55 protein-coding genes (2 of these 55 cut by a window edge) are annotated in these 56,694 nt (G+C 59.0%); 23 read left to right on the forward strand and 32 right to left on the reverse strand.

What is annotated here, in order from left to right:
* Together RUE5091_RS14675 and RUE5091_RS14680 are read right to left on the reverse strand one after the other, a co-directional pair.
* Nucleotides 1-876 carry the 5' portion of a ligand-gated ion channel gene (locus tag RUE5091_RS14675; protein WP_058282680.1) on the reverse strand. 192 nt of this gene lie to the left of the window's left edge, so the window shows 876 of its 1,068 coding nt (coding positions 1-876); the start codon lies at nt 874-876; its stop codon lies off the left edge, out of view.
* A 54-nt stretch (nt 877-930) separates the two neighbouring features.
* Nucleotides 931-2,418 carry an ABC transporter substrate-binding protein gene (locus tag RUE5091_RS14680; protein WP_058282681.1) on the reverse strand — a complete coding sequence of 496 codons (1,488 nt, stop codon included), beginning with the start codon at nt 2,416-2,418 and terminating at the stop codon, nt 931-933.
* Between the two features lie 170 nt (nt 2,419-2,588).
* On the opposite strand from RUE5091_RS14680, the gene panB reads away from it, so the two are divergent.
* The 3 genes from panB (at nt 2,589) to glpK (ending at nt 5,813) form a co-directional block, all read left to right on the forward strand.
* Nucleotides 2,589-3,428 carry a 3-methyl-2-oxobutanoate hydroxymethyltransferase gene (gene panB / locus RUE5091_RS14685; RefSeq protein WP_058282803.1) on the forward strand — a complete coding sequence of 280 codons (840 nt, stop codon included), beginning with the start codon at nt 2,589-2,591 and terminating at the stop codon, nt 3,426-3,428.
* The gene (panC, locus tag RUE5091_RS14690) at nt 3,425-4,267 is read left to right on the forward strand and encodes a pantoate--beta-alanine ligase (protein WP_058282682.1); all 843 of its coding nucleotides are present in this window, start codon (nt 3,425-3,427) and stop codon (nt 4,265-4,267) included. Before panB ends, panC begins: the two co-directional genes overlap by 4 nt.
* A 67-nt stretch (nt 4,268-4,334) precedes the next feature.
* Nucleotides 4,335-5,813, forward strand: a complete 1,479-nt coding sequence (glpK, locus tag RUE5091_RS14695; RefSeq protein WP_058282683.1) for a glycerol kinase GlpK — start codon at nt 4,335-4,337, stop codon at nt 5,811-5,813.
* A gap of 13 nt (nt 5,814-5,826) precedes the next feature.
* On the opposite strand, the gene smpB is transcribed toward glpK, so the two are convergent.
* From smpB to RUE5091_RS14745, 10 genes are all read right to left on the reverse strand, one after another.
* Nucleotides 5,827-6,309, reverse strand: a complete 483-nt coding sequence (gene smpB, locus RUE5091_RS14700) for an SsrA-binding protein SmpB (RefSeq protein WP_058282684.1) — start codon at nt 6,307-6,309, stop codon at nt 5,827-5,829.
* Between the two features lie 47 nt (nt 6,310-6,356).
* Nucleotides 6,357-6,899: an isopentenyl-diphosphate Delta-isomerase gene (idi, locus tag RUE5091_RS14705; protein ID WP_058282685.1), complete on the reverse strand. Its 543-nt coding sequence runs from the start codon at nt 6,897-6,899 to the stop codon at nt 6,357-6,359.
* Between the two features lie 205 nt (nt 6,900-7,104).
* Entirely contained in the window at nt 7,105-7,518 is a 414-nt protein-coding gene (locus tag RUE5091_RS14710; protein WP_058282686.1) for a c-type cytochrome, read from the reverse strand.
* Between the two features lie 112 nt (nt 7,519-7,630).
* Nucleotides 7,631-8,647 (reverse strand): P1 family peptidase, encoded by a 1,017-nt coding sequence (locus RUE5091_RS14715; protein WP_058282687.1) that lies wholly within the window; start codon nt 8,645-8,647, stop codon nt 7,631-7,633.
* 9 nt (nt 8,648-8,656) lie between these two features.
* Entirely contained in the window at nt 8,657-9,403 is a 747-nt protein-coding gene (locus RUE5091_RS14720; protein ID WP_058282688.1) for an SDR family oxidoreductase, read from the reverse strand.
* A gap of 54 nt (nt 9,404-9,457) precedes the next feature.
* Nucleotides 9,458-9,877: an alternative ribosome rescue aminoacyl-tRNA hydrolase ArfB gene (gene arfB, locus RUE5091_RS14725; RefSeq protein ID WP_058282689.1), complete on the reverse strand. Its 420-nt coding sequence runs from the start codon at nt 9,875-9,877 to the stop codon at nt 9,458-9,460.
* Between the two features lie 262 nt (nt 9,878-10,139).
* Nucleotides 10,140-10,784, reverse strand: a complete 645-nt coding sequence (locus tag RUE5091_RS14730) for a queuosine precursor transporter (RefSeq protein WP_058282690.1) — start codon at nt 10,782-10,784, stop codon at nt 10,140-10,142.
* 93 nt (nt 10,785-10,877) lie between these two features.
* Nucleotides 10,878-11,759 carry an esterase-like activity of phytase family protein gene (locus RUE5091_RS14735; RefSeq protein WP_058282691.1) on the reverse strand — a complete coding sequence of 294 codons (882 nt, stop codon included), beginning with the start codon at nt 11,757-11,759 and terminating at the stop codon, nt 10,878-10,880.
* Nucleotides 11,732-12,595 (reverse strand): penicillin-insensitive murein endopeptidase, encoded by an 864-nt coding sequence (mepA, locus tag RUE5091_RS14740; RefSeq protein WP_058282692.1) that lies wholly within the window; start codon nt 12,593-12,595, stop codon nt 11,732-11,734. Before mepA ends, RUE5091_RS14735 begins: the two co-directional genes overlap by 28 nt.
* On the reverse strand, nt 12,592-13,959 hold the full coding sequence (locus RUE5091_RS14745; RefSeq protein ID WP_058282693.1) for an MFS transporter: 1,368 nt from the start codon (nt 13,957-13,959) through the stop codon (nt 12,592-12,594). The genes mepA and RUE5091_RS14745 overlap by 4 nt, the downstream gene beginning before the upstream one ends.
* 130 nt (nt 13,960-14,089) lie before the next feature.
* Here RUE5091_RS14745 and RUE5091_RS14750 point away from each other — a divergent pair, with 130 nt between their 5' ends.
* The 3 genes from RUE5091_RS14750 to yaaA all read left to right on the forward strand — a co-directional run bounded on the left by RUE5091_RS14750 (nt 14,090) and on the right by yaaA (nt 17,299).
* Nucleotides 14,090-14,377, forward strand: coding sequence for a YggT family protein (locus RUE5091_RS14750; protein WP_058282694.1), 288 nt, complete (start codon nt 14,090-14,092; stop codon nt 14,375-14,377).
* 78 nt (nt 14,378-14,455) lie between these two features.
* Complete coding sequence (gene recQ / locus RUE5091_RS14755) at nt 14,456-16,495, forward strand: DNA helicase RecQ (RefSeq protein WP_058282695.1); 2,040 nt, start codon at nt 14,456-14,458, stop codon at nt 16,493-16,495.
* Nucleotides 16,496-16,528: 33 nt separating this feature from the next.
* Complete coding sequence (gene yaaA, locus RUE5091_RS14760; RefSeq protein ID WP_058282696.1) at nt 16,529-17,299, forward strand: peroxide stress protein YaaA; 771 nt, start codon at nt 16,529-16,531, stop codon at nt 17,297-17,299.
* Here yaaA and RUE5091_RS14765 read toward each other — a convergent pair.
* Together RUE5091_RS14765 and RUE5091_RS14770 are read right to left on the reverse strand one after the other, a co-directional pair.
* Complete coding sequence (locus RUE5091_RS14765; RefSeq protein ID WP_058282697.1) at nt 17,290-17,748, reverse strand: VOC family protein; 459 nt, start codon at nt 17,746-17,748, stop codon at nt 17,290-17,292. The two genes, yaaA and RUE5091_RS14765, sit on opposite strands and share 10 nt — an antisense overlap.
* 9 nt (nt 17,749-17,757) lie before the next feature.
* Complete coding sequence (locus RUE5091_RS14770; protein ID WP_058282804.1) at nt 17,758-19,959, reverse strand: response regulator; 2,202 nt, start codon at nt 19,957-19,959, stop codon at nt 17,758-17,760.
* Between the two features lie 118 nt (nt 19,960-20,077).
* Between RUE5091_RS14770 and RUE5091_RS14775 the strand changes: the two genes are divergently transcribed.
* Complete coding sequence (locus tag RUE5091_RS14775; RefSeq protein ID WP_058282698.1) at nt 20,078-20,926, forward strand: 2-keto-4-pentenoate hydratase; 849 nt, start codon at nt 20,078-20,080, stop codon at nt 20,924-20,926.
* Here RUE5091_RS14775 and RUE5091_RS14780 read toward each other — a convergent pair whose 3' ends face one another.
* Genes RUE5091_RS14780 through RUE5091_RS14795 form a run of 4 tightly spaced genes read right to left on the reverse strand, consistent with a single transcriptional unit; the run spans nt 20,927 to nt 27,604 of the window.
* On the reverse strand, nt 20,927-22,969 hold the full coding sequence (locus RUE5091_RS14780; protein ID WP_058282699.1) for a hypothetical protein: 2,043 nt from the start codon (nt 22,967-22,969) through the stop codon (nt 20,927-20,929). It lies immediately after the preceding gene.
* Nucleotides 22,966-25,728, reverse strand: a complete 2,763-nt coding sequence (locus tag RUE5091_RS14785; RefSeq protein WP_058282700.1) for a DUF4159 domain-containing protein — start codon at nt 25,726-25,728, stop codon at nt 22,966-22,968. Before RUE5091_RS14785 ends, RUE5091_RS14780 begins: the two co-directional genes overlap by 4 nt.
* The gene (locus RUE5091_RS14790) at nt 25,725-26,600 is read right to left on the reverse strand and encodes a DUF58 domain-containing protein (protein WP_058282701.1); all 876 of its coding nucleotides are present in this window, start codon (nt 26,598-26,600) and stop codon (nt 25,725-25,727) included. Before RUE5091_RS14790 ends, RUE5091_RS14785 begins: the two co-directional genes overlap by 4 nt.
* Nucleotides 26,597-27,604 carry an AAA family ATPase gene (locus tag RUE5091_RS14795; protein ID WP_058282702.1) on the reverse strand — a complete coding sequence of 336 codons (1,008 nt, stop codon included), beginning with the start codon at nt 27,602-27,604 and terminating at the stop codon, nt 26,597-26,599. Before RUE5091_RS14795 ends, RUE5091_RS14790 begins: the two co-directional genes overlap by 4 nt.
* Before the next feature lie 64 nt (nt 27,605-27,668).
* On the opposite strand from RUE5091_RS14795, the gene RUE5091_RS14800 reads away from it, so the two are divergent.
* A complete protein-coding gene (locus tag RUE5091_RS14800; protein ID WP_058282805.1) occupies nt 27,669-28,247 on the forward strand; it encodes a DUF1285 domain-containing protein in 579 nt (192 codons plus the stop codon).
* Here the strand turns inward: RUE5091_RS14800 and RUE5091_RS14805 are convergent.
* Entirely contained in the window at nt 28,244-29,182 is a 939-nt protein-coding gene (locus RUE5091_RS14805) for a DMT family transporter (protein WP_243470791.1), read from the reverse strand. The two genes, RUE5091_RS14800 and RUE5091_RS14805, sit on opposite strands and share 4 nt — an antisense overlap.
* 181 nt (nt 29,183-29,363) lie before the next feature.
* Here RUE5091_RS14805 and RUE5091_RS14810 point away from each other — a divergent pair, with 181 nt between their 5' ends.
* Together RUE5091_RS14810 and RUE5091_RS14815 are read left to right on the forward strand one after the other, a co-directional pair.
* Nucleotides 29,364-30,119 (forward strand): hydroxypyruvate isomerase family protein, encoded by a 756-nt coding sequence (locus RUE5091_RS14810; RefSeq protein ID WP_058282703.1) that lies wholly within the window; start codon nt 29,364-29,366, stop codon nt 30,117-30,119.
* Between the two features lie 63 nt (nt 30,120-30,182).
* A complete protein-coding gene (locus RUE5091_RS14815) occupies nt 30,183-30,413 on the forward strand; it encodes a DUF2798 domain-containing protein (protein WP_058282704.1) in 231 nt (76 codons plus the stop codon).
* Between the two features lie 58 nt (nt 30,414-30,471).
* Here the strand turns inward: RUE5091_RS14815 and polA are convergent, their stop codons facing one another.
* From polA to RUE5091_RS14830, 3 genes are all read right to left on the reverse strand, one after another.
* Nucleotides 30,472-33,270 (reverse strand): DNA polymerase I, encoded by a 2,799-nt coding sequence (polA, locus tag RUE5091_RS14820; RefSeq protein ID WP_058282705.1) that lies wholly within the window; start codon nt 33,268-33,270, stop codon nt 30,472-30,474.
* Between the two features lie 90 nt (nt 33,271-33,360).
* On the reverse strand, nt 33,361-34,023 hold the full coding sequence (locus RUE5091_RS14825; protein WP_058282806.1) for a YrbL family protein: 663 nt from the start codon (nt 34,021-34,023) through the stop codon (nt 33,361-33,363).
* Between the two features lie 34 nt (nt 34,024-34,057).
* Nucleotides 34,058-34,237 carry a zinc-finger domain-containing protein gene (locus RUE5091_RS14830; RefSeq protein ID WP_058282807.1) on the reverse strand — a complete coding sequence of 60 codons (180 nt, stop codon included), beginning with the start codon at nt 34,235-34,237 and terminating at the stop codon, nt 34,058-34,060.
* A gap of 87 nt (nt 34,238-34,324) precedes the next feature.
* Here RUE5091_RS14830 and RUE5091_RS14835 point away from each other — a divergent pair, with 87 nt between their 5' ends.
* A complete protein-coding gene (locus tag RUE5091_RS14835; RefSeq protein ID WP_058282808.1) occupies nt 34,325-35,317 on the forward strand; it encodes an ABC transporter ATP-binding protein in 993 nt (330 codons plus the stop codon).
* Here RUE5091_RS14835 and RUE5091_RS14840 read toward each other — a convergent pair.
* Nucleotides 35,314-35,778: a DUF1203 domain-containing protein gene (locus RUE5091_RS14840; RefSeq protein ID WP_058282809.1), complete on the reverse strand. Its 465-nt coding sequence runs from the start codon at nt 35,776-35,778 to the stop codon at nt 35,314-35,316. The two genes, RUE5091_RS14835 and RUE5091_RS14840, sit on opposite strands and share 4 nt — an antisense overlap.
* 109 nt (nt 35,779-35,887) lie before the next feature.
* Here RUE5091_RS14840 and RUE5091_RS14845 point away from each other — a divergent pair, with 109 nt between their 5' ends.
* From RUE5091_RS14845 to RUE5091_RS14855, 3 genes are all read left to right on the forward strand, one after another.
* Nucleotides 35,888-38,806 carry an error-prone DNA polymerase gene (locus RUE5091_RS14845; protein WP_058282706.1) on the forward strand — a complete coding sequence of 973 codons (2,919 nt, stop codon included), beginning with the start codon at nt 35,888-35,890 and terminating at the stop codon, nt 38,804-38,806.
* A gap of 50 nt (nt 38,807-38,856) precedes the next feature.
* Nucleotides 38,857-39,270 (forward strand): group III truncated hemoglobin, encoded by a 414-nt coding sequence (locus RUE5091_RS14850; RefSeq protein ID WP_058282707.1) that lies wholly within the window; start codon nt 38,857-38,859, stop codon nt 39,268-39,270.
* Between the two features lie 143 nt (nt 39,271-39,413).
* Nucleotides 39,414-40,349 carry a DMT family transporter gene (locus tag RUE5091_RS14855; RefSeq protein WP_058282708.1) on the forward strand — a complete coding sequence of 312 codons (936 nt, stop codon included), beginning with the start codon at nt 39,414-39,416 and terminating at the stop codon, nt 40,347-40,349.
* A 21-nt stretch (nt 40,350-40,370) separates the two neighbouring features.
* Here the strand turns inward: RUE5091_RS14855 and RUE5091_RS14860 are convergent, their stop codons facing one another.
* Nucleotides 40,371-41,096: an NYN domain-containing protein gene (locus RUE5091_RS14860; protein ID WP_058282709.1), complete on the reverse strand. Its 726-nt coding sequence runs from the start codon at nt 41,094-41,096 to the stop codon at nt 40,371-40,373.
* Between the two features lie 94 nt (nt 41,097-41,190).
* Nucleotides 41,191-42,303: an S-(hydroxymethyl)glutathione dehydrogenase/class III alcohol dehydrogenase gene (locus tag RUE5091_RS14865; protein WP_058282710.1), complete on the reverse strand. Its 1,113-nt coding sequence runs from the start codon at nt 42,301-42,303 to the stop codon at nt 41,191-41,193.
* A gap of 129 nt (nt 42,304-42,432) precedes the next feature.
* Here RUE5091_RS14865 and RUE5091_RS14870 point away from each other — a divergent pair, with 129 nt between their 5' ends.
* Entirely contained in the window at nt 42,433-42,723 is a 291-nt protein-coding gene (locus tag RUE5091_RS14870) for an I78 family peptidase inhibitor (protein WP_058282711.1), read from the forward strand.
* Between the two features lie 61 nt (nt 42,724-42,784).
* Nucleotides 42,785-44,437 carry a Y-family DNA polymerase gene (locus RUE5091_RS14875; protein ID WP_058282712.1) on the forward strand — a complete coding sequence of 551 codons (1,653 nt, stop codon included), beginning with the start codon at nt 42,785-42,787 and terminating at the stop codon, nt 44,435-44,437.
* Between the two features lie 3 nt (nt 44,438-44,440).
* Here the strand turns inward: RUE5091_RS14875 and RUE5091_RS14880 are convergent, their stop codons facing one another.
* Nucleotides 44,441-45,166 carry an SDR family NAD(P)-dependent oxidoreductase gene (locus tag RUE5091_RS14880; protein ID WP_058282713.1) on the reverse strand — a complete coding sequence of 242 codons (726 nt, stop codon included), beginning with the start codon at nt 45,164-45,166 and terminating at the stop codon, nt 44,441-44,443.
* Between the two features lie 167 nt (nt 45,167-45,333).
* Here RUE5091_RS14880 and RUE5091_RS14885 point away from each other — a divergent pair, with 167 nt between their 5' ends.
* Genes RUE5091_RS14885 through RUE5091_RS14905 form a run of 5 tightly spaced genes read left to right on the forward strand, consistent with a single transcriptional unit; the run spans nt 45,334 to nt 49,540 of the window.
* A complete protein-coding gene (locus RUE5091_RS14885; protein WP_058282810.1) occupies nt 45,334-46,668 on the forward strand; it encodes an NAD(P)/FAD-dependent oxidoreductase in 1,335 nt (444 codons plus the stop codon).
* Nucleotides 46,619-47,164 carry a hypothetical protein gene (locus RUE5091_RS14890; protein ID WP_058282714.1) on the forward strand — a complete coding sequence of 182 codons (546 nt, stop codon included), beginning with the start codon at nt 46,619-46,621 and terminating at the stop codon, nt 47,162-47,164. Before RUE5091_RS14885 ends, RUE5091_RS14890 begins: the two co-directional genes overlap by 50 nt.
* Nucleotides 47,164-48,387, forward strand: a complete 1,224-nt coding sequence (locus tag RUE5091_RS14895) for an MFS transporter (protein WP_058282715.1) — start codon at nt 47,164-47,166, stop codon at nt 48,385-48,387. The genes RUE5091_RS14890 and RUE5091_RS14895 overlap by 1 nt, the downstream gene beginning before the upstream one ends.
* Nucleotides 48,384-49,001, forward strand: a complete 618-nt coding sequence (locus tag RUE5091_RS14900) for a DUF3833 domain-containing protein (RefSeq protein WP_058282716.1) — start codon at nt 48,384-48,386, stop codon at nt 48,999-49,001. Before RUE5091_RS14895 ends, RUE5091_RS14900 begins: the two co-directional genes overlap by 4 nt.
* Nucleotides 48,998-49,540 carry a DUF3833 domain-containing protein gene (locus RUE5091_RS14905; RefSeq protein ID WP_058282717.1) on the forward strand — a complete coding sequence of 181 codons (543 nt, stop codon included), beginning with the start codon at nt 48,998-49,000 and terminating at the stop codon, nt 49,538-49,540. Before RUE5091_RS14900 ends, RUE5091_RS14905 begins: the two co-directional genes overlap by 4 nt.
* A gap of 58 nt (nt 49,541-49,598) precedes the next feature.
* Here RUE5091_RS14905 and RUE5091_RS14910 read toward each other — a convergent pair whose 3' ends face one another.
* The 6 genes from RUE5091_RS14910 to RUE5091_RS14935 form a co-directional block, all read right to left on the reverse strand.
* Nucleotides 49,599-50,612, reverse strand: a complete 1,014-nt coding sequence (locus RUE5091_RS14910; protein WP_058282718.1) for a porin — start codon at nt 50,610-50,612, stop codon at nt 49,599-49,601.
* A gap of 374 nt (nt 50,613-50,986) precedes the next feature.
* A complete protein-coding gene (locus tag RUE5091_RS14915) occupies nt 50,987-52,135 on the reverse strand; it encodes an energy transducer TonB family protein (RefSeq protein WP_058282719.1) in 1,149 nt (382 codons plus the stop codon).
* Nucleotides 52,132-52,509 carry an ExbD/TolR family protein gene (locus RUE5091_RS14920; RefSeq protein WP_058282720.1) on the reverse strand — a complete coding sequence of 126 codons (378 nt, stop codon included), beginning with the start codon at nt 52,507-52,509 and terminating at the stop codon, nt 52,132-52,134. The genes RUE5091_RS14915 and RUE5091_RS14920 overlap by 4 nt, the downstream gene beginning before the upstream one ends.
* Nucleotides 52,506-52,871, reverse strand: coding sequence for a biopolymer transporter ExbD (locus tag RUE5091_RS14925; RefSeq protein WP_243470792.1), 366 nt, complete (start codon nt 52,869-52,871; stop codon nt 52,506-52,508). Before RUE5091_RS14925 ends, RUE5091_RS14920 begins: the two co-directional genes overlap by 4 nt.
* Nucleotides 52,864-53,529 (reverse strand): MotA/TolQ/ExbB proton channel family protein, encoded by a 666-nt coding sequence (locus tag RUE5091_RS14930; protein ID WP_058282722.1) that lies wholly within the window; start codon nt 53,527-53,529, stop codon nt 52,864-52,866. Before RUE5091_RS14930 ends, RUE5091_RS14925 begins: the two co-directional genes overlap by 8 nt.
* Nucleotides 53,526-53,954, reverse strand: a complete 429-nt coding sequence (locus tag RUE5091_RS14935; protein ID WP_058282723.1) for a hypothetical protein — start codon at nt 53,952-53,954, stop codon at nt 53,526-53,528. Before RUE5091_RS14935 ends, RUE5091_RS14930 begins: the two co-directional genes overlap by 4 nt.
* 780 nt (nt 53,955-54,734) lie before the next feature.
* On the opposite strand from RUE5091_RS14935, the gene RUE5091_RS14940 reads away from it, so the two are divergent.
* Nucleotides 54,735-55,919, forward strand: coding sequence for a site-specific integrase (locus tag RUE5091_RS14940; RefSeq protein WP_058282724.1), 1,185 nt, complete (start codon nt 54,735-54,737; stop codon nt 55,917-55,919).
* 707 nt (nt 55,920-56,626) lie between these two features.
* On the forward strand, nt 56,627-56,694 hold the 5' portion of the coding sequence (locus tag RUE5091_RS23105; RefSeq protein WP_131726319.1) for a hypothetical protein. It continues 625 nt past the right edge of the window; 68 of the gene's 693 nt are visible here — the first part of the coding sequence; it begins with the start codon at nt 56,627-56,629; its stop codon lies beyond the right edge, outside the window.

Below are 56,694 nucleotides of genomic sequence, written 5' to 3' on the forward strand. Positions count from 1 at the left end.
ATCCAAAAAGGTCAGATAGCCCAGCTTGGGCAGATCGGCAGAAATCGCCCAGTTAAAGGCCACGAAAACCAGCAGGTTGCCCCCGGCAATCTCGATCCGGCGGCGGTATTCGTCGAGGAAAAACAGCGCCCAACCCACCGAAATCAGAACCAGCATCGGCAGGAACACCCGGATTACGTAATATGTCAGGTGCCGGTGCCCCTGAAACGCCAGCGCAACCTGATCGCTGTCCCGGCCCGACAAGCCAATGACAGTCGAATGCAGGACCTTTGGGTTGTCCAGAACCCACTCTTCCTCCCCCAGCAGATCGCCCAGGCCGGAATACTCTTCCAGCGGATAGTAGGACACGTATTCGGAAGGAAAGATCGAGACGACCTCGAAGAAGAACTCCTGCGTGTCGAACGGGTATTTGCGGAAATCGAAATGCGGGGCCTGCAATGTCAGCGAGGACTTCTCGACATAAACCACATGCCCGTCATGGCGCAGCGAGGCCGCGGCCTCGTGTATCCATTTATTGGATTGCTGGTTGTGGACGACAAAGGCCGGAACAACCGCCCCGATATCCGAGGCATGTTCGGCCAGCGCGCTGGGGTTAAAGACCTGAATCTCGCGCCCGACAACCTCGCGGTCAAAGGCCAGGGCCGGGTCAGTCCACTCAACGCGCAGAACAACGACAGCGCCATAGTTTTCGGCCTTTTGGTCCACGCTGGTGACCTGATCTATACGGATGCCGATCCCCACCTCCAATGGGTTCTCCGGTGTACCCACCAGTGCTCCAAGCCCGCCATCCAGTACGTTTTGCGCCTGCGCCTTACCGCCCAGCGCGAAAAGGCAGGCAGTCACTGCAACAAAACACAAAAAACGGACAAGATTCATTGTCGACTCACTCGGAAACGGAAAGCCCGGGGCCGGTTACAGCCCCGAACCAGGCTATTCTGCCCAGCTGATCTGGGTCAGGTCGATGGCAGCGGTCGGCGCGTTCTCCCACAGACCCTGAACACCCACTTTAGCAACTCCCAGCTTGGCCAGTTGGAACAGGTAGCCGTTGACATAGTCCGTGGCGATCAGGCGCTGCATATCGCCCAGCAGCTTTTTACGCTCATCCGGGTCGGTGGTTGCGTTCAACGTTTCCATCAACGTCTGGGCATCCAGGCTATCATACTGGAAATAGTAATCGGGGCGGGCATAGATGCCGATATCCATCGGCTCGGTATGACTGATGATGGTCAGGCCGTAATCCTTGCCCTTGAACACCGATTCCAGCCATTGCGCCCATTCGACATTGATGATCTCGGCCTTGATGCCAACGTCGGCCAGTTGAGCGGCAATGATCTCACCCCCGCGCCGGGCGTAAGAGGGCGGCGGCAGATGCAGGGTGGTCTCAAACCCCTCTTCATACCCTGCATCCGCCAGCAGCTTGGCGGCCTCTTCCGGGTCATGGGCCGAGTTTCCGGTCAGATCGACATAGGCCGGGTTATGGGGTGCGAAATGGGTGCCGATGGGCGTGCCGTAGCCGAACATCGCCCCGTCAATCACCGCCTGCCGGTCGATGGCATGGGCCAATGCCTGTCGCACGCGGATATCATCGAACGGGGGTTTTTTGTTGTTGGTCGACAGGATGGTTTCCCCCTCGGTCGAGCCCACAAGCACCTGAAAGCGCGGATCGGCCTCAAACTGCGGCAGGTTTTCTGGCGCGGGGAAATTGTCGAACACATCGACATCCTCGGCCATCATAGCAGCAAAGGCGGCCGTGGGATCCGAGATGAATTTGAACGTAGCAGTCTCTAACGCGGGTTGATCGCCCCAATAGCTCGGGTACCGGTTCAGGGTGATGCTGTCACCCTGAACCCAGTCGCCAAAGGTAAAAGCGCCGGTTCCCACCGGGTTGGTCTTGATGTTGTCGATGCTTTCCGGGGCGACAATCACCGCATCACCCCAGGCCATGTTGAACAGGAAATTACCGTTCGGCTCGGACAAGGTGACCTTGACGGTCAACGGGTCCACAACCTCAACGCTTTCGATCCCGGCAAACAGCGCCTTTTGTGCATTGGCGCTGTCTTCGGCCATGGCGCGATCAAGGCTGAATTTGACGTCCTCGGCATCCATGACAGTTGCGTCATGAAAGGTCACTCCCTCGCGCAGCTTGAAGGTATAGACGGTGCCGTCCTCGGAAATCTCCCAGCTTTCGGCCAGACCTGGCACCACCGATCCATCACCCATAAAGCGGGTCAGACCTTCGAAAATATTGGTATACACCACCGAATCGATGGCCTGTGCCGCAGCGCTGGTCGGGTCCAGATGCGGTGGCTCCAACTGCATTGCAATCGTAATGTCAGATTTGGCCAAAGCCTGCGTGGCAAACAGGCTGGCACCCACGGCCAACCCGGACACGAAGGTTCGAAACATCTGCTTTGTCATGAAAAACTCTCCCCGCTGGAATGCGTGACCCTGCGTTTTTTCGGGCCGTTCTGTAGGTAATGTCCCTTTAAACCTAAGGTCATTCAAGGAAATGTTCGCGCAACCGGGGTTTCTATGGCCCGGTTTGATCTGCTATGCCGCACTGCAACATGAACCCCGCAGGAGCGATCATGAGCGCCACCGCCCGCAAAACAGCCCCGAACGCCGAGGACATCCGCACCCGAAAAGGCAGCACACCCTTGGTCAGTCTGACCGCTTATACCACGCCAATGGCACGGCTGATGGATGATCATTGCGACTTTGTTCTGGTCGGTGACAGCGTCGGCATGGTGCTTCATGGGCTGGAATCGACGCTTGGGGTGACGATGGAAATGATGATCCTGCACGGTCAGGCCGTCGCACGTGGCCTGAACAGTGCGATGATGGTCATCGACATGCCCTTTGCCAGTTACGAACACGATCCGACCCACGCCTTCAAGAACGCTGCCCGCCTGATGGCCGAAACCGGCGCAGGCGCGGTCAAGCTGGAAGGCGGCGTGGAAATGGCCGAGACCATCCGTTTCCTGGTCAAACGCGGCATCCCGGTGATGGCGCATATCGGTCTGACGCCACAGTCGATCAACACGCTGGGCGGCTATAAGGTGCAGGGTCGCGACGAACAGGCGAAGGCCGTGCTGGCCGATGCCCATGCGGTGGCCGAGGCTGGTGCATTTTCCGTTGTGCTTGAGAAGGTGCCGCAAGGCCTGGCTGATCAGATCACCGCCGAGGTTGCAATCCCGACCATCGGCATTGGCGCCTCGGCCGGATGCGATGGGCAGATTTTGGTCGTGGACGACATGGTGGGCTTTTTCACCGCTTTCAAACCGAAATTTGTCAAACGCTATGCTGAGCTGGGTCCGCAAGCCGAGGCCGCCATCGCGGAATATGCCGCCGATGTGCGCGCCCGCACCTTTCCAGCGGATGAACATGTCTTTGCCGATCAGGCCCCGTCCAAAGGACCCAAGGCATGACCGCACCCATTCTGCGCCGCCTGACTGATTTGCGCGCGCTGACGACCAAATGGCATGACAACGGCGAAACGATCGGTGTCGTCCCCACCATGGGTGCGCTGCATCAAGGGCACCTGTCGCTGGCTGAGGCCGCCAAGGCCGGTACCGAAAGGGTGATCGTTACGGTTTTTGTGAACCCCAAACAGTTCAACAACCCCGACGATCTGGCCAAATACCCGCGGACCGAAAACGAAGATGCACAGAAACTGGCACCCTACGGTGTCGATGCGATCTATGTCCCCGACCCCGAAGAGATTTATCCGCAGGGCTTTGCCACCACCGTATCAGTCGCCGGTTTGACCGATGTGATGGAGGGTGAATTCCGACCCGGCCATTTTGATGGCGTCGCCACTGTGGTCGCGAAACTGTTCCTGCAAACGCAGGCAGATCGAGCCTATTTCGGCGAAAAAGACTATCAACAACTGATGATCGTCCGCCGTATGGCCCGCGATCTGGACATCCCCATCGAGGTGGTCGGCTGCCCCACGGTACGCGAACCCTCAGGTCTCGCAATGTCGTCGCGCAATCTCCTCCTCTCGCCCGAGGGGTTGAACATTGCGGCCAACAAGCACCGGATCATGCAGGGTGTGGTCCAGTCGCTGAAAGCGGGGGCCCCGTTTGAAACCGTGGCCGCACGGGCCGAGTCTGATCTGCTGGCCGCAGGCTTTACGCAGGTCGAATACATCCAACTGCGCTGCGCCGACACGCTGGACCCGCTGACCCATGCCACACGGCCCGCCCGGCTGTTTGCGGCGGCCTGGGCGGATGGTGTACGGCTGATCGACAATATTCCTGTCTGAACGCACTGGCACGATTGTCATTGTTTGCGCTAAAGTCCGGCAAAACCAGACCGGAGGGGGCGCAGGCGTGACCTATATTCTTGCCATTGATCAGGGCACCACATCATCGCGGGCCATATTGTTCGACGCGGAAATGCAGCGCGCAGGCACCGCGCAGCATGAATTCACGCAGCATTTCCCGCAGGAAGGCTGGGTCGAACACGACGCCGAGGAAATCTGGGAGAGCGTTCTACGCGTCTGCCGCGAGGTGATGGAAACCACCGGCGTCACCGCCGACCAGATCGCGGGCATCGGCATCACCAACCAGCGCGAAACCACCGTGGTCTGGGATCGCGCCACAGGTCAACCGATCCACAATGCCATCGTCTGGCAGGACCGCCGCACCGCTGAGATTTGCGCCCGTTACAAACGGGCAGGGTGCGAGGATGACGTCACCGCCCAGACCGGGCTGTTGCTGGACCCCTATTTCTCGGGCACCAAGGTCAAATGGCTGCTGGACACCGTGCCAGGCGCGCGCGACCGCGCCGAGGCCGGAGAGCTGATGTTCGGCACCATCGACTGTTTTCTGATCTGGCGTCTGACCGAAGGGCGCAGCCACGCCACCGACGCGACCAATGCCGCGCGCACCTTGTTGTTCGACATCCACAAGGGCGAATGGAGCGCCGAGATTTGCGATCTGCTGGACGTTCCGATGAGCATGCTGCCTAAGGTACATAACTGCGCCTCGGATTTCGGAGAAACGACCCTATTGGGGGGAAATATCCCGATATTGGGCGTGGCGGGCGATCAGCAAGCCGCCACGATCGGGCAGGCCTGTTTCCAGCCCGGCATGATGAAATCGACCTATGGCACGGGCTGCTTTGCCTTGCTGAACACCGGGGACAAGCCGGTTGAATCGAAGAACCGGCTGCTGACCACCATCGCCTATCAACTGGACGGCAAGCGCACCTATGCGCTGGAAGGGTCGATCTTCGTCGCCGGGGCCGCCGTGCAATGGCTGCGCGATGCGCTGCAGATTATCGAGTCGGCACCAGAAAGCGGCGAGCTGGCGCAAAAAGCCGACCCGAACCAGCATGTAGTGTTGGTGCCCGCCTTTACCGGCCTCGGCGCGCCCTACTGGAAACCTAATTGCCGGGGCGCGGTGTTTGGTCTGACCCGCAATTCCGGCCGCGCGGAATTCGCCAAGGCAACACTCGAAAGCATCGCCTATCAAACCCGCGACCTGTGGCATGCCATGCAAGGCGACTGGGGCGCGGATACCGATGTCACCCTGCGCGTGGATGGAGGTGCTAGCGCCTCAAACTGGGCCATGCAGGGACTGTCGGACTATCTGGGGGCCGAGGTCGACCGCCCGGTGATGCAGGAAACAACCGCATTGGGTGCGGCCTGGCTGGCCGGAATGCGGGCAGGGGTTTATCCGGATCAACAGGGTTTTTCCGAAACCTGGGCACTGGATCGCAGGTTTGAACCAGAATTGTCCGCCGAGGAACGCGACGCCGCCTATGATCGCTGGAAACGCGCCGTTTCCGCAGCCATGGCGTTCTGAACCTGGTGGAGGGTCAGCTGTGATCCTTCATCAGCCGCTGTTTCTGACGTGACCAGTCTCGCTTGGCCTGTGTCTCACGCTTGTCATGCAGCTTTTTACCTTTGGCGATGCCGATCTTCAGCTTCGCCCGGCCCTTGTGGTTGAAATACAAAACCAGCGGCACCAGCGTCATGCCCTTGCGCTGGGTCGCATTCCACAGATTCGACAGCTCTTTGCGGGACACTAGAAGTTTACGGCGGCGGCGTTCCTCGTGCTTGAAGACCTTGGCTTGCTCATAAGGCGCGATATAGCTGTTGATCAGCCACAACTCGCCATCCTCGACCGAGGCATAGCTTTCGGCGATGTTCGACCCGCCCACTCGCAGGGATTTGACCTCGGACCCTTCCAACACGATGCCACACTCGATATCGTCCTCGATCGCGTAATCGAAGCGCGCACGCCGGTTTTCGGCGATGACTTTGTAATTCGGGTCTGTTTTCTGCTTTTGCTTGGCCATGACGCGTTGATTTAGGCGGCTTGGGCGGCCCTTGCAAGCCGTTGTGGTCAGGACGTGGCCGAGATGATCAGATCAGGGCCAAAAATCGTGTCGGCGTGATTGTGCAGATAGATCTTCAGCCACGGCGTAAACCGCTGCGGATGGCGCTGCACTTCGGCCAGCAGATCGTGATAGTCGATCCAGCGGATATCCATCACTTCGTCTGGATTAGGCTCGATTTTTAGCGGGCCTCGGACGTGGGCCAGAAAGATGTCGACCACTTCATGTTCGATCATTTTGTTGCCGACATCGGCGTGATATTCCAGCCGGTGACGGTATTCGGGATACAAGCCAGTGATCCCCAACTCTTCGCGCAAGCGGCGCACAGCGCATTCCGAGGGCGTCTCACCCCAATCGGGATGGGTACAGCAGGTATTCGCCCACAGGCCCGGCGTGTGGTATTTGCCCAAAGCCCGACGCTGCATCAGGATCTCGGTGCCGCGCACGACAAAGACAGACACAGCCTTGTGCCGCAGGCCCTTTTCGTGCGCCTCAAGCTTGTCCACAGGGGTCAATTCACCGTCAACCCAGGCCGGGATCATGATTCCCATCTGTCGTCTCCTGCTGCCGATCCGCCAGGGCGGCGGGATGTATGGAATTGGCTGCCGCCGGACCGGCTTGGCTCTGCGAGTTCATGCGGGGGCATGATGAACCGCGTATCCCCAAGGTGGCCTTGATCCAACTAGTTATCAATCGCACGAAAGGCCGCAGGGGCTGCGGCCTTTTGCAATCATACGAACTGTCTGGTTTTAGACGTTATTCGCCCGAGACGCTGGCGATATAAGCATAAACGTCTTCGCCGCCCTTCTTCAGCTTGAAGGTCATTTTCGACTTGGCTGATGTCTCGCCCAGGTAATCTTTCAAAAACGCTTTGGGGTCCTGCGCGTATTCGACAAAGGTCGTTTCATCCCAGACCAGACCGTTTTCACCAGCCTCAACGATGCTGTCACCGTATTTGAACCCTTCAACGGTGCCTGCAGTGCGGCCTGCGATACCGTACAGATTCGGGCCAGTCTTACCGCCCTTGACGATGACTTCACCTTCCGGGTCGGCGATCTGATGGCAGGATTTGCATTTATTGAAGGCTTTCTTACCAGCCTCGGCGTCACCTTCCGCATAAGCAGGAAGGGCCAAAAGGCCGACTATTGCGGTAGCGAGGATACGATTCATAGCTTTTGCTCCGATACGAATTGGCTACACCGAATGGACCGTCGGTGCGAAAAAGAGTCAACACGCGGATTGCCGCGCGAGGGTACTGTGCCCTGCGGCATAAAGGCCGTCCTTAACTTATGTCATGTGGCGCGGACCAACAGGGTAATAGATCACCCCCTGCCGGTGTTGCCAAATAGATGGCGCGCGCGATGGCCCGTGCCAGACAGACCGAAGCCGCGTGTCCGATCAGCCCCAACTCTGCTTCCGCGTCGATGGTACGCGTGCCTGTGCTGACCGCAAAGACCAGATCGCCATCGCCGGGTGTGTGTGCCGGCAGGATTGCGCGGGCGATTCCATCATGCGCCGCCACCGCCAGTCGCTGACACTGCGGTTTCGACAAGACAGCATCCGTGGCCACAATAGCGATGGTTGTGTTGCCCTTATCCGGCTCGGCAAGCCGCATTGCCTGCACCTTACGGCTGGGTACAGGCAAGCCCAGCCCTGCGTTTGTATCTGACCCTAATCCGCCAAATTCATCATCAATTTCAAATGGCGCGGCCCAGAAATGACGGTCGCCGGGTGTTGTCACACTGCCCAGCGGATTGGCCGCAACCAGGGCGCCAACGGTCACCCCATTGTCCAGAACCAATGAGGCAGACCCCAGCCCCCCCTTGTGCCGCGCTGCCAAAGCGCCGGTTCCGGCCCCCGCTGTGCCCAATGCAAAACCCGCACCCGCATTGTCAAAGGCTGCCCGCCCCAGCGCGCGATAGGGATTTTCAGCCCAATTCTTGTCACCGCCATTCAGCAGATCAAACAGGATTGCACCTGGCACGATGGGTACCACTGTGTCGCCCACCGGATACCCCCTGCTCTTAACCCGCAACGCATCCGAGACGCCGGAGCATGCATCCAGCCCAAAGGCCGACCCACCGGATAAGGCGATTGCGTCCACCTGTGCCACGGATTTGTCAGGTGCTAGCAGATCGGTTTCCCGTGTGCCGGGTGCACCGCCCATCACGTGAACCGAGGCAGTAAAGGCCTGATCAGCCGTCAGAACAGTGGTTCCGGATTTCAACGCAGCGTCCTGTGCATTTCCGACCAACAGACCGGGAACATCTGTGATCAGATTGCGGGGTCCGGGGATCATGGGGCCACCTCAGATACAACGGCCACCGTCGACCTCCAGTGCGGCACCGGTGATCATGCTGGCTTCGTCCGAACACAGGAAACAGGCGGCATTAGCCATATCATCGGGTGTCGAGAACCGGCCCAACGGGATGGTCGACAGGAACTTGGCGCGCATCTCTGGTGTGTCTTCCCCCATGAAGGATTTCAGCAGCGGTGTTTCCCCGGCCACCGGGCACAGCGCGTTCACCCGCACACCCGAGGGCGCAAGCTCCACCGCCATCGTCTTGGTGGCCGTGATCATCCAGCCCTTGGAGGCGTTGTACCAGTTCAGGTTCGGACGCGGCGACAGGCCCGCGGTCGAGGCCACGTTCAGGATCGCCCCCGCCCCACGCGCCTTCATCGCTGGCACCAGCGCCCGTGCGGTCAGATAGACGGATTTCATGTTCACGTTGAAGACGCGGTCAAATTCCTCTTCGGTGACATCCTCCAGCGGCGTCGGCAGGTGCGTGACACCGGCATTGTTCACCAGAATATCCAGTTGCCCGAACCGATCCATCGCCATTTCCGCCATCGCCTGCACCGAGGCCGCATCCGCCACGTCAACCATCTGAGCAATCGCATTCGGCCCAAGCTGATTTGCCTGAACCTCGGCCGCGTCGCCATTGATATCAGCAATCATGACGCGCGCACCTTCGGACAGGAATTTCTGCGCGATCCCGGCACCAAAGCCGGACGCGCCACCGGTTACAATCGCGGTTTTTCCCTCTAACCTCATGATCTTGCTCTCCCTTACCGTATCAAACTAGCAAGGTACGGCGAAACTACCAGATCAATCTTCCGCGACCTTGCCGCGCAACGTCTTCACATCTGATCGCGCCTTTTTCGCCGCCAGCCGTCGTTTGACCGAGCCATAGGTGGGTTTAGTGGCAATGCGCCGCTTGGGTTTGACCAGCGCGCGGGTGATCAGTTCGGCCAGGCGAGCGCGGGCAATCTCGCGGTTGCGGGCTTGGCTGCGGGTCTCGTCACATTGAATGATAATCGCGCCCTCTTTGGTCCAGCGTCGCCCAGCCAGCCGTTTCAAACGCGACTTGACTGGATCAGGCAAAGACGGCGAACGCGCAGCTTCGAACCGCAGCTCGACCGCTGTTGAAACCTTATTCACGTTCTGACCACCGGGACCGGACGAGCGGACAAAGCTCTCGGTCATTTCCCAGTCTTGCAGAGTGATATCATCAGTGATGTGCAACATGGTTGGACCATACCTGCCGCGCGCAGAAACAAAAAGGGCCGCCCCGGCGGGACGGCCCTTCGAAAGTACAGGAGGTCGGGTCGGTTAGATCAATCGACCAGCCGGAGCGAGCGCTCCGCCAAGGGCTGCCCTAACGGACGATCCCCCCGGTTGTTCCGACACCTCTCTCCAATCTCTTTCTCGACACTGGATCACCTCCTTTTCTATCTGTTGCGGTTAACTCTGAGCCTGACACAAGATGCGCCATTCTCAAAGCACTTTTTTACGCAGGCTGAGCGGTCAACCGCGCAACGATCACCTTGAACGGGATTAGCGCGATCATCGCCAGCGACAGTTTCACCAACCAGTCGGCAAAGGCCAGCGTCACCCACAGGGGCACCATCGGGCCAGTCAGCATGAAGGGCACAGGCTCCCACGCCCAGTTGATCGCCGCATCAGCATTGGCACCGAAGACCGTGACCGAAGCTGAGAATGCGATGGTAAAAAACAACGCGGTGTCCAACGCCGAGCCAACCAGGGTAGACACCAGCGGCGCGCGCCACCAGCGACCACCGCGAAGCGAATTGAACACGGTGACATCGGTCAGCTGTGCAATCAGAAACGCCGTCCCCGAGGCAACAGCAATCCGCAGCGGCACGGCGGCATAGGTGAACCCGTCACCTTGCAGCATGATCTGGCTGCCGATCAGCGAACAGATGATACCGGTGACAAACCCAGCAAACACCACCTTGCGGGCCGTGGCCACGCCATAGACGCGGTTCATGATGTCGGTGACCAGAAAGGCCAGCGGATATGTAAAGGCACCCCAGGTCAGCAGCCCGTCAAAAATTAGGAACTGAACCAGAATGTTCGAGGCCACAACAATGGCGGCCATGGCAATAATGCCGGGTATATAAGCGCGTTGCATGTTTTCAGATGCCCGTTTTGACAAGGTAGCGGCGACTTGGCCAAGGGACCGTCCCAAGGCAAGCCGTGCGTTTAGATCCTTGGACGGCTCGAGTCAATCCGGCAGAAGATACTCTACCAGTTCGGTGCGCTGAAGGACCAGAAAGTTGTCGTCCGAGATCATCGTGGCGCGCAGCCGCAACTGATCATCGCGCCAGACCGACAACCCTTCGAGGTTGTCATGCGTGCCAGTACCGCTCGTGAACAGGGTTTCTTCAGCCCCGATTGTATCCCCCGTGATCTGCCACCGCCGCAGGCGGGTGCGGAACCCTGTCAGGGACAGGGCTCGTTCCAATAAATAGAACCGGCCATCCGGTCCGAAATCGGCAGATACAGGCAAAAATTTACCCCGCTGTGGCAACACAAAAGGGGTCGACCAGCTTTGACCGTCCCAGCGATAAACGGGGATGTCGCCCGCCTCGGTCCGGCTTCTTTCAGGAAGGGTATACAACCACCCCTGATTGTCGATTGCCAAGGCTTCGAACGAACCATTCTGCTTCAGATTATCAAATGCCTTGGGGCGCGGCAGCACCCGCGCTTCGGCGTCGGGGGCCGCGTACCGGGCAACGCGATGCACTGATTCAAATGAGATGTATTGGCTACCGTCCGGTGCGACCGCGATGCCTTCGGAATCCCCTGCTTCACCGGAAAGGGGTCGGCCCGTGCTGGACAGAACCGGCCAGTTCCCGGTGATCCGGACCCCTGTAATGTCGTCTCCGTCCCGTGCGATGGTCGCGCGGACAAGAACCGACCGGTCACTAAGCGCAAGCATATGCCGACCGTTGTCCGAGATATGCAGGGCCGAAAACCCACCAAACCAATCGTCCGGGTGGCGCCAGACGAAGCTGTTGAGATATGTGGCCGTCTTGACCTCGACCGCCCAAACCGCACCCGCCAGCAAAGTAGCAATCAGTTGGATTGCAAGACTGCGGCGCATTGCTGGGGCAAATCGGTCAGAACATACTCGCGGCGTTTCTTCGGCGCAGGCGCGTTCGGGTCAGGTGGCGGCGGGTTGAGGATGTTGCGCACCCATTGCTGTGCCTCGGCACAGCCATCACCTTTGGGCGGCGCGTCCTGATTGACACACCCGCGCGAGCCCTTGGGGCACTTCAGACGCACGTGGAAATGATAATGATGCCCCCACCATGGTCTGATCTTGCGCAGGTAGGCCCGGTTACCCTTTTCATCATTGCACATCTGAACTTTGGCCCCGGGAAAGACAAAAATCCGCGCTACGCGCTTATCCTTTGCCGCCTCACGCAGCACGGCGTGGTGCTGTTTCGTCCAGTTGCCATTCACATAAGCCCCGTTGGCGCGGCGCAGGGAAATAGACGAGATATTCTCGCGCGCTTTGCGAGACAGGCGCATATTGTCGCCGGGCAGCATCCAGATATCGATGTCCAAACCCAGCTGGTGGCTGCGGTGACCGGATGTCATCGGCCCGCCGCGCGGCTGGCTGATATCCCCGACATAGAGACCATTCCACCCCGGTTGCCGGGCCGCAAACTTGCTGAGGTCCTGCACGTAATCAACAGCCTGCGGGTGCCCCCAATTCCGGTTGCGCGACAGGCGCATGGCCTGCCAGGTCGGCCCGGTTTCGGGCAGTTGCACCGATCCGGCGGCACATCCGCGCGAATAACTGCCGAACGCGGCCGGTCTTTGTTGTGAACTTTGCTTTTGCGCTCCGAACAATTGCTTGGCCAGGGGCTGCGCCCCCACCGTACCTGCCAATGTCATCGCGGCGATTATTGCCAAAAAACGTAGTAAAATCATCTGCTCTGATCCCCTTCCGGTTTAACCCAGCGCATTAGGAACAGACCCAGAATAAACAACAGAATGACCGGTGACACCCCCAGACGCGCGCTGCCCGTGACAGTTGTGGCAATCCCGATCAACAGCGGCGCGGCAAAAGATGTCGCGCGACCGGACAGACCGTAAAGGCCAAAGCTTTCGACCGGCGCTTTGGGGTCGGTATGGCGCACCATCATGGATCGGCTGGCCGATTGCAGGATGCCCCCCATACCGCCAATCAGAACACCACAGCCGAAGAATACAATATCCGGCAGACCCGATCCTTCGGGCAAGGTGATGCCGTAAACCTGCGTCCGATCCATCGACACCACGGTGATGCAAACAAAGATCAGCACCCAAATCGCCACCAGAATAACTGGTTTAGGCCCGTATTTCTTGTCCATCTTGCCACCGATCCACGCAAAGATGGCCGAGGCCAGAACGCTGACAATCCCGAACACTCCGATCTTGATCAGCCCCCACTCCAATACCAGCCGCGCATAGACGCCTCCGAAGCTGTAAAGCCCGTTCAGCGCATCGCGGTAGAACATGGACGAGCCCAGATAGCTGGCCAGACTGCCCCGGTGGCGCAGGTCCGAGATTGACTTGCCCAACAGGCGCAGCGCTTCAACCAGACTGCCGGTCTTGTTGCTGTCCGGATCATCACGGACCCACAGGAAATAGGGCACCATAAATAGAATGAACCAACCGGCGGTAAAGGGACCCACGAACCGCGTGCCCTCCTGGCTCGCCGCATCCAGCCCGAACATCGGGTCCACCCCGATCAATGTCTTGCCGTTAGGCTGTTCGACGAACAGCAACAGCATGATCGCCAATGAAATCAACCCGCCGAAATAGCCAAACGCAAAGCCCGAACCCGAGATCTCTCCGACCTCGTTGTCATCGCCCAGATCAGGCAGCTGAGAATTGATGAAGATCAGCGCATACTCCGCGCCCACAAAGCCCAGCCCAAAGGCCGACAGCATCAACCACATATTCGAGCCATCCGGCAACGTGAACCACAGTGCGGCAGATCCCACCGCGTACATGACCGAGAAGGCAAATATCCACGGAATGCGCCGCCCCGATACATCCGCCATCGCACCCAGCAACGGCGCGCCAAAGGCAATGATCAGCCCGGTGATGGTCAGGCAATTGGCCCAGACCGTCTGTGCCCGCGCGGCTGCGGCCTCGGAATCCAACCCAGTGCCCGAAAAATACCCCGCCGCGACCCCGGCGAAGTAGGGGCCAAAGACAAACGTGACCAAAAGAGTGTGATACGGCTGACTGGCCCAGTCGAAAAACCACCAGCCCCAGATGCGCCTGCGCTTGGAAATCTCTGCCATAACTGCCCCTGTTTATTATTGCTTTTATAAGACGGGCCTTTGACCCAATTCGCAAGCATTGTGTTGCCGCGGGCTTGCTCTTTGTCGCGGAGGCGCTTACCTCTCGTCTCACGTATTTACCGGAGGCCCCATGCTGTCGTTGATCCAAATTCTGCTGCTGATCCTGGACATTGTCTGGTTCATCATTCTGGCCCATGTGATCATGAGCTGGCTGATCAACTTTCAAGTTCTCAACCTGCACCAGCAGCTGGTGGCGCAAATCTGGTACGGCCTCAACCGAATATTGGAGCCTATTTATGGCCCGATCCGCCGCATCCTGCCCAATATGGGTGGTCTGGACCTGACGCCTCTGGTGGTGCTGGTCGGGGTATATGCGCTGCGGATCATACTGATCAACAATGCGGGCTATTTCGTCTGACCTCTTGTTCACCGAATCTTAGTATGTGATTGTCCTGTCTTAAGAGCAGATAAACCTTAAAACAGGGCAACCCCGCACATGTTCGACGCCGCGCCCTTGCTGCGAGATGTCTTTGGATTCGACGATTTCCGCCCCGGTCAGGAAGAGATCGTCGATGCCGTCACGCTGGGTGAAAACGTGCTGGCGATAATGCCCACCGGGGGCGGCAAATCCCTGTGTTTTCAACTCCCTGCCCTTCTGCGTGACGGGGTGACGGTGGTGATATCCCCTCTGATTGCCCTGATGCGCGATCAGGTGCGCGGGCTGCAAGAGGCCGGGGTCGAGGCCGGTGCACTGACGTCTGGCAACACACCCGAAGAAACCGATGCCGTGTGGGAGGCGTTAGAGGCCGGGCGGCTGAAGCTGCTCTACATGGCGCCGGAACGGCTGGCCGCCGGGTCGGCCTTGGGCATGCTGCGGCGGATCAATGTCAGCCTGATCGCGGTGGATGAAGCCCATTGCGTCAGCCAATGGGGTCACGATTTCCGCCCGGACTACCTGCGGATCGGAGAGTTGCGGCGCGCGTTGGACGTGCCTTTGGCCGCCTTCACCGCCACGGCGGATGCCGAAACGCAAGATGAAATCGTCGAAAAACTGTTCGACGGCTCCGACCCGCGCAAATTCCTGCGTGGATTTGACCGGCCCAACATCCATCTGGCCTTTGGGGCCAAGGACGGGCCACGCAAGCAGATTCTGGACTTTGCCGAGGCGCGTAAGGGTCAATCCGGTATCGTCTATTGCGGCACCCGCAACAAAACCGAAGTGCTGGCCCAGGCCCTGCGCGCCGAAGGTCACACCGCCTGCCATTATCATGGTGGAATGGAGGCCGAAGACCGCCGCATCGTTGAAACCCGCTTTGCCCGCGAGGACGGCCTGATCGTGGTTGCCACCGTTGCCTTCGGAATGGGTATCGACAAACCCGACATCCGTTGGGTCGCGCATGCGGACCTGCCGAAATCCATCGAAGCCTATTATCAGGAGATCGGCCGCGCCGGCCGTGACGGCGGACCTGCCGAGACGCTCACCTTGTTTGGCCCTGACGACATTCGCCTGCGCCGGTCGCAGATTGACGAGGGGCTCGCTCCGTCCGAACGGCGCATGGCCGATCATGCACGCCTGAATGCTCTGCTCGGGCTGGCCGAGGCACTGGAATGTCGCCGCCAAACCTTGCTGGGCTATTTCGGCGAACAGGCGGCGCCTTGTGGTAAATGCGATCTGTGCGACAGCCCTCCGGAAGTGTTCGATGGCACCACCCCGGTCCGTATGGCCCTGTCAGCGATCCTGCGGACCGAGGAATGGTTTGGCGCGGGCCATCTGATTGACATTCTACTGGGCAATGAAACGGATAAAGTTCGCGCCCGGCGACACGACAATCTGTCCACGTGGGGCATTGGCAAAGACTGGTCGCGTCCGCAATGGCAGGCGATTTTCCGGCAGATGATGGGGCACGATCTGGTGCGCCCCGATCCCGAACGCCACGGTGCGTTGCGCATGACTGAAGCAGCCAAGCCGATCCTGAAAGGTGAGGCGCAAATCAACCTGCGCAAGGACACGATCCGCAAGGCCACGCGACGGCCCGCCGTCAAGATGATGGTGTCCGACGAAGATGCGCCATTGCTGAGCGCACTAAAGGCCAAGCGCCGCGCGCTGGCGGAAAACGCACGGGTTCCGGCCTATGTGATCTTTCCCGACCGCACCCTGATCGAAATGGCCGAAAAGCGCCCCGCGACGCTGGACGACATGGCCCGGATCAGCGGGGTCGGTGCGAAGAAACTGGAACGTTACGGCGACACCTTCCTCGAAGTGCTGACGGGCGCAGTCGAAGAATTGCACCCCGCACGGCGCAAACTGGCCGGGCGCGATCAGGGCGATATCTATGACCGCTTGCTTGAAGTGCAGGCTCGACTGTCGCGCGGCCCCGACGGGATCGACAAACCCCTGACCTGTTCGGCCTCGCAACTGGCCAAGGTCGCACAGCTGCGCCCAAATGACCCGCGCGGGATGGAGCAGGTGCTGGGCGACCGTCGTCACAAAAGGTTTGGTGTCGCATTTCTGGACGTGCTGCGTCAGGCGGGCTAGATACCCTCAGACAGGCAAGGAACGAGGGCGAATATGCTGGTAGTGATTTCCCCGGCCAAACGGCTGGACTGGGCAGAACGGGACGTCATCGTCTCGCAACCCGATTTTCAGGACGACGCGATCCGGCTGTCGAAAACCGCCCGTAACCTGACGCTGGGCAATCTGAAAAAACTGATGGACCTCAGCGATGATCTGGCCCGCTTGAACCGCGACCGGTATCGCGCGTTTTCGGATGCGCCGGGTGCTGATCTGACCCGCCCGGCGGCGTTGGCCTTTGCCGGGGACACCTATCAGGGGTTGGAAGCAGCGTCATTGGATTCGGACGAAATGGTCTGGGCGCAGGATCATTTGCGTATCCTGTCCGGGCTTTATGGGGTGTTACGTCCGCTCGACGCGATTCAAGCCTATCGGCTGGAGATGGGCAGCAAGCTGAAAACCCGGCGCGGCAAAAACCTGTATGAATACTGGCGCGATCAGCTGAGCAAGGCGCTGAACGCGCAGGCCGCAGAGGTCGGATCAGACATTCTGGTGAACTGTGCCAGCCAGGAATATTTCGGCGCGGTGGACCTGAAGGCACTGAAACTACGGGTGATCACACCGGTGTTTATGGAAGACAAGGCCGGCAGCCCCAAGATCGTCAGTTTCTTTGCCAAGAAAGCCCGTGGAGCCATGGCGCGCTATATCGTTCAACACCGCCTGACCGATCCCAAAGGCTTGTTGGATTTCGACACTGGCGGTTATGAATACCGGCAAGACCTGTCGGAAGACGACAAACCCGTTTTCGTGCGTCCCTATCAGGCCTGATCCAGCATCGACGGGTCATAAGCGACCAACTCGACCGTGTTGCCTTCGGGATCTTCGGTGAAAATACCGCGCCATCCGATCCAGCCGAACTGTTCAACGCGATAGGATTGGCCGATCGTGTCATACCAGCGCATCACGGCCTGTTGCTCGGCAAAGGGCAGCGAAAGCGCAATGTGATGCAGCGACGAACCGGCCCCGGTTGTGGGCTTTTCATCACCGACCGGGTGCAACCCAGACCTCGGGGCTGCCCTATGGTGAAACAGGGCCAATATTTGCGTGTGTCCATCGAACCCTTCGGCGATGCGGAAAAAGGTGATGGCACTGTTGTGATCTCCGGTCAGGCGTTCCAGCCCGATCACGTCTTCATAAAACGCCACCATTGCGCCCATATCGGCGCAGCGAATGGCAATCTCACCCAATGCACGAGGCTGAAATCCACGGTCTGACATGGGCTTAGCCTAGCCAGCCTGCGCATCTTCGGCAATAACAGGCAGCACCTCCTCGGGTTGGTGATCCAGGATCATCTGGTGGATTTTCCGCTTTTGCAGCGGTTTGGTTAAGTAGTGATCCAGACCGGCCGACAGAATACCCTGATCATCCCCGGCCATCGCATGTGCTGTCAGCGCAACGATGGGCACATGCCGTTTGGTGTCGATCTCGCGCCGCCGAATTTCCGCCGTAGCCTGTTTGCCATCCATCTTGGGCATCGAGATATCCATGAAAATCAGGTCAGGGTCGAATTCCTGATGCTGGTCCACCGCTTCTAGCCCGTTCGCAGCGAATTGCAGTTCAATGTTCAGGGTCTTGACCATCTTTTGCAAAATCAACTGGTTGGTCCGATTGTCCTCGGCCGCCAAAACGCGCATCTTACGTTCGCCATGTGGTTCGGACGAGGCTTTGGGTGCGCTTGACTCTACCTCAGGCGTGGCTGGCAGCTGGCCTAAAGTGGTCAGCCGCGAATACAATTCGGCTCGAGGTATGGGTTTCTGCAACACCCCTTCGATCAGGTGACGCGCGGGATTAGCGTGGATAACACCGGGATTGGCCGACATCACCACCACTGGCAAATCCCCCCAGCCCCGATCTTTCAACGTGGTCGCCAGCTCCAACCCATCCATATCTGGCAAGTCGTGATCACACAGCAGAAGGTCCACACTCTCGTCGACAGCGGCCAGCGCCTCACCGCCGGATGCGCAAACAGTGACCTTTGATCCCAGCCGCCCCAGCTGTTTTGACAGGATGGCGCGGTTCACTGCCAGATCCTCGACCACGACCACGTGACGCAGGCGACCGGCCAGATCGGGTGGTGAGGGTTGCGGGCCTTCGGCGGTCGGCAGCGAAATGCGGAACCCGAAACAAGACCCTTGCCCCGTTTCGCTTTCCACCCAGACCGACCCGCCCATCAACGTGATCAGCCGTTTGGTGATGGCCAGCCCCAGACCCGTACCCTCGAACGCACGGTTTTTCTCATCCTCGACCTGATTGAATTCGCCAAAGATGTGCCCAATCTTATCCTCTTCAATCCCGATGCCGGTATCTTCGATCGCGACGTGAATATCGCAAGTGTTGGAGTCAGCATTCGGCACCCCGGTGACGCGGATCAACACGTGGCCTTCGGTGGTGAATTTCACCGCATTGCCCACCAGATTGGTCAGCACCTGCCGCACACGACCGGGATCGCCTACAAACAGCGTCGGCAGGAACAGGTCATAATCGACCAATAGAGACAGCCCTTTGTCGCGCACGCTGGGTTGCATCAGCATCGCAACCTCAAGAATGCAGCGTTCGAAATCAAACTGTTCGGGGTGCAGGATCAGCTTGTCCGCCTCGATCTTGGAATAGTCCAGTACGTCATTGATAATCACCAGCAACGCCTCGCCCGAGTTGCGGATGGTGTTGAGATACAGGCGCTGTTCCTCATCCAATGGCGTTTCCGCCATCAATTCAGTCATCCCGACTATACCGTTCATCGGGGTCCGGATTTCATGGCTCATATTGGCCAGAAAGGCGGATTTGGCCCGGTTTGCGGCCTCGGCCCGTTCGCGGGCGGCCTGCAATTCGGTTTCATGCCGGACCGTGGCGGTGATGTTCAGGCCCAGGCTGACCACGTCGCCACCATTGCCACGCTGGTCGATCATCTTGAAATATTCTCCGTTCCAAAGTTTGATCACCACTGAATCCGGCTGCGGCTGCGCCCAGCGCGCCAGCATTCGTGCCTGCCAATCGGTCGGAGATTCCACGCCAATGTCGATCAGCCCTTCGTTGGTCAAAATCTCTAGGATGCGCGCATAGGAAATACCCGGCGACACCTCATCCAGCCCGTCAAACAGGCTGAGATAGGCGGCATTGGCTCCGATCAGGTGGCTTTGGTCATCGAAAAAAGCAAACCCGTCCTGAATGGTCTGCATCGAATGCCACAGGCGTCGCTCAGCCACTTCGATCTTGGCATTGGCTTCAGTCAGGTCGGATTTAACCTTTTCGTTTTCACCCCGGACCGTTTCAACTTCGGCCTGGGTTTCACCGATGCGTTTGGTCAAGGCCATTGCATGTAAACCCAGCTTGCGATTCGCCGCTGACAACTCGGCCTGTTTCATCTCCAACAGCCGCTCGGCTGCCAGCCGCGCACGCCGTTCCTGTGCCAGTTTGGTTGCTAAACTCATCGTTGCTGATCCCGGGTAACTTGTGCCCAGCATCCCGACAGAGCGTGAAAAAGTGTTTAAGCGATTGCCCGAACACGGATCCTCGTGCCAGAGTTTTTCAAAACCCGGAGGTCTGCCCATGCTGCGTAAGACATACATGCCCATACTCTGTGCCATCATGTTGGGGTCTCCTGTGATGGCGGATTGCGCCACAGAAACGCAGGTCGACCAATATGTGCAAGACTATCTGACGAACACACCCACCGTGGCCTTGTCCGCAGATGGCACCATGGACGACGCGTTGTGCACTCAGGCCAAGATAGTCCACGCGTTAGAGCCGCATATGGGACCAGTCATTGGTTACAAAGCGGGCCTGACCAGCGCCCCGGCGCAAGAACGCTTCGGCGCGGCTGAACCAGTTCAAGGCGTCCTGTTCCGCGATATGATGTTGGAGGACGGTGCAACGGTGCCAGTCACATGGGGCGCGCGTCCGGTCTTTGAGGCCGATCTGGTGCTGATCGTTGGGGACGTTGGCATCAATCAGGCCACAACGCCGTCCGAAGTCATTGCCCATATCACAGCCATCCGTCCCTTCATCGAACTGCCCGACCTGACCCTGGCCGAAGGGGAGCCAATCACGCCGGTTACCCTGACCGCCATTGGCGTTGCCCCGAAACTCGGCGTGTTAGGCTCTGATATTCCCGTATCCGACCCTGAGGCGATGACGCAGGCGCTGGCGGATATGACTGTCTCGCTCAGCGCCGCAGATGGCGAAGTTCTGGCTCAGGCCCCCGGGGCCGCAGTTCTGGGGCACCCGGCAAACGCGGCCCTATGGCTGATGTCGAAAGGTATCGAGTTTCAACCCGGCGACCTGATCTCGGTGGGGTCTTTTGGCCCGCTAGTGCCACCCGCAAAGGGCAAGGGAGGGGCGTCCGTCACCTATGCAGGCCTGCCTGGCGATCCAACGGTCAGGGTAGTGTTTGAATAATCAGCGTCGCCCTTCGCGCAACCAGCCCGCTAGCAAAAAGCCACCGGCCAACAACAGCACCAGCCAGGGCGGCAACAGCCCGGCCTGAGTGACATCGCGCGTTTCATAAGCATCCCGCGGAGTCAGGCCGATCCAGCCACGCCCGGCCGCCGGACGCCCAGCGCGTACGTTGCGGATCGACGGCAACCCATCTTCCAGTCGAATTGCACCGCCGCGCAGTTCGGCCAGCACAGGCTCCAGCACCACATCAGTGGCAATGGTGCGCTCAAACTCTTTCGGTGCGGCAGGGCCAAGACCAATGACCGCCATCTGCTCGCCTTCCTGAAGACGATAGAGGCCAATCTCGGGCCCGTAGTAGGTCGCCTCGAACCGGCCCGAAGATACCTCATCCAGCGTAATTTCAAGCGTCTCGCCATCGGGACGGGTGATGGTCACCGGTCCGATCTCATCCTCTAGCGACTGACGGATGATGCGCATAATCTGCCCGTTGGCCTCGGCCCACAGGGCCTCTTCTTCCAGCTCGGGCTCTTTCATCATCCAATGGGCCAGACGGCGCAGCAGTTCCAGTTGAGGACCACCACCTTCAAAACCCCGGCTCCACAACCAGGCATGGTCAGACGCCAGCAGCGCCACGCGCCCTTCGCCCACGCGGTCCAGCACCAGCAGGGGGCGTTCATCCACGCCGGTCATCAACAGCTCACCCGTACGGTGGTTGACGTCGATCTGACGCAGCCACGCGCCCCAATCCTCGGAATCCCCCAAATCAGTGGTTACCGGATGGCGGTGCCCCAGGTCGGTGACCATGGGCACGAACCGTTCCTCGATCACCCGCGCGGTGGGCTGTGCAGGCAGGATCGGCGCCAGAGGAGAACGGAAGATGCTGTCGGCACTGGCAAAATCCGGCCCCGCCGCAATCAGAACCGCGCCGCCATCGTTGATGTAGCTGGTGACATTATCCAGATAGATCGCGGGTAGGATGCCGCGCCGCTTGTAGCGGTCGAAAATGATCAGGTCGAAATCGTTGATCTTTTCCAGAAACAGTTCGCGTGTCGGGAAAGCGATCAACGACAACTCATCCACCGGCACACCGTCTTGTTTTTCTGGCGGGCGCAGGATGGTGAAATGCACCAGATCGACCGAGCTGTCGGATTTCAGCAGATTGCGCCATGTCCGCCCGCCAGGATGCGGCTCGCCCGAGACCAGCAGCACCCGCAACCGGTCGCGCACTCCGTTCATCTGGATCAGCGCGGTGTTGTTACGGTCGGTCAACTCGCCCTCGGCTTTGGGCACGGTGAATTGGATGACATTGCGCCCGCCATGCGGCAGCGCGACCGGCATCTCAACATCCACTCCGACAGGAATAGTGAAATGTTCAGGCTCGGCCCCATCTACCGATATTTCAAGCGGCGCGGTGGCCGCCCCGGCAGACACGGCGCCGCTGTCTTCGACCCGAATCGTCAGGGTGACAGGCTCGTCGATAATGGCAAACGCAGGGGCGTTGCGGACGATCAGTCGGCGATCCCAGTCACTTTCGCGCCCGGTCTGCAGCAAATGCATCGGCGCGGGCAGATCGGGGGCCTGATCAACGTCATGTACGATCCCGTCTGACACCACCAGAATACCCGCAATTCGCGCGCGCGGTTCCTCGGCCAGCGCGGCGTTCAATGCGGCCATGAGCTGCGTGCCTTCGTCGCCATCACCGTCGCCCACTTTGATCCGGCGCAATTCGGTGTTGTCGCGGGATTCGATCTCGGCGGCCAGCTCCTCGGCCGCCTGTGCGGTTTGTTCGGCGCGATCCGAAAGGGCCTGACTGGCGCTTTCATCCTCGATCATCAGCACGATATCGGTCAGCGGCGCACGGTCTTCGACCTGATAGACCGGCCCCGCCAGCGCCGCGATCACCACCAGCGCCGCCAGCCCGCGCAAAGCCCAGCCGGACAAGCCGCGCCACAGGGCCAGCAGAACCCCTGCAACCGCAATTGCTGCGACAATGGTCAGAACAGGCCACGGGATCAGGGGATCAAAGATGACAGTTCCAGTCATTGTCCCAACCTGTCCAAAAGCGCAGGCACGTGGACCTGATCCGATTTGTAATTCCCGGTCAGCACATGCATCACCAGATTAACCCCAAAGCGATTGGCCAGCTCGCGCTGACGTTCCCCGGCATAGCCACGCCCGACCGGCAACAAAGCCTGCCCATTGCGGTCAATTGCCCAGGCCCCGGCCCAGTCATTGCCACCGATCACCACAGGGGTGACGTTGTCGTTGAGATTACGGAAGGGCATACCCTCGATCTGTTCCGCATCGACCGGGGCGGCCTCGACCCAGATTTCAGTGCCCGCATAGCGACCCGGAAAATCCTGCAGCAGGTAAAAGGCGCGGGTCAAAACATGGTCGGCCGGAACGGGCTCTAACGCAGGGATATTCAGCGGAGCCGCAAGTTGTTGCAGCTTGCGGCCATTGGGGCTGGAGGCCCCGAAGCGTGCGATATCTGAATCACGTGTGTCGAACAGGATCATACCGCCCGAGCGCAGATAAGCGTTGAGCTTGACGTAAGCTTCAGCTGAAGGCTGCGGCTGATCCGGTGTGATAGGCCAGTAGAGCAGTGGGAAAAACGCCAGTTCATCGCGCTCAAGATCCACCCCAAATGGCTGGGCAGGCTCGACCGACGTGCGATAGAACAGCGTTTGCGACAAGCCACGCAGGCCAGCACCTGCCACATCGTCAACCTGCGCATTTCCGGTCAGCACATGGGCCAGCACCAGTTCATGCGTGGCATTCAGCGCAAATTCGGTGTCCTCAGGCGTTTGCGCCTGCGCCTGCGGCACCAACAGCATAGCCCCCAGAGCAACCGCCGCCGCTTTGGCCAGACCAAGGCGACCGGACAAGGCCAACGAGGCAATCACATCAACCGTCAACAACAACAACGCAAGACTAAGCAGGATACCTCCGATCGGCGTCTCTGAATTTACTTCCTGCCCTTTGATCGGCACATTTGATGGCCAGATCGCCGGAGTAAGAACGGAATCCGATGACAGAACATTCAAAGCCAGCTTCTGCTTACCACTTTCATAAAGGCCAGGCTGTAGATCAGGACCGATTGTGCCCGAGATCAACTCGACCCCATCCACGCCACCCAGATTGCCCGCATCGGACAAGGTGCCAAAGCCGTCCATAACTTGCAGAGGCTCCCACGTGGTGCCTTGCAACTGAGAGTCCTGCCGCGATTTCGCCGCCGAAGCTACGGCCAAACGGTCCAGCATCTCAACAAACAGACCCGAAAGCGGCAGGCTCGACCATTCCGCATCCGCCGTTACGTGGAACAGCACAACCTGACCCAAGCCCAGCGCTTTGCGTGTCACCAACGGTGTCCCATCCGACAGCGACGCAATCACCCGATCTGCCAGATTAGGGTCTGGTTGCGCCATGACCTGCGTTGAGACCGTGACATCGTCCGGCACCTGCAAGCCGTAGAAAGGCGAGTTTTCCGGGAAGGGTGCCAGCCCCTTGGCCTCACCCCAACTCATCGCGCCGCCGACGGAGCGGCCACCGCTGCGCAGGCGTACGGGCAACAATGTGTCCTCGGACTCGCGACCCAGATCGCTGGCGGCCATGCGTGGACCGGCAAAGCGCAGCAATAGCCCGCCCTGTTCCACCCACTCAACCAATGCGATCTTTTCCCCGCCCGACAGTTTTGCCACATCAGCCAGCACGATCACATCCGGGTTGGCCGGCAGAACCTCGGACAACCCCCCATCGATAAAATCTGCCGTGGGGCTCAGAACCTGGGTCAGGTAATGCAACGGCGAGAGCAGTTCCAAACCTTCCCGGTTCAGTGTTCCGGCGATCAGGGCGACCTCGCGTCGGCGCAGGCTGTCATCGGTCAACGTGACAGCACCGGCCGAACGCTGGCCCTGAATCTCGAACCGTGTGATCCGGGCGCGCAGTTCTGATGGCAGCGCCAAGTCCACTTGTACCAGCGTTTCGCCGCTTGAGAATTCCATCTCGACCGATTGCAGGACGCGCATCGCACCGGCGGGATCGCGACCCTGCGCCAGAACGGTGATACGCTCAGCTGGACCCGGCGTCGCACGTTGGGCAGTCAGTTGAATCACCCCGTCCTGATAGGCTGCGGGCAGAATGGCCAGAACAGGCGCGGGGGATTGATAGACCGTCACGTCACCACGCGCCTGCAGGGCGTCCAGAACCCTGTCATGCCCGTCATAGCCCAAACGGTCACTGAACCAATGGGTGTCATAGCTGCCATCCAGTTGGGTCAGAGCCGCCAACGTCTGATCAATCTGCGCTTGCGTAGGCTGCCACGGCACCGGCATCAGTCCCGGCAGACGTCCGCGCCATGCCTCGGCGGCCTGAAACACCGGCGCTTCGGGCGCCGTCAAACGCAGGATCGCCACGGTACGACCGGCGCGTCCGGCCTCGGTCAGTTGCGAGTCGATCTGATCCAACGTCGACGACCACCGGGTCGCCCCCGCCCAGCTGGCATCCAGCACCAGCAGCAGCGGTCCCGATCCGGTCTCGTCCCGGGACGGGTTCAGAACCGGGCCGGCCAAGCCGATGATGATCGCTGCTGCCGCCAACATTCTCAGCAATAACAGCCACCATGGGGTCCGGTCCGAGACACTTTCGTCATCCTTCAATCCCAGCAGCAACGTCACCGCCGGGAATAGGCGACGTATTGGTGCGGGCGGTACGGCGCGCAGGATCAACCACAGGATCGGCAGGGTCAGCAGACCCAGCAGCACCCATGGTGCGGTAAAACCGATGCCCGCCAAAACCGTCATCGCGTGCCCCCGTCCAGCGCACGATAGAGCCACAACAGGGCCGCTTGCGCGCTGTCACCGGTGTGATGCAGGCCCAGCTGCCAACCGGTCGCGCGACACAGCTGCGTCAGCGCATCCTTGCGTTTGGCGAGGCGGTCCAGATAGCGCGCGCGCAGTTCGCCAGCTTTAAGGGTTTCATGACGGACCGATCCGCCGACACTTTCGAAAATGGTCCGACCGCGATAGGGAAACGTTTCTTCCCCCGGATCAAGCACCTGCAACAGAACGCCGCGCACGCCGCGATCGGCGGCTTTGGTCAGGGCCAGTTCGACCTCGTCCAAAGGGCCCAGGAAATCGGAAATGAACACAGCGCGGGCATGAGGGATCATGGCGCGGTGTTCGGGCGGGGAATAATCTGCTTGTGCGTCTTCGGACCACGCCTCAGCCAACCGGATAATCTGCGCGTTGCCACGCCGGGGCGGCAAGGTGGTGCCGGTCAGGCCTACACGCTCACCGCCGCGAACAAGAAGGATGGCCGTGGCCAACCCCAGCAGGCGCGCTCGGTCGGATTTGGTGGGCAGAGACTTGTCGGACGCAAACCGCATCGATGCGCCCTGATCCACCCACAGCATCACCGATTGCGCGATCTGCCATTCCCGTTCGCGCACGAATTGCTGATCCCCGCGCGCCGAGCGTCGGTGGTCGATCATTCGCCGGCTGTCGCCGATCTGTGCCGGCCGGTATTGCCAGAAATCATCGCCAAGACCCGAGCGTCTGCGCCCGTGATCGCCCAGCATTACAGTTCCGGCCAAATGCTCGGCGCGCGCCAACAAGGGCGGCAGCCGAGACGCCTCGGCCTCGGATCTTTCGCGAAGGGTCAGCGCGGCATTCACGCCGCGGCCTCGGTGCGGATCAAACCGGCAGCCGTCGAGTCAATCAGCTCGGCCAGACTATCCCCGCGTGCCCGCGCCGCGAAATTCAGAGCCATCCGGTGGCTGAGCACCGGGCGGGCCATGTCCAGGACATCCTCGGCATTTGGTGCCAGACGCCCGTGCAACATCGCGCGGGCCCGCACCGTCATCATCAGCGCCTGCGCCGCGCGGGGGCCAGGGCCCCAGGCGACCGTTTCAGCGACGCGTTCGGAAACACCCGCTTCTTCGGGGCGGAACGCGCGGACCAGATCGAGGATCAGCTCTACGACCGAATCCCCCACTGGCATACGCCGCAGCAGAACTTGCGCGGCCAGTAATTCGTCCTTGGTGAAAATCTCATACGCGTTGGCTTCTTCGACCCCCGTGGTCGCCAGCAGAATATCACGTTCGGTCTCACGATCCGGGTATTCGACGTCGATCTGCACCAGGAACCGGTCCAGTTGCGCCTCGGGCAGCGGATAGGTGCCCTCTTGTTCAATGGGGTTCTGTGTGGCCAGCACATGAAACGGCTCACCCAACGAGCGATCTTCGCCCGCCACGGTCACAGTGCGTTCCTGCATCGCCTGCAGCAGCGCCGACTGGGTCCTAGGGCTGGCGCGGTTGATCTCATCCGCCATCAGCAACTGACAGAAGATCGGTCCGGAAATGAACCGGAAATGACGGGTGCCGTCATCGGCAGTGTCCAGAACCTCGGACCCCAGAATATCGGCTGGCATCAGGTCGGGCGTGAACTGGATGCGATTTCCATGAAGCCCCATCACTGTCGACAGCGTCTCGACCAACCGCGTCTTACCCAGCCCCGGCAGACCGATCAACAAAGCGTGACCTCCGCACAACAGCGCGGTCAGAGTGAGGTCAACAACCCGTTCCTGTCCGATAAAGCGGCGGGTGATCGAGGCCTTGGCCTCTTGCAGCTTGTTTTCCAGCGCTTCGATCTCGGACACGAGGTCGGCAGGTTCGGTCATGACTTTCCCTTCCGTGGACTATTATGATTGAAGTGTATCGCGCTGAGAGGAAATGGCAAAAGCAATGAGCGGACAAAAACCTGTGACCCCTTCACCTGATGGCTTGGCTGCATCAGTTAACGCCGCCAAATCCAGGGGTTTGCCGCCTGTTCACCTGTGGAATCCTCCGTTTTGCGGCGATCTGGACATCCGGATCGCCAAAGATGGCACATGGAGTTACTTAGGGTCACCCATCAACCGGTTCGAGCTTGTGAAGCTATTTTCCTCAATTCTTAAGAAAGAGGATGGGAAGTATTTTCTGGTGACCCCGGTGGAAAAGGTGGGAATCACCGTCGAAGACGCGCCCTTTGTCGCCGTCGATTTCGATACCGAGGGCGAAAATACGACGCAAAACGTGACCTTTACCACGCAGGTCGGTGACCGGGCGGTGGCCGGGTCGGATCACCCTATCCGCATTGTCATTGACGAAGAAACAGATGAACCGTCACCCTATGTTTTGGTTCGCGCTAATCTTGAGGCACGCATCGACCGCAAAAGTTTTTACCGTCTCGTCGACCTTGCCCAGCATCGTGATGGTTGGTTCGGCGTCTGGTCTGGCGGGCAGTTCTTTCAGCTCATCCGCTCGGAAGATTTGCCGGATTAGGCCGGACGCGCCCGTCGCCGGTCCTGCGCCAGCACGACGGCCAGTGCGACGATACCGGCGCCCAATGCGCGGGTGCTGTTCCACTCTTCTCCCATTACCATCATGATCACCATCACGTAAAACGGCGCGATGTTGATGTGGAAAGAGGTCAGCGCGACACCCAGCTTGCCAATGGATGCTACAAAGAATATCTGGCTCAGACCCATTGAGATCAGCGCATACATTGCCAACATCGCGGCCTGTCGAATGTCTAAACCCGTCGCGGGCATAACATCCAAACCCAACTGCGCAGACACGAACATCAACAACGAGGCCATGACCAACCCGCCCACGAAAGTGATCGTTGTCCGACCCGTCTGGCTCAACTCAGGGAAATCTCGTGCGGTCGCCATGCTGGCCCAACAGAACAGGCCCGTCGAGGCAATGGCAAGGGCCGCACCCAGACCCAGCTGCGCCGGTGCCATGGCACTGGTTGCAATCAGCCCGCCAATGATCGACACCAGTACGCCCAGTGCGAAATTCCACCGCAACCGCCTTGTACCTGCGGCCATCTCCAGCAAGGTCGCCATCAGTGGCGCGCAAGAGGCGATGATCGCAACTGTTACCGGATCGGTCAGTTTCTGCGCCACGATGATTAGGAACATACCTGTCCCCAAGCCGCCCCCACCGACCAGCATCGCCCGCGCCCAGCGCGCGTTCAACACCCGGCGCGGCCCGTCGATCAGCAACCAGATCGGCACCATGACGGCCACCGCCAACGCCAGCCGCGCTGCGAACAAGGCAACCGGTGGCCATGTCTGCAACAGCACCTCAGCCGCCGGAAACCCAGCTGCCCATGTCAGCATGGACGCAACCGCAAGGCCGTTTCCAGACAAGGCGGAATTTCGACCTGCAGACATCGAAACAGCGTTCCCGCGCACGGGGTCAGGGCTCATGGCCATTGTGTTCAGACCTTCTGTTGGCACGGCGCGCTAAAATGATTCGCCGCGATGCTACAAAGCTCTCTCATCCGCAGGGCGCGATCTGGCCGATTTTCGACAATCTGTCGTTTTCAGTCCCCTTTCCCACAAATCGTTGCCCGGGTAAGGTCCGGCCAGCAACTGCCCGAGACCGCCCATGCCCAAATTTGCCGCCAATATTTCACTCCTCTTTGCCGAGCTTCCGTACCTGGAACGTTTTCAGGCGGCGGCTGACGCCGGGTTCAAGGCGGTCGAGATTCTGTTCCCTTATGAGCTGGCCGCAAAGGAAACACGCCGCGCCCTGCTGGCTAACGGGCTGGAACTGGTCCTGATCAACGCACCGCCGCCCAACTACACCGGGGGTGAACCCGGCTATGCCGCGGTTCCGGGGGGGGAAGCACGGTTTCAATCCGATATCCGCCGCGTCTTGCGCTATGCCGAGATTCTGCGGCCGGGGCTGATCCACATCATGTCAGGCTACACTGCAGGTCAGGATGCGCAGGATTGTTTTGTAAGCAACCTGCAATGGGCCGCGGATTTCGCCCCGCAACAGCAGTTCACGATCGAACCGCTGAACCCTGTTTCCCAACCCGGGTACTTTCTGAACGACTACGATCTGGCAATACAAGTACTGGACCACGTGAACCGCCCGAATGTGGGTCTGCAATATGACAGCTTCCACGCCCATATGATCCACGACGACGCGAAGGCCGTCTGGGATCGTTTTCACTCCCGCATCGTCCACGCCCAGATCGGTGCTGCCCCTGATCGGTGCGAGCCGGGACGTGGCCCGACAGATTTCCAGGGCCTGTTTAGCGACATGGACGCCTCGGGCTTTTCCGGTTGGGTCAGCGCCGAATACACATCGTCAACGCCCCAAACACGCAACAGCCTTGGATGGATGCAAGGTTAGCTCTGGCATTTTGACGGAAAATACAGCAAATCAAGGGCATCGCGACCACTAGGACACTTTTCTATGATCCCCGCCCGCTATTCCCGTGCTTTGTTCAGCCTGATCATGTCCGGTCTAATGTCTTGCATGGTGACCGGGATCGCCACCTTCAAGGCCATCGGGCTCTCTCCTACCGCAATCGGCGACTGGATGGCATCCTGGATATTCAGCTGGCCCATCGCCTTCACGGTCATCCTGGTGTTCGGGCCAGCAGTGCAACGGCTGGTAAACCGCCTGGTCAGACCGCAGGACTGACCCGCTGCAAAGAGGGCCCGCTAGGCCTGATGAGCAGCGCCCCTCTTGTTCAGAACAGCTAGTGCGCCTCGGCCCAGTTGGCTCCTTGCCCAGCATCGACACTCAGCTTCACGTCCAGCTTCACCGCCGGGTCCGAGGCACCTTCCATTACGTCGCGCGCCACATCAATGACCTGATCGACTGCGTCCTCGGCCACTTCGAACAGCAATTCGTCATGCACCTGCAACAGCATCTTGGCCGGCAATCCATTAATCGCATCCGGCATCCGCACCATGGCGCGGCGTATCACATCCGCCGCCGTGCCTTGAATCGGAGCATTGATGGCCGCCCGGCGCGAGAACCCGGCATGCGGCCCCTTGGCATTTATCTCAGGGGTGTGGATTTTGCGCCCGAACAGCGTCTGCACATAACCATGCTCTTTGGCAAAAGCGACCGTGTCATCCATGTACCGGCGAATACCAGGGAACCGCTCGAAATAGCGGTCGATGAACCCTTGCGCTTCGGCCCGAGGAATACGCAGGTTGCGCGCCAGACCAAAGCCCGAGATGCCATAGATCACACCAAAGTTAATCGCTTTGGCCTGACGGCGAATATCCGGCGTCATCTCATCCAGTGGCACATCGAACATCTCGGACGCGGTCATGGCGTGAATGTCCAATCCATCAGAAAACGCCTGTTTCAGAGCCGAAATATCCGCAATATGCGCCAGAATTCTCAGCTCGATCTGGCTATAGTCGAGGCTGACCAGCACATTGCCAGGCTCGGCAATGAACGCCTCACGAATTCGGCGGCCTTCTTCGGTCCGGACCGGAATGTTCTGCAGGTTCGGATCGGTCGAGGCCAGACGGCCGGTGTTGGCCCCGGTGATCGAATAAGACGTATGCACCCGGCCCGTATCGGGGTTGATATGGGTCTGCAGCGCATCCGTGTAGGTCGATTTCAGCTTGGACAGCTGCCGCCAATCCAGCACCCGGCGCGGCAATTCATGCTCAGTCGCAAGGTCTTCCAGAATATCCGCCCCGGTCGAATACTTCCCGGTCTTACCCTTCTTGCCGCCCTCCAAGCTCATCTTGTCGAACAGAATCTCACCCAGCTGCGCAGGAGAGCCGACGTTGAAGTTCTCACCGGCCAGTTCGTGGATTTCAGCCTCTAATCCGGCCATTTTCTGTGCAAATGCGTTGGACATCCGGCTCAGCACATCGCGGTCAACTTTGATGCCGTGCATCTCCATCTCGGCCAGCACGGGCACCAAGGGGCGTTCAAGCGTTTCATAAACAGTCGTCACCTGCACCTGATGCAGCTGCGGCTTGAACAGTTTCCACAGACGCAGGGTGATATCCGCATCTTCGGCGGCATAGGCGGTGGCTTCGTCAATCGGCACCTTGTCGAAAGTGATCGCCGACTTGCCCGAACCCAGCAGCGGTTTGATCGGGATCGGCGTGTGGCTCAGATAGCGTTCGGACAGGGTATCCATACCATGCCCATGCTCGCCCCCATGCATCGCGTAGGACATCAGCATCGTGTCATCGATCGGAGTTACGTCGACGCCGTATCGTTTGAATATCTTGGCATCGTATTTCATATTCTGCCCGATCTTCAGGATCGACGGGTCCTCGAGCATCGGTTTAAGCAGGGTCAGAGCCTCATCCAACGGCATCTGCCCCTCGGCCAATGCATCGGTCCCGAACAGATCATCCGTCGCGCTTTCGCGGTGGATCAACGGAATGTAACAGGCCTCACCCGCCTCAACGCACAGTGAGATACCAACCAGATCGGCGATCATTTCATTCAATCCGGTGGTTTCGGTATCCACCGCAACCCAGCCACGCTCATACGTCTGATCAATCCACTTTTGCAGCGCGCCCGCATCGCGGACGCATTCGTATTTCGACGCATCAAAGGGGATGGCTTCAGCCTCGGTCTCTTCAATTACTGGTGTCGGCGCATCGGCGATCACCGGGGCCTCGGCCCCCAGCTTATCGGCGATCCGCTTGGTGAGGGTGCGGAACTCCATCTCGGCCAGAAAACCCAGCAGAGTGTCCGGTTCGGGGTCTTTCACCTCAAGATCATCAAGGGTGAAATCCAGCGGTGTGTTCTCATCCAGTTGCACCAGCTTTTTCGACAGCTCGATCTGATCTCGCTTTTCGATCAGCGTCTGACGGCGTTTGGGCTGTTTGATTTCTTCGGCACGGTCCAACAGGGTTTCCAGATCGCCATATTCGTTGATCAGCAAGGCCGCTGTCTTGATCCCGATGCCCGGCGCGCCCGGCACGTTATCGACGCTGTCACCGGCCAGCGCCTGAACATCAACCACCCGTTCCGGCCCAACACCGAATTTCTCGATCACGCCATCGCGGTCGATGCGTTTGTTCTTCATCGCGTCCAGCATTTCAACGCCGCCGCCGACCAGTTGCATCAGGTCCTTGTCCGAGCTGACGATAGTCACCCGACCACCAGCCTCGCGTGCCTGAACCGCAAGGGTGGCGATGATGTCATCGGCTTCATAGCCCTCCAACTCTTTGCAAGCGATGTTGAACGCCTGCGTCGCCTCGCGTGTTAGCGGCATTTGCGGGCGCAGGTCTTCGGGCATCGCCTCGCGGTTGGCCTTGTAGAGATCGTACATGTCATTGCGGAACGTGTGCGAGCCTTTGTCGAAAATCACCGCCACATGGGTCGGCGCGTCCGGCCCGGCATTTCCTTCGACATATTTCTGCAGCATGTTGCAGAACCCAGACACAGCGCCAATCGGCAACCCGTCGGATTTCCGTGTCAGAGGGGGCAGCGCGTGATAGGCCCGAAAAATAAAGGCTGAACCGTCGATCAGATGCAGATGGCACCCTTTTCCGAAATTGCTCATGTACGCGCTCCGTTCTGGTTGGGAACGGTTCTGCCACAGGGTCGTGCAGGTGACCAGCGCAGAACACAAACAAACTGCTGATCTGATCGGCTAAGCGAAGCTGAACACCCGCTGAGTCTTTTCCCAGCGCAGCCCCGTACGATCAGCGATGTGCTGCATCTGCTTGTTCAGGGAACGGTCATTCAACCGGCGGCTTAGTGACCGCAACGGAACAAGATTGCGCTCTCCGTAACCGTCGATCAGAAAAAACATCCGAGTCTGATCACGCAGCCCATAGACGATGTTTTCCGCATGAATATCCCGACCCACAATCTGTAGGTCGAACAGTTTTTCTACAAAGCGGTTAAGGTCACCCAACATCTGATCACTCAATTCATGCTGTCGGCATGTCGACAGTAAATGTTTGGCAAGTTGACCATCACCGGATTGGATCCGTTCAACTACAACCCCCGGCCCGACATCCGTCTGCACAACGCCGAATGATCGCGCCAAAGGCAGTTGCGCGATTTTGTCACCGCTTTTTAGCGCGGCTTTCATCTCGCACTCGATCTCTTTCAAAGCGTTGCGAAATGCGGTGTCCGGCAATATCCGTCGCACCAACCGCTTAGAGACCGAGCGGTTTCGGCGTGTACGGGGCCGCGTCACCTTGATCAAAAGTCCAGGCTGATCCGGGTAGGCATACACGTTTCTGTGGCCGCCTTTTGCCAGAGGCTCCTGATCCGATAACCGCAAAAGCTGCACTGCATATAGCATCCGGCCTCCGTTTCGCGCGGCACCTGCCACCCTGTCAGCTTTGTGCCTGACTGCCGGACAGCAAATATTTGCAATCGCAGTACGGGCATTCGACCCAACCGATATCCTCGGGGATTTGCAGCCAGACGCGCGGATGACCCAATGCGCCTTCGCCACCGTCACAGGCGACACGGGCGGTTTCGACGATCTTGGTTTCCGGCGCTTCGATTGTCACGGCTGGCGATCCTTCTTCGGTTGTCGGCCTCGCGGGCATGTATTAGGTGCGTTTATGAGCGATGAGCAAACCGGGGGCAAGGGTCACATGGCCGATGCGGCAATCAAGATCGAAGGGCTGCGCAAAACCTATCGCGGCAGCAAGGGCCAGCCCGAGAAAAGCGCGTTGAAAGGCATCGACCTGACCGTACCGCGTGGGTCGGTCTTTGGTCTGCTGGGGCCGAACGGGGCTGGGAAATCGACCCTAATTAACATTCTGGCCGGGTTGGTGGTGAAAACCTCGGGCCATGTGTCGATCTGGGGCTACGATCAGGACCAGAACCCACGCCAATCCCGTTCCGCCATTGGCGTGATGCCGCAAGAGCTGAACCTCGACCCGTTCTTCACCCCGCGCGGCGCGCTTGAGGTGCAAGCTGGCCTGTATGGCGTGCCCAAAGCCCAACGCCGCAGCGATGAGATTCTGGAGCTGGTCGGCCTCAGCGACAAGGCCGAGGCCTATGCCCGAACGCTCTCGGGCGGGATGCGGCGGCGGCTGCTGCTGGCCAAAGCGCTGGTGCATCACCCTAAGATCCTTGTGCTGGATGAACCGACGGCGGGTGTGGACATAGAACTGCGCCAGATGCTGTGGGCCCACGTGCGCAAGCTGAACGAACAAGGCATGACCATCATCCTGACCACGCACTACCTGGAAGAAGCGCAGGAAATGTGTGACGAGATTGCCATCATCAATCATGGCGAAAAGATCGCACAGGACAGCACCGCCAACCTGTTGGGCCGCGTGGACAGCCGCACTATGGTGATCGCTCCAGACAGCCCGATTATGAATCTGCCCAAGACCGAAGGCGTCGAGGCCGCTTTGCGCGACGATGGTACTTTGGTGCTGAGCTATCGCAGCGCCCAGACCAACGCCGAACAGGTTCTGGAATCCGTACGCTCTGCTGGCATCCGCATCCGCGACGTGCGCACCGAAGAAGCAGATCTCGAGGATGTCTTCCTCGCCCTCACCTCATCCCGCGCGAATGAGACCCCGGCAGACGATCAGGATCAGCCGCGCCGGGGCCTGCACCGGGTCAAGCTTTAGACCCGGTCGATTCGGGCCTGGTAGCAATTGTTTCGCGCGGATCGGACGTGGATATAGCCCACATCGGGGCGGGCAAAGATATCCCTGACCGCAGTGGCAATCTGGTCTGTGGGTGTGATCGCTCCAGTGCCATAGACGATCCGGTCATCAGGTCCGTAACCCTTGATCAGGTAATCCGGTGACGTGGTCAGAATTTCAGGCAGTTCTTCCCCCTCGTATCGCTCGCACTGTGCAGCGCACAGAAATATCGGACCCGTTTCCGCGTAAGGATGTGTCTCTAAGAAAGGTCGGTACGCCAATATCAGCATCTCATCACCTTCGGGAATGTTCTGCAGGCAATGGCGGCATGGATTGCCCTTGCCTGTAGAAGTCGCGCGCTCTGGCATGGCGCCATAAGCATCCGGCTGACCAGCCTGAAGGGCGCGGACTTCTTCGGTGGGCAGTGCAGTGATTTTGAACATCTTGGACCTCCTTTTTTCCGACCATGCCCATCCCGTTAAACCTACGCGACCCGTTTCCTGCGCAAAGGACTCGAAAAAGAACAAAACGTGAATATAATACGGAATCGCCATGTATGCCGAACTGTCGATCACGTCGAATTTCACCTTCCTCACCGGGGCCTCACACCCCGAGGAGTATATGGAGCGTGCCGTCACCCTAGGCCTGTCCGCCATCGCCATCGCTGATGACAACTCGGTGGCCGGGATCGTCCGCGCCCACACACAAGCGCGCGAGATCGCCCGCAAGGTGCGCGAACGGCTGGAGTGGGAGGCGCAGAACACCTCAATCGGCCCGCCTTGTCCGGATCACATCCCGAAACCACCCTCTTATCCCATCCACGCGGTGCCGCGCCTGATCCCGGCGGCCCGGCTGATCTTCACCGACGCGCCCACCGTCACCGCCCTGCCCCTGAACCGGCAAGGCTGGGCCAACCTGTGCCGCATCCTCTCTGTCGGCCGCCTGCGCGCCGAAAAGGGCGACTGTATCCTGCACCTGTCCGATCTGCTGGAGTTTTCCGACGATCTCCACCTGTTACTCTGGCCACAGGCGATCCGCTCTCCGGGCGACGCGGGCACATGGCGGACACAAGCGCAACAGCTGACGCACCGCTTTGCCGGGCGGATGCATCTGTTGATGCACCCCCGCTATGATGGCGCAGATAGCGAACTTTTCCCTTTATTAGAGACTGATTCAAAGCAATTTGGCATCCCCACACTCGCCAGTGCCGCGCCCCTTATGCATCACGGCACCCGCCGCAAGCTGGGTGATGTGCTGACCGCAATCCGCCTGCGCCGCAAGGTCGATGAACTGGGCCGCGAAGCATTGGCCAATGGAGAACAGCGCCTGCGTTCAGAACCCGAGATGCTGCGCATCTTCAAAGGTCATGAAGGAGCGATTACGCGCGCCCACAAACTCAGCGAACAGCTGACCTTTTCGCTAGATGAACTACGCTATGAGTATCCCAGCGAGGGCAGCGAGCAGGAGACCCCGACCCAGCGCCTGCACCGTCTGGCGCATGAAGGGTTGAAATGGCGTTATCCGGCGGGCGCGTCGGAGAAGGCGAAAAAGATGCTGGCGCATGAACTCACCCTGATCGGCAAGCTGAAATACGAACCCTACTTCCTGACCGTCCGCGATATCGTCCATTTCGCCAGATCCCGCGGCATCCTGTGCCAGGGGCGCGGCTCGGCGGCCAATTCGGTGGTCTGCTTCTGTCTCGGCATCACCGAGGTCAGCCCCGAGATGGGCACCATGGTGTTCGAACGCTTTGTTTCCGAGGCACGCGATGAACCGCCAGACATAGACGTCGATTTCGAGCATGAACGACGTGAAGAGGTGATTCAGCACATCTACGACCGCTATGGACGGGAACGCGCGGGCCTCTGCGCCACCGTGATCCACTATCGCGGCAAACGCGCCATCCGCGAGGTTGGCCGGGCGATGGGCCTGACCGAGGATACGATCTCGGCCTTGTCCTCACAGCTTTGGGGCTTCTTCTCGGCCTCGGGACTTGAGGCGCAGCGGATGCGTGAAATCGGTCTGGACCCCGAGGATCGCCGTCTAAAACAAACTCTAATGCTAGTCTATGAGATCGACGGCTTCCCCCGTCATCTCTCACAACATGTCGGTGGCTTCATCATCACTGAAGGGCGCTTGGACGAGCTTGTCCCCATCGAAAACGCCACGATGGAGGACCGTACAGTCATCTGCTGGGACAAGGACGACATCGACTCGTTGGGCATTCTGAAGGTCGATGTCCTCAGCCTCGGGATGCTGACCTGCATCCGCAAGGCGTTCGACCTGATCGGCCAGCACCATCAGACCAGCTATACGCTGGCCACCCTGCCGCCCGAGGACCCGGTGGTCTATGACATGCTCTGCAAAGCAGACTCTATTGGGGTGTTTCAGGTGGAATCACGGGCACAGATGAACTTTCTGCCCCGGATGCGGCCTCGCAATTTCTATGATCTGGTGATCGAAGTCGCCATCATCCGCCCCGGTCCCATTCAGGGCGACATGGTCCACCCCTATATTCGGCGGCGAAATGGTGAGGAGGAGGTCAGCTTCCCCTCGGACGCGCTGGGCGAGGTGCTGGGCAAAACGCTGGGCGTGCCGCTGTTTCAGGAACAGGCGATGCAGATCGCCATCGTCGGCGCTGGCTTCACTCCGGAACAGGCCGACCGATTGCGGCGGTCTCTGGCAACCTTCAAGAAGCACGGCAATGTCAGCGAGTTCCGCGCGCTTTTCTTACGCGGTATGAAGCGCAACGGGTATGAACAGGATTTCGCCGAACGGTGTTTTTCACAGATTGAGGGCTTCGGCTCTTACGGTTTCCCCGAAAGCCACGCAGCCAGCTTTGCGCTGTTGGTCTATGCCTCGGCCTGGATCAAATGCCACCATCCCGGCATCTTCGCCTGCGCGCTGCTGAACTCGCAGCCGATGGGGTTCTATGCCCCAGCGCAAATTGTGCGCGATGCGCGCGAACATGGGGTTCAGGTGCGCCCCGTCTGTATAAATGCCAGTTTCTGGGACAATGTGATGGAACCCGACGGTCATGGCGGGCTAGCTCTGCGGCTTGGGTTCCGCCAGATCAAAGGCCTCAGCGAGGAAGACGCCAGCTGGCTGACTGCCGCGCGTGGCAATGGCTACCATCAGGTCGATGATGTCTGGCGCCGCGCGGGCCTTGGCCCCTCGGTGATCGAACGGTTGGCCGAGGCTGATGCCTTCACCGCTTGCGACCTGACCCGGCGCGAGGCGCTGTGGCAGGCCAAGGCGATTGCCACCGCCAAACCGCTGCCACTGTTTTCACAGGATCTGGAAGGCGAGGCGCTGGACGAGCCCGAAGCCTATCTGCCGCAGATGACCCTGGGCGAGCAGGTGGTCGAGGATTACGTGGCCACCCGCCTCAGCCTCAAGGCGCATCCCGTCGCCCTGCTGCGGCACCTTCTGACGCCGGATCAGCGCGACAAAACCACCCCTGTAGCATGACGGCGTAACCAGATATTGACCCGAAACAGAGTCAAAACCCCGAGACCGCCATGTCCAGACCAACCCTGCCGCCGCGCTTTCCGGCAACCCCTGAACAGATCAACGCGCAGGTCAGCGCGTTCTACGCCCGTGTCAGGGAAGATGAGGTGCTGGGGCCGATCTTCAACAAACATGTCCAAGACTGGCCAGCGCATGAGGAAAAGATCGCCGCTTTCTGGCGCAACGCCATCCTGTTCGAGCGCTGTTATGACGGCAATCCGCAACGCGTGCACATCGAACGGCCCGATGTGAAACCCGAATTCTTTGCCCATTGGCTGGATCTGTTCGAAGAGGTTGCCACCCTGACATTGCCCCCGGAAACCGCCACACCGTGGGTTGCATTGGCGCGCCGTATCGGCGTGGGAATGAAGGCAGGGGTTCAGTCTGCCCGTCAGCCCAAGGACGCTCCGCCGATCCTGCGATGATCGCATGTCATAGCAGCTTTGATATGTTAGCGGTAAAATAAAGACTGTCAGACTCTGTAAAATGGGTTTATGCAGCGTGAAAAGACAGCCCCAGATCATTCCGTGCTGTCAAACACATCGCCCCATGACCCGAGGCCAGACCCATGAGCACTCAAAACACCACCCTCCAGGGTCTTGGCTATGCATTTCTAGGCTTTGCCGTTTTCGCCAGTCATGACGCGCTGATCAAGGTGCTGGGCAGCACTTATTCGGTGATGCAGATCATCTTTTTCGCCACGTTGTTTTCCTTTGTGCCGATGGCGGTGACGATCCTGACCGACAGGGCAACGGGCAATTTCGTACCGCGCCACCCCTGGTTGGTTCTGTTACGGTCGGGGTTGATGGTGACAGGGATGTCCTGCGCATTCTATTCCTTCTCAGTCCTGCCGCTGGCCGAAGTTTATTCGCTGCTGTTTTCTTTCCCACTGATTGTCACCGTCCTGTCCATCCCCATCTTGGGCGAAGTCGTCCGCGCCCAACGCTGGGCCGCTGTCGGAGTAGGTCTGATCGGTGTGCTGATCGTACTACGCCCCGGAGCAACCGACATCACATTTGGCCATCTGGCCGCACTGGCCGCCGCATTCTGCAGCGCCTTTGCGTCCGTTTTGGTGCGCAAAATCGGAAATGAGGAACGTTCGGCGGTGCTGATCCTTTATCCGATGCTGCTGGCCATTGCAGCGATGAGCCTTGCCCAACCCGCTGTGTATCTGCCGCCGTCGCTGCTGCACCTGGCGATGATGGCACTGGTCGGCGTGTTCTCAGTCATCGCTCAGCACCTGATCATCCTGGCCTATCGCGCCGCACCCGCTGGTGTCATTGCGCCCAGCCAGTACAGCCAGATCATCTGGGCCACGCTGTTTGGTATGATCTTCTTCGACGAAAAGCCCGATGCCTGGGTCGCCGTCGGGGCCAGCATCATTATCGCATCCGGCGTATTCGTCGTCTGGCGCGAGAGCCGGACCAACGCTTCCGCCAACACCCCGGTTCTGCGCGTGCGGTCGCCCCGGTCGGATACGGGGGCCACGCGGCCGGGGGAGTAGCGCCACCGCGCACATGAATCTTTACCTGTCTTTGGGCCTGATCTTTAGGCCTCCGTTTACGCCTGCCTCCTCAAATTTTCCTGTCGCGCGAACAAGATCACTCAAGCGTCCGAACCCGTATGATCGCGTGTCGAAAGAGGGGTAATTCTTGAGCAGTTGATTTCCGAGCCAGCCAAGCTCAGCCCATCCGTCGGGTTCTGCGGATTTGAGCACAACATTCCGAATGAGCTGAGAGGCGTGGTTGATTTCCTTTATTGGCGCCAAGTTTTTTCCCTTGGCGTCGCTCGCAGCCTGCGGTTCATCCTTCTTGATGTTTTCGATTGAAATGTAGCGGTTGCACGCTGCCTTGAATGCCCAAGGTGCCTTCTCCTCGCCAATCCCAAACACGCTCAACCCCTGTTCGCGGATGCGACTAGCAAGCCGTGTGAAATCGCTGTCCGAGGATACTAGAACGAACCCGTCGAACCGGCCCGAATGTAAAATGTCCATCGCATCTATCACCAGGGCGATGTCTCCGGCATTCTTCCTAGTTGTGTTGGCGAACTGCTGATGAGGAACAATGGCGTATTTCGCCAGTTTCTCTGCGCTCCATCCCTGTGGAGTGTCACCCGAGAAATCTCCGTAGATCCGGCGCAGACTGGCCTCGCCCAATGTGGCGACTTCCTCGAAAATCTCGACAACATGCTTTGCCGGAACATTCTCCGCATCAATCAGAACTGCGAGGCGGTCCGTACTTCCTGTGGTCACTTCAATCCCTCAACTCAAATACTATTCGTATTGAGGAATGTAAAAACGAAATGGGGCAGGCAAAAGCCCGCCCTCTACATTTAATTTAATTTTATCAGTAGACTACCACCGACCGGATACTTTCGCCTTTATGCATCAGGTCGAAGCCGTGGTTGATGTCGTCCAGGCCCATAGTGTGGGTGATCATCGGGTCGATCTCGATCTTGCCGTCCATGTACCAATCGACGATCTGGGGCACATCCGTCCGGCCCCGCGCGCCACCAAAAGCAGTCCCGCGCCACGAGCGGCCGGTGACCAGCTGGAACGGACGGGTCGAGATCTCGGCCCCCGCAGGCGCTACGCCGATGATGATCGATTCTCCCCAGCCCTTATGCGCCGATTCCAGCGCCGCGCGCATCACGCCGACATTGCCGGTGGCGTCAAAGGTATAATCCGCGCCACCCTTGGTCAGATTGACCAGATAAGGGACCAGATCGCCCTCGACCTCAGAAGGGTTCACGAAATCGGTCATGCCAAACTTGGTGGCCATTTCCACTTTGGAGGGGTTCAGGTCGACACCGACGATCTGATCGGCCCCGGCCAGACGCAGGCCCTGAATCACGTTCAGGCCAATGCCGCCCAGACCGAACACGATGGCGCGGCTGCCGATTTCCACCTTAGCGGTGTTAATCACCGCGCCGATGCCAGTGGTGACGCCGCAGCCGATATAGCAGATCTTGTCGAAGGGCGCGTCCTCGCGCACTTTGGCCAGCGCGATCTCGGGCAGAACCGTGTGGTTCGAGAAGGTCGAACAGCCCATGTAATGCAGGATCGGATCGCCATCCAAAGTCGAGAAGCGCGAGGTGCCATCGGGCATTAGACCCCGGCCTTGGGTTTCGCGGATCGCCTGACACAGGTTGGTCTTGGGATGCAGACAATATTCGCACTCGCGACATTCGGGGGTGTAGAGCGGGATCACGTGATCGCCCGGCTTCAGGCTGGTCACGCCTGGGCCGACCTCAACCACGACGCCCGCGCCTTCATGGCCCAGAATGGCCGGGAACAGGCCCTCGGGGTCCGCGCCCGACAGGGTGAATTCATCGGTGTGACAAATGCCGGTGGCCTTGATCTCCACCAGAACCTCACCCGCTTTGGGGCCTTCGAGGTTCACTTCCATCACTTCCAAAGGTTTGCCGGCCTGAACGGCGACGGCGGCACGGGTACGCATATCGTTGTCTCCCTGTCTTCTTTGACCCGACCCTGCGTCAATCGCAGAGGGTTTTCAACTGCGCTTTAGTGGCAGATTGGCTAATGTTTTGATATTGCAGAAACGACATTGCCGCAAAGAGGAACGCCAATGCACCGCTTTATCCCGATCCTGATCCTGCTGGCCGCCTGCGCCGAGACACCTCCTGCGCCGGAAGACGCCCGCCTTTCACCCGAAGCAGCCCCGGTCGATCTGGCCTTTTGTGAGGGGGAACAGTTTACCGATTCTATTGGTCAGCCAGTCTCGAGCATTCTGGGTTTGTTGCCCGAACGCGCGCGCGTGCTGGGGCCGGATGAATTGGCCACACAAGATTACCGGATCGACCGTCTGAACGTGTTCATCAATGACGCCGGCATCATTCAACGTCTGACCTGCGGGTAGGCGTGGACTCAGGCACTGATTCTACGATAAGAACAAAATGGGAACATTTTGATGTCTGCCGATGCCCAAACGCCGAATACTCTCACTCTGGTTTCCCCGTCTGGGGGCTGAACGGCTGGTCCGCGCTGCGCGGGGCCTGCAGGATGGACCTTTGGCTGTGGTAGCCGAGCAGGCGAACATGCAGGTTGTCACCTCGCTGAATGCACAGGCTCAGGCCGCCGGGTTACGCGTGGGTCAGCCGGTGCGCGATGCCCATGCCATGTGCGCAAACCTTGTGACGCGGCCCCGCAATGCCCCGGCCGAGGCGGCGTTTCTGACCGCTTTGCGCCGCTGGGCAGGCAAGTTCAGCCCCTGGGTGGCCGAGGAATCGCCGGACGGGCTGATTGTCGACCTGTCGGGTTGTGCCCATCTGTTCGGCGGCGAAGAGGCACTGCTGAGCGTCCTTGAGATTGATTGCGCAGATATGGGTCTGAGCGTGCAGATGGGCATCGCTGACACGCTGGGCGCGGCCTGGGCGCTGGCGCGATACGCGGGACAAGAGGCCACGTCCGACCGCAACGGCGACGCCATCAGCCAAGAGGCCCGCGCCACCCGTGCCCGCGCCACCAAGCGGCGGCACTGGACCAAAGGTGGCGCCGCGCCGCAGGTGATGGCGCTGGGCGGCGGCGCACGGGTTGCAGCGCCGGGGCAGTCTTATGGCGCACTCAGCCCCCTGCCCATTGCAGCGCTGCGGTTGGAGGATCAGACCGTGGCGCAGTTGAACCGTCTGGGCCTGCGCCGGATCGGCGATCTGTTGGGCCAGCCGCGTGCCAGTTTGGCGCGGCGGTTCGGGCGGGGTCTGGTGCTGCGGCTGGATCAGGCCATGGGCAGCGCGCCCGAGCCGGTCTCGCCCGCCCGTCCGCCGCATCGCTTTGCCGTGCGCATGACCCTGCCCAACCCAATCGGTCTGATCGAAGACGTCATGGCCGCAATCGACCGGGTTCTGCCCACGCTCTGCACCAAGCTTGAGGAAAAGGGACGCGGCGTTCGCACCCTGCGGCTTGAGGCACATCGCGCCGATCAGGCGGCTGAGATTATCGAAGTCGGTCTCGCCCGTCCGACCGTTGACAAATATCGCATTCGCCCCTTGTTAGAGATGAAAGTCGACAAGATTGATGCAGGTTATGGCATCGACATGCTGCGGCTTGTGGCGGTCCAGACCGAACCTATCCACGCCCGCACCATGGCGGGCCATGCCGAGGCCCGCCGCGCCGTGCGGGATCGGCTGGAAGGCAACACGGGCGTCGACGACCTGATCGGTAAGCTTGGCGCGCGCGTGGGGCTAGAGGCGATCACACGGCGACACCCGGCGGCCTCGCATATCCCTGAAAAAACAGCGCAGACTCTAGCCGCTGCGTGGTCGGAACCGGCGCGCGACTGGCCCGTCCCACCACGCCCCCGGCCCTTGCAGATGTGGCAGCCCGAGCCGGTGATGGCGCCGGAAACCCCGAATGTGCCCAGCGCCTTTCGATGGCGTGGACGCGACTGGCAACTGACGCTGGCCACGGGCCCGGAACGCATTGCGCCGGAATGGTGGCTGGATGACCCCAACTGGCGCAGCGGCGTGCGCGATTACTGGGTGGTGGTGACCGAACAGGGCGAGCGGTTGTGGCTATTTTACGGTCATGGTGGCACCATGTCGGCAGGCTGGTTCTGCCAGGGACAGTTTTGTTAGAGTCTATTTTCCACGATAGATCAACCAATCTGGCAGGTAATCCAACAACCGGATCACCCAGGAAAAAGGTGCCGGGAAATCGGTACGAAAACGGCGGTGCAACATCGCCTTGACCACCCGTTCTGCCGCGTCCTCGGGTGTCATCAGCATCGGCATATTGAAACTGTTCTTCTCGGTCAGGCGGGTCTTGATAAAGCCCGGATTGATGATCCGTACCGTCACTCCTGTACCTGCCAAGTCGAACCGCATCGTCTCGGCCAGCGAGATAAGAGCTGCCTTGCTGGCCGCATACCCCACCGCCGCAGGCAGGCCACGATAACCGGACAACGACCCAATCAGAGTGATATCCCCCCGCCCCCTGCGCACGAAACCGGGCACCATTTCTCCGAGAACCCTTAGCGCGCCAGTGTAATTCACATCCGTCATCGCCAACACGGCCTCAGACTCCCAATCGCCCGAGCGCATCGGTTCATAGGCCCCGGCGTTATAGACCAACCCATCAACCTCTCCGACCTCGACCGCAGCACGACGCACCGCGCCCAGATTGGTCACGTCACAGGGTACGGCCTGTGCATTTGGCAAGGCGGCACAGATCTCAGCCAGACGGTCAGCGTTGCGGGCAGATAGGATAAGATGCGTACCCCGACGGCTGAGCGCTTCGGCCAGCGCCCGGCCCAACCCTTCGCTGGCACCGACAATCCAATAGGTTTTTCCGTTAAAACTGCTCATGCCCCAGCCAATTCAGTTATGTCTCTTATTTTACGAGCAGAGCAAGGCGCTGGATCACATCACCAGCCTTCACGACATAGTGCATTTGCGAAAAACTTCTGATCCGAGTGATCCATCCCCGCATATCCTGCGTATCCTATTGTAAAATGTCGCACAAAGAGGATGGCATGTTCGACGAAACCCGGGGCATACGCAAGAAAATCGCAGTGGTCGGCGCAGGTATATCAGGCCTGTCAGCTGCTTACTATCTGTCCAAAATCAACGATGTGACCCTATTCGAGGCTGAACCCCGGCTCGGCGGGCATGCACGCACCGTGATGGCCGGAAAGAATGGGGATCAGCCCGTCGACACCGGATTTATCGTTTTCAATTATGTCACTTACCCCTATCTGACCCGTCTGTTCGACGAATTGAATGTCCCCGTAATCAAATCCGAGATGAGCTTTGGGGCCACCATCGACAACGGCCGTATCGAGTACGGCCTGAACAATTTGCGCACCCTGACGGCACAAAAACGGAACTTGGCGAGACCTGCCTATTACAAAATGATCGCGGATATCCTGCGCTTTGGCAAAGAGGCACCCGAAGCCGCCCGCGACGACGACACCACGATCGGAGAACTGGTCGATCAGCTGCGTCTGGGCCATTGGTTTCGCCATAATTACCTGATGCCGATGTGCGGCGCGATCTGGTCCACTCCGGTCGAATTTGTGGATCAGTTCCCGGCCCGGTCGTTGGTGCAGTTCTTTCGCAACCACGCCTTGTTGGCCAGTGGGCGCGCCGGACAGCATCAATGGTATACGGTGAAAGGCGGCAGCATCGAATATGTCCGTCGCATTGATGCCGCGTTACGTGGGCGCGGGTGCGAAATCCGTCTGGCCTGCCCGGTTGAGCATATTCAACGCGACGAAACCGGAGTGACCGTCCACAGTCAGGGTCAAGTTGATCTGTTTGATGAGATCATCCTGGCCACCCATTCCGATCAATCGCTCGCCATCCTTGGCGAGGCCGCAACAGACGAAGAAAAGACCGCATTAGGGTCTATTAAGTACCAATCCAACACCGCCATTCTACATTGCGACCCACGCCAGATGCCCCGGCGGCGCGCGTGTTGGTCCAGTTGGACATATCGCTCGCAGGCGGGAAATGTTGGCGTTACCTACTGGATGAACCGGCTGCAGAACATCCCGGACAACGACCCGTTATTTGTGACGCTGAACGCATCGTCGGAAATTCCTGCAGATAAAATTTATGACACGGTCGAGTTTGCCCACCCGGTATTCGACAAGGCTGCTCTGAAGGCCCAGGGGCAAATTCGTCAGATGCAGGGGCAGAATCGAACTTGGTTTGCCGGTGCGTATAATCGGCACGGCTTTCACGAAGACGGGATTGCCAGCGCGATGCATGTCGTCGAGCGCCTGAACGGCACCCCGCACACACTCGGAGCTGACAATGGCATTCTTGCACAAGATCCGGCCATCCCTGCCTCGGCCGACCTATAACCCTCTTCGCGCAGCGCTTCTGTCGTTTGCTTTGCTGGTCCCGGGCGGGCTGGCGGCGTCTTCTGGCCTGAACGCGCTGGGCGACGCACAACTGCGCGGCACCGCAACATTTCGGTATTTGGGGTTCCCACTGTATGATGCGCAGTTGTTCACACCGGGCGGTGCCCCGTTCAACTGGTCCGAGGATTTCGGGCTGGAGCTGAAATACCACCGCAATGTGACCCAAAAGGCACTGATCAATTCAACCTTGAACGAGATGGCACGCATTGGTCACCCGGCACCGGTGCGCGATCAGCTGCAAACTTGTTTCAAAGCGGTTAACAAAGGGGATCGCTATCTGGCGGTTTCGGAGGGACCGAATATGGTTTCCTTCTGGCTGAATGGGCGTAAGACCTGCACAATGTCGTATCCGGGTATCAAACGTAGTTTCATGTCTGTGTTTCTAGGGGATAATACTCGGTCGGCCGCTTTCGCGCAGAAACTGCGCGGGCAGTAATGTTGTATCCACGCGTTAGTCTGTATGCGCTGATGCTCGCTGCGGCGGGCATACCTCTGTATATCCACCTTCCACGCTTTGCTGCCGTTAACCTGGGTATTGGGTTGGGTGTGATTGGTACCGTTCTTCTGGTGATACGTCTGATCGATCTGGTTCAGGATCCGCTAATCGGATGGGCCATCGACCGCTGGCCAGGCGAGCAACTTCTGTTTGCGGCGACAGCCGCGATTGGGTTAGCGGTCGGATTCCCTATGTTGTTTGGATTACCAGCAGGGACAAACATTCTGGTATTAGTGTCTATACTAGTCCTGCTATTTTCGGCCTATAGCCTGGGCACTATCCTGCTTTACGGGCGCAGTGCGACCCTGGCCAAACGGCCCGAACCGAAAGAGCTGATCACTATGGCCGCCTGGCGCGAAGGCGGACAACTAACAGGCGTCATCCTTGCAGCCAGCGCCCCGGCCTTGCTCGTGGCCTTCGGCGCCGGCGCGCAGGGATATCCGGCCTTTGGCCTGTTTCTTGGCCTGATTGCAATCCTCACCCTGTTTTTGACCTTCCCGATCTGGCGCCGTCCACCGATCACTGGCGATGGTCTGTCCTTTGCCGGGCTGGCTCAGGCCGGAGCGTTGCGCCTATTGCTGCTAGCTCTCGTCAACAGCTTGCCGGTAGCAATCACCTCGACCCTGTTTTTATTCTTTGTCGAAGACCGCCTGCAATTGTCCGGAAAAGCCGGACCCCTGTTGATCTTGTTCTTTCTCAGTGCCGGGGTCAGCGTTCCGCTTTGGGCAAAGCTGGCGAAGCAAATTAGCCCGAAAAAGACTCTGATTATCGCCATGCCGCTGTCTATTGCGGGGTTTATCGGTGCCGCTTTGTTATCAGCCGGAAACCTGACCGGATTCGCCGCGATCTGTCTGGCGTCAGGTGCAGCGCTTGGGGCGGATATGGTGGTGTTACCTGCCATGTTTTCGGTCGTGCTGACACGGGCGGGGCTGAATGCATCCGCCGCGTTCGGCATCTGGTCCTTCGCTGGCAAGCTGGGTCTTGCGCTCGCTGCCTTTTTCACTCTGCCGCTGCTGGAGCGCAGCGGGTTCACCCCAGGACAAGCAAATTCGGCCGAGGCGTTGCGCATCCTCACCCTCACTTATGCCGTGCTGCCCTGCATCTTGAAACTCGGCGCGTTCGGGCTGGTCCTGACGCTGCCTACTGAGGTCTCAGCCAAATGAAACTGCTTGCCGTTATTCTGCTCGCCATTCTTGCTGTGCTCGCTGCCAGATCCCGATTTTTGAGCTTTCGGTCGCAATCCCCCGCGGATTACAGCGGCACCGGGCCCGAATTCAAAATGAAAGAGGTCTTGAATGGAGATATCCTGTCCGAAGGGCTGATCCATGGCCCCAATGGCAAGATGTCGAACAGCTTTGTTGCCCGTATGGTGGGAAAATGGGACGGCAATACAGGCACGCTGGCCGAATATTTCTCCTATTCCAACGGCAAGAAGATGACCCGCAAATGGTATCTGACGCTGGGCACCGGTAACACGTTTACCGCGACAGCAGATGATATTGTCGGCGAAGGTCACGGCACGATCTCGGGATCGACCGTCAAGCTGACTTATCGGATCATCCTGCCCCAAGATGCAGGCGGACACACACTGGACGTCACCGACTGGATGTACCTGACGAAAAACGGTGTGATCATGAACCGGTCCGAAATGCGCAAATTCGGCATCAAGGTTGCCGAACTGGTCGCCACCATGCGCCCCGCGTCCGAGGCTAAATCGGCTCATATCAGCGGATCAAACGGCTATGACGCAACGGCGGAAACGAGGACCTTGCAATGATCGCCCGCCGCGTTCTGATCGGGGCGCTTGCCATCGCAGGACTTGCCGCGCTGACCGCCTGTTCCGCCAAGCCACGCGCGCCCAAAAGCTTTCTGTCCGACCGGCAGTTGAACCTTGAGGAATTCTTTGTGGGCAAGACAGTCGCCCATGGTCAGTTTCAGGATGTGCTGGGCAACGTCCCCCGCCGATTTACGGTGGATATCAAGGGCACATGGGACGGCGAAACCCTGACCCTGGTTGAGGATTTCATTTATGACGACGGCACCACCGAACAACGTATCTGGTCCCTGACCAAAACTGGCGAGGACACCTGGACCGGCAATGCGCCCGGCGTTCTGGGCACGGCCAGCGGGGTTGAGCGGGGCGATACGTTCAACTGGGCATACAAGATCGACCTGCCGATCAAGGGTGGCACCATGCGTGTCAACTTTGACGACTGGATGTGGCTGCTAAGCGATGACCGCCTGCTTAACCGTGCCTATGTTTCGCGGTATGGTGTGCGGCTGGGCGAGGTCATCCTGTTCTTTGAAAAACAGTAGGCCACCCAAAAGGGCGCGCCCGAAGGCCCGCCCTTGAATCTTGGTCGATCAGGTCACTTTAGAAGTTGAACCAGACACCAAAGTCGGCCTGAATCCGGCTGTCTTCGTCGCCGTCTTTAACTTCGCCAACGGCACCACGCAGTGTAGCGCCCGCGCCCAGATCATAGATGGCGCCCACACCGATGTTACGTGTGTCACTGTCGGCCGAACCGTCACCATAGACCAGTTGCAGCGTGGTCGCCGCCCCTAGATCATAGGCGACCGAGAACCCATAAGCGGTTCCGTTTTCATCATCGTCGGCCACATCGTCATCGGCCAGAAATAATGTGCCGTAGAAATCGTTAAGTTCAGCACTCAGGGTGAAGACCGTCAGGCTTTCCTTTTCGATACCATCACCTTCATCTGTTTCACCGTAAACCAACGATGCGGTGATGTTATTGAAGGTATATGAAGCACCAACATCCCAGCGGTCGCGGTCAGACGTGGCACCAGCGCCCTGGAAGATTGTGTTTTGGTCATACGATGCGCTGAAAGCAAAGTCGCCAACTGCGTATTGGAAGAATACGGCATTGTCGCCCGAACCGGTCGAATCATATTCGAGGAACGAGTAGTTCACACCCGAATACTGACCCAAAAACTCTTCCAGGCCGGGTTCGGTGCCGAAATAGTCATCCAGATTGTCGAACGAACCTGCGACGTTACCGGCGTCAACGCGAAAGCCGCCATAGATAACCGAGAACCGCGCGCCGTTCAGGCCCGCGCTGTCGGCTTCGCCTGTGTCCGAGTCTTCGTCTGCCTGCAGGCGAACGCGGCCTTCGAAGCGAACGCCGCCATCAGTTTCTGTGAAGCCATCAATGTTCAGGCGGAACCGCGAAATCAGGATGGCGTCATCGGTTTCGTTCGAATTCGTGACGACTGCACCGCCCGCTGTGGTCGACGACGTCGTCGCGGTGCGATCTTCCAGATAGCCAATACCAAAACGACCATAACCGCTGAGGTTTAGGCCAGATTCAGCTGCCGCCAAACCTGTGGTTGCAATCAAAGCAGTTGAAGCGAAAAGTAGATTTTTCATGAGTAAACCCATAGGAGTGAGAGGAGATTGGCTACAGGGCGTGGCTGCGCGTCTAGTCGAATAAATCCCGGGCAGCCTCAACAGCATACGCGATCATTCGTTCCTCATGCTCTTGGCTGGCGTTGCAACTGTGCACAACTGGGCCCAAAGATTTTGGTTTTTTTCATTTATTTTCAATTTGTTATCTTGAAATCGAAGGCTTATTACGGAAAGTTGATCCAAGAAAATACCTGAGACCTCTTTAAATCAGACAGATCTTCCCAGTAACCGGCACAAGCATTTATGCATCCAGAACAGTACGTTATGACAGTGTGACTGGGTGGAGCTTGACACGTTTGAAAATACAGGCCCAGACCGTCAAGCAAAGCGTCCAATCAGTTGCCGAAATAGACAAAAGACAGCGATTTGCTAACGCCTCCGGGCGGTTTCGGGAACGGCGACGCCGCTTCGACCTGGGCCTTGGCTGCCCGTTCAAGATCTGGAGAACCGTTGGTGTCCACGACTTCGACATAGGCCAGGGTTCCATCCGGGTTGATGACAAAAAACACCCGCGCAAATCCCCGCGCCGCCGTATAGACGATCGGCGCGCGGTTCAGATGAACCAGAACCTTCCCGGCATAGTTCGTCCTGTCCGAGTTTCCGGGCCCGCGCCCGCCTGAACGTCGGCCGCTGTCACCCGAAGTGAACCTATCGACACCCTGGCGCGCATACGTGGTCAGGGGGGATTCGATTTCGCGCGACGGGTACCTCAGGTTGCTGAAGTCCCGCACGCTACGTAATGTATCCCGCGGCTCTGCCTGCGGACGACGATCCGGCAATTGCGGACGGATCGAAGAGGTCACGGCCAGTTCGGACCCTTCGCTGCTCTCCTCCTCCTGGGGCACGGGTTCAGCTGGGGTGGCTGGTATATCGGCGTCGACTGCTTCGCTTTCAGTAGGAACGGCTGGCTCTACCGATGGCAGAACATCTTCGGACGGCTCCGGCAACGCCGCAAGCTGCTCGGTCTCGGCTGGTTCGGGCGCAGCGGGGACCTCGGTGACCGGCTCGGTCACCTCGAGGGGGCTTTCAGGGGCTTCGACAGTTTCGGCTGTTTCAACCGGCGGGGTTTCATCCACTTCGTCGCTGGCGCTTTGGTCGCCATCCGTTGTGTCCTGTGTTTCGGGGGCCTCCGACTCGACCGGTTCGGGGGAAACCGGCTGCAATACTTCAGACGTGCCGGTATCGGGCGCAAATGTCTGTTGTGGATCGTCCGAGGCCACATGCACTTCACTGGTCGGAATCTCTGCAGGTTCGGGTGGCTCTTCGACTGGGGGTTCAGGCGTTTCCACCGGTTCAGGTTCAACCGGTTCGGCGATAGCCTCGACCAAGTCTTCGAAACTATTGCCCAGTTCGATACTGTCCGTTGGGCCGGATGTACCTGGCTGTTCTGTCAGTCTGGGTGCGGTCAGACCCAACCCCGCCAGATGCAGCAACAACGACAGCAACGCAGCTAGGACCGCAATGACGACCGACCCCCGGATCATTCCAGCGCCTTTTCAGTTACAACAAACACGGATACGGCACCCAATCGGCGCAGCTCTCCGGTCACTTCCATCAACCGCATGCCGGGTGCCTCGCGATCGGGGACGATGCGCACGGGTTCGGGTTCGCGCCCTGCCATATAGGATTCGGGGTCCATCGGCGCGCCGCGAAAGCTGAGCGTTCCGTCTCGGTGCAACACCAGCGCATCAGGCGGTTCACGGCCTTCCAGCTCTGACGTGTCGACCAGATCCAGATCGGGGTCCAGCGGCGTGGCCACAGTGCCTGCGATCAGAAAAAAGATCAGCATCAGGAACACGACATTGATCAGCGCAATGGTCGAGTCGCGTTTGCGGCGGGGGCGGCCAGGGCGGATCATTCCAGCACCAGAACGCTGAGGCCGTCGCGCCCGCGCAGCAAAACCAACAGGTCCACCAGCCGCTGCGCCGTCGTATCGGGGTCTAGGCTGACCAACACCTGCCCGGTCGTAACCTGCGCTGTCAGATCTTCGAAGGTGACCGGTGTACCGTTTAGATCCAGTCTGTCAGTCCCTAGCTGGACAAAGGCGCGGTCCTGAGGCGTGTCCGAGGTCGCACCGCCAGTTGTGGCCGCGCTCAGCTCGATCTCGCCGTATTTGGAAAATGTCGAGGTCAGCATGAAGAACAGCAACAACAGAAAGATCACGTCGATGAGCGGTGTCATCGCCAGTGGCCGTCTGACAAAGGGTGCGAGGTTACGCATGTCCGGGCGTCACCGCCATGCTCTGTGCGTCTTCGGCCAGCGGGATACCCTGACCTGGCACCAAAACCGTGCGCAGTGCCTTGTCAGCAAACACCCGCTCCCGCGCGGTGCGGCTTTCAAACCATGACAGCACCATCGAAGTCGGCATCGCCACCGCCAAGCCCACCGCAGTGGTCACCAGCGCCACCCAGATACCGCCTGCCAGCAGCGACGGATCGACCGAGGACCCAGCGGATTGCAGGCTGCGGAATGCCTCGATCATGCCCAGAACAGTGCCGAACAGACCCAACAGCGGCGCCAGCTGCGCCACTGTGTCTAATAGGCGAAAACCGCGTTCAAGCCCGGCCAGTGCCAACCCCGCCTCGGCGTCCAGCCGTTGATCCAGCCCGGGTGCATCCGGTGCATCCATCGCCACGCCGACCAACGGCGCCAGATAGCTATTGCTTTTGGCCAATCGCGCACGGGCGGTCTGTTTGTCACCGGCATCCCAGGCATCCAGCGCCTGCGACAAAACCCGATGCCGCCCGACACCCGAGGCAGCGAATTGCCAAAGCTTGTAAAGCGTTACCGCCAACGTCACCACGGACATGGCGATCAGGATGGCAACAACCGGCCCGCCAAGGGCCAGGATCTCACGCAGGGCGTCAAGAAAACTCATCCCAAAAGCTCCACTTCTGTGCGGCTGTGCAAGGCCGGTGTCTTATCGCATATATCACTGTCAACGCCGCTGACAGTGCAGCCGCTCAACCCATTGATCAGAACCCGCCCCAGGTTTTCGCATGTGATGTCGCGCACATCGAACTGACGAACGCGCGGACGCTCGGAAGGCAGATCGCGAAATCCGAAAAGGGTAAAACGTTCAAAAACGCCCGCGGAATCGAAAATCACCACCTGATAGTTGGCAGTGTCAATCGCCGTTGCGGTTTGGTTTTCAACCAAAAAGGTCAGGCGACAGGCTCCTTCAACATTTTCGACCGCATTCAGCTCAACCGCCAGCCCCGGCGCGTCATCCGCAGATTGGGCCTGGGCCGAAAATGGCAGCGTACAAACGATGGCGGCAAGGGCCAAAGGGCGAAACTTCATGAATACGCTCCCAGTTTTTTCACGCAAGCAAGCCTTGACTGCGCTTCATCCGTCTTATCCAAGACCGCACGACCGCGAAAGGGTTGCCGACATCATTGTGATAAAGGGCGATTGTTGCTACGTTCAACCCTTGAACCGGGTCGCGGGAGACCGGACACGGAACCGCAATTCCCTGTAGTCCTTCCGCAAACAGTCCCAGCCCTGAATGTCGCCCCTATGCGCCCACCTCAGATTTAGCTGCTCGCGGAGCAATTCCAACTCAAGATCGTATTCTCACATTTACGCTCCACCTCTACCTGCAACTTGCAGATACTACTTGGATTTTAATACAGATAGCAGCTGTTTCTCGTAGGGATCGCATCAATTTTTTTAGGCTGGAGATGTGCTCTGTACTGTTTAAGTGACTTTACAAAAACCAGATTTCAGCACGGCTGCGCTGCGGCAAGAAACCATGTTCTCAAATACGGAAAATGTGGACATGAGCCGAACACATAGGGCCCCAATATTAACGCCACCTTCGACATCAATTTAAGTCTTTTCATTTGTTGAAAAAGTGGAGAGCCGTGCAGTATTCGAACCTGCGAACCACTAACAAAAAGAACGCCCAGAGCCATTTCTCTGTATTTCTCCAGATTTCGCCACACTCCCAAAAATGAAGCAAAAACAGTAATTTAAGTTGACCATCGTTGCGCCGTGACATCATGACTAACGCCAGAATTCGTCGCCATTTGCTTCCGTATAGCTTCCGGAAGCAGGCCGGAAGCAAGGAGTGTTCTGGATATGTTCAAACTGACCAAGCGTGCGGTCGAAGGGCTAGCCGTTGAGGCCAAGGAATACCTTGTCTGGGATCGCGACATGCGCGGCTTTGGGTTGCGGGTCTATCCCTCCGGCAAGAAGACCTATCTGGTCCAATACCGGGTCGGACGCCGAACGCGGCGGATCACCATCGGCCAGCACGGCGTCCTGACCGCCGAGGAAGCGCGGACACGGGCCAAGCAGCTTCTGGGCGACGTGGCGCGCGGGTCGGACCCCTCCGCCGAGAGGCAGGCCAAACGGCGCGCTCCAACCGTGGCGGGGCTCTGTGACCGGTTCCTAGAGGAATATGTCGACCAGCATTGCAAGCCGACCACCGCCCGCGACTATCACAGCGTCATTCGCCGATTCATCCGGCCCAAGCTTGGCCCCATCCCGATTGCCGAGGTGACCCGCGCCGATGTGGTGGCGTTTCACCACGGGTTGCGCGAAACCCCCTATCAGGCCAACCGGGCGGCAGCGATGTTGTCGAAGCTGTTCAATCTGGCCGAGGATTGGGGATTGCGGCAACCGGGATCGAACCCCGCGCGCCGGATCAAGAAGTTCCGCGAAGAAGAAAAGAAACGCTACTTGTCGGACGCGGAACAGATACGACTTGGCGAAGTGCTGGCAGAGGCGCTGGAAGACGGCGCAGAGACCGTATACGTGGTTTCGGCCCTCCTGCTGTTGATTTACACCGGGTGCCGCCTCAGTGAGATTCTGACACTGTGCTGGGACTATGTAACCTCGCACCATCTGGAATTGCCGGACAGCAAGACTGGGCGTCGCCGCATACCCCTACCGAGGGAAGCTTATGACATCCTGATGGACCTGCCTCGGCAACCGGGAAACCCTTACGTCATATTGGGCGAGTCGGAGACTGGACCGCTCAACAACCTGCAAAAACCGTGGCGGCGTATACGTAAGGCGGCAGGTCTGGAAGATGTCCGTATACACGACCTCAGGCACACATACGCCTCAGTGGCGATGAAAGACGGAATCGACCCATTCACCCTTAAGGAGATTATGGGTCATAAGAATCTGACGACGACCCTACGTTATGCGCATCTGGCAGATGATGCGGTGCAAAGAGCAGCGGGATCGATTGCAGCCCGCCTGGCACGTGCCGTTCGCAAGGACGTGCGGGTCACCCCTTTGCGGGCTGTTCAATAGCCTTACATTGCTGTGATCCGTCACTTTGGCAGTAAAGTCGCAAGGTGAGACCTGAAGGCGGGTATTTGGATCGGGTGCCGTTAGGTAAGGTTGTACACCGAATCTCTAAACCTCAATCGCGTTGCCAAAAAAACAACGCTCAATAGCCGAGTTCCTTTTTGCCGCGAGAAAAAAAGGCGCAAAAAGTCTTTGTAAAACAAACATGAAATTTGCCGCTTAAATTTTAGGCAAACAGAGCGAAACCTTTAGTTTTTAAGATGAAACGCGTACTCGACACCAAATTATCCGCGCACTTATCCACAGAAGTCGTGGATGTCTTACGTGTTGATTGAAGTCAGCAGCCATGTAAAACAGGTGATTCCAAGAATCTGGGTTACAGGCCTGAATGATTCATCGTTGGAACTCCCCCGCAAATTACCAGAAGTGAACTTGGCTCGGCTTGCTGGTTTCAGCTCCATTTAAACGCGCGTCCTTGTGAGCAAAGTTTGCGAGGTTTCGTGATGATTTACGTCCTTCGATCTCCGCCTCCCGCGACACCACCAATGGTTGTTGTGCTTATTTACGTTACATAGGCTTCAACTCAGTAACCGCGACGCCCTACGTATAGGTGTACCTATATATATGCGCCTATGTAGTCGGCATTCCAAAGCGACGTTTCTACGTATACGAGACGCATCGGATAGAAGGCTAAATACGGAGCGGAGATTGTGGCGGAAGACATAGAATGCGGTCTGACCATTCGAGAAGAAGTAGACCAAAACCTATCCGGTGAACT

It is taken from the genome of Ruegeria denitrificans (genome assembly GCF_001458295.1).
GTDB lineage: Bacteria > Pseudomonadota > Alphaproteobacteria > Rhodobacterales > Rhodobacteraceae > Ruegeria > Ruegeria denitrificans.

Coding starts and splice junctions, on each gene's coding strand:
- RUE5091_RS14680 (WP_058282681.1), bottom strand. CDS start 2,418: ATGACAAAGCAGATGTTTCGAACCTTCGTGTCCGGGTTGGCCGTGGGT.
- panB (WP_058282803.1), top strand. CDS start 2,589: ATGAGCGCCACCGCCCGCAAAACAGCCCCGAACGCCGAGGACATCCGC.
- panC (WP_058282682.1), top strand. CDS start 3,425: ATGACCGCACCCATTCTGCGCCGCCTGACTGATTTGCGCGCGCTGACG.
- smpB (WP_058282684.1), bottom strand. CDS start 6,309: ATGGCCAAGCAAAAGCAGAAAACAGACCCGAATTACAAAGTCATCGCC.
- idi (WP_058282685.1), bottom strand. CDS start 6,899: ATGGGAATCATGATCCCGGCCTGGGTTGACGGTGAATTGACCCCTGTG.
- RUE5091_RS14710 (WP_058282686.1), bottom strand. CDS start 7,518: ATGAATCGTATCCTCGCTACCGCAATAGTCGGCCTTTTGGCCCTTCCT.
- RUE5091_RS14715 (WP_058282687.1), bottom strand. CDS start 8,647: ATGATCCCCGGACCCCGCAATCTGATCACAGATGTTCCCGGTCTGTTG.
- RUE5091_RS14720 (WP_058282688.1), bottom strand. CDS start 9,403: ATGAGGTTAGAGGGAAAAACCGCGATTGTAACCGGTGGCGCGTCCGGC.
- arfB (WP_058282689.1), bottom strand. CDS start 9,877: ATGTTGCACATCACTGATGATATCACTCTGCAAGACTGGGAAATGACC.
- RUE5091_RS14730 (WP_058282690.1), bottom strand. CDS start 10,784: ATGCAACGCGCTTATATACCCGGCATTATTGCCATGGCCGCCATTGTT.
- RUE5091_RS14735 (WP_058282691.1), bottom strand. CDS start 11,759: ATGCGCCGCAGTCTTGCAATCCAACTGATTGCTACTTTGCTGGCGGGT.
- mepA (WP_058282692.1), bottom strand. CDS start 12,595: ATGATTTTACTACGTTTTTTGGCAATAATCGCCGCGATGACATTGGCA.
- RUE5091_RS14745 (WP_058282693.1), bottom strand. CDS start 13,959: ATGGCAGAGATTTCCAAGCGCAGGCGCATCTGGGGCTGGTGGTTTTTC.
- RUE5091_RS14750 (WP_058282694.1), top strand. CDS start 14,090: ATGCTGTCGTTGATCCAAATTCTGCTGCTGATCCTGGACATTGTCTGG.
- recQ (WP_058282695.1), top strand. CDS start 14,456: ATGTTCGACGCCGCGCCCTTGCTGCGAGATGTCTTTGGATTCGACGAT.
- yaaA (WP_058282696.1), top strand. CDS start 16,529: ATGCTGGTAGTGATTTCCCCGGCCAAACGGCTGGACTGGGCAGAACGG.
- RUE5091_RS14765 (WP_058282697.1), bottom strand. CDS start 17,748: ATGTCAGACCGTGGATTTCAGCCTCGTGCATTGGGTGAGATTGCCATT.
- RUE5091_RS14770 (WP_058282804.1), bottom strand. CDS start 19,959: ATGAGTTTAGCAACCAAACTGGCACAGGAACGGCGTGCGCGGCTGGCA.
- RUE5091_RS14775 (WP_058282698.1), top strand. CDS start 20,078: ATGCTGCGTAAGACATACATGCCCATACTCTGTGCCATCATGTTGGGG.
- RUE5091_RS14780 (WP_058282699.1), bottom strand. CDS start 22,969: ATGACTGGAACTGTCATCTTTGATCCCCTGATCCCGTGGCCTGTTCTG.
- RUE5091_RS14785 (WP_058282700.1), bottom strand. CDS start 25,728: ATGACGGTTTTGGCGGGCATCGGTTTTACCGCACCATGGGTGCTGCTG.
- RUE5091_RS14795 (WP_058282702.1), bottom strand. CDS start 27,604: ATGACCGAACCTGCCGACCTCGTGTCCGAGATCGAAGCGCTGGAAAAC.
- RUE5091_RS14800 (WP_058282805.1), top strand. CDS start 27,669: ATGAGCGGACAAAAACCTGTGACCCCTTCACCTGATGGCTTGGCTGCA.
- RUE5091_RS14805 (WP_243470791.1), bottom strand. CDS start 29,182: ATGAGCCCTGACCCCGTGCGCGGGAACGCTGTTTCGATGTCTGCAGGT.
- RUE5091_RS14810 (WP_058282703.1), top strand. CDS start 29,364: ATGCCCAAATTTGCCGCCAATATTTCACTCCTCTTTGCCGAGCTTCCG.
- RUE5091_RS14815 (WP_058282704.1), top strand. CDS start 30,183: ATGATCCCCGCCCGCTATTCCCGTGCTTTGTTCAGCCTGATCATGTCC.
- polA (WP_058282705.1), bottom strand. CDS start 33,270: ATGAGCAATTTCGGAAAAGGGTGCCATCTGCATCTGATCGACGGTTCA.
- RUE5091_RS14825 (WP_058282806.1), bottom strand. CDS start 34,023: ATGCTATATGCAGTGCAGCTTTTGCGGTTATCGGATCAGGAGCCTCTG.
- RUE5091_RS14835 (WP_058282808.1), top strand. CDS start 34,325: ATGGCCGATGCGGCAATCAAGATCGAAGGGCTGCGCAAAACCTATCGC.
- RUE5091_RS14840 (WP_058282809.1), bottom strand. CDS start 35,778: ATGTTCAAAATCACTGCACTGCCCACCGAAGAAGTCCGCGCCCTTCAG.
- RUE5091_RS14845 (WP_058282706.1), top strand. CDS start 35,888: ATGTATGCCGAACTGTCGATCACGTCGAATTTCACCTTCCTCACCGGG.
- RUE5091_RS14850 (WP_058282707.1), top strand. CDS start 38,857: ATGTCCAGACCAACCCTGCCGCCGCGCTTTCCGGCAACCCCTGAACAG.
- RUE5091_RS14855 (WP_058282708.1), top strand. CDS start 39,414: ATGAGCACTCAAAACACCACCCTCCAGGGTCTTGGCTATGCATTTCTA.
- RUE5091_RS14865 (WP_058282710.1), bottom strand. CDS start 42,303: ATGCGTACCCGTGCCGCCGTCGCCGTTCAGGCCGGCAAACCTTTGGAA.
- RUE5091_RS14870 (WP_058282711.1), top strand. CDS start 42,433: ATGCACCGCTTTATCCCGATCCTGATCCTGCTGGCCGCCTGCGCCGAG.
- RUE5091_RS14875 (WP_058282712.1), top strand. CDS start 42,785: ATGCCCAAACGCCGAATACTCTCACTCTGGTTTCCCCGTCTGGGGGCT.
- RUE5091_RS14880 (WP_058282713.1), bottom strand. CDS start 45,166: ATGAGCAGTTTTAACGGAAAAACCTATTGGATTGTCGGTGCCAGCGAA.
- RUE5091_RS14885 (WP_058282810.1), top strand. CDS start 45,334: ATGTTCGACGAAACCCGGGGCATACGCAAGAAAATCGCAGTGGTCGGC.
- RUE5091_RS14890 (WP_058282714.1), top strand. CDS start 46,619: ATGGCATTCTTGCACAAGATCCGGCCATCCCTGCCTCGGCCGACCTAT.
- RUE5091_RS14895 (WP_058282715.1), top strand. CDS start 47,164: ATGTTGTATCCACGCGTTAGTCTGTATGCGCTGATGCTCGCTGCGGCG.
- RUE5091_RS14900 (WP_058282716.1), top strand. CDS start 48,384: ATGAAACTGCTTGCCGTTATTCTGCTCGCCATTCTTGCTGTGCTCGCT.
- RUE5091_RS14905 (WP_058282717.1), top strand. CDS start 48,998: ATGATCGCCCGCCGCGTTCTGATCGGGGCGCTTGCCATCGCAGGACTT.
- RUE5091_RS14910 (WP_058282718.1), bottom strand. CDS start 50,612: ATGAAAAATCTACTTTTCGCTTCAACTGCTTTGATTGCAACCACAGGT.
- RUE5091_RS14915 (WP_058282719.1), bottom strand. CDS start 52,135: ATGATCCGGGGGTCGGTCGTCATTGCGGTCCTAGCTGCGTTGCTGTCG.
- RUE5091_RS14920 (WP_058282720.1), bottom strand. CDS start 52,509: ATGATCCGCCCTGGCCGCCCCCGCCGCAAACGCGACTCGACCATTGCG.
- RUE5091_RS14925 (WP_243470792.1), bottom strand. CDS start 52,871: ATGCGTAACCTCGCACCCTTTGTCAGACGGCCACTGGCGATGACACCG.
- RUE5091_RS14930 (WP_058282722.1), bottom strand. CDS start 53,529: ATGAGTTTTCTTGACGCCCTGCGTGAGATCCTGGCCCTTGGCGGGCCG.
- RUE5091_RS14935 (WP_058282723.1), bottom strand. CDS start 53,954: ATGAAGTTTCGCCCTTTGGCCCTTGCCGCCATCGTTTGTACGCTGCCA.
- RUE5091_RS14940 (WP_058282724.1), top strand. CDS start 54,735: ATGTTCAAACTGACCAAGCGTGCGGTCGAAGGGCTAGCCGTTGAGGCC.